The organism is Caldimonas tepidiphila (assembly GCF_003569765.1).
Taxonomy (GTDB): Bacteria; Pseudomonadota; Gammaproteobacteria; order Burkholderiales; family Burkholderiaceae_C; genus Caldimonas; species Caldimonas tepidiphila.
The window spans coordinates 1-53763 of record NZ_QXMG01000003.1 but is presented as its reverse complement, the minus strand read 5'-3'; the positions used below and the strand labels follow the sequence as shown (position 1 = coordinate 53763).

Sequence of the window (53763 nt, the reverse complement as noted above, 5' to 3'; positions counted from 1 at the left end):
GAAGCTCTCGGCCACCGAGGTCTGCAGGTCGAACACCAGCCGGTCCTCGCGCCGGCCCGCGACGACGTGCAGCCGCGCGCGGATCAGGTTCAGGATCGATTCGTGGCGCTGCAGCTGCCGCACCTCGAAGGGCGTCGCGACCCCCGAGGCCGCCAGCGCCGACCAGCTGCTGCCCAGGCCCGCGGCGCGCGCCACCCAGCGGATCACCTGCAGGTCGCGCAGCCCGCCCGGGCTCTCCTTGCAGTTGGGCTCGAGCGAGTAGGGGGTGTCCTCGTACTTGCGGTGGCGCTGCTGCATCTCGAGCGTCTTGGCGCGCAGGAAGGCGCGCGCGTCGAGCGCCGCCGCGAACGCCGCGCCGAACTGCTCGTAGAGCGGGCGCGAGCCGCACAGCAGCCGCGACTCGAGCAGCGCGGTCTGCACCGTCACGTCGTGCGCCGACTCCTCCAGGCACTCGCGCACGTTGCGCACGCTCGAGCCGATCTCCAGCCCGATGTCCCAGCAGCCGGTGATGAAGCCCTCGACCGCCGACTTCAGCGCCTCGTCGGCCTCGAGCACGGAGTCGTCGGGCAGCAGCACCAGCACGTCGACGTCGGAGAAGGGGAAGAGCTCGCCGCGGCCGTAGCCGCCGACGGCCAGCAGCGCGGTGCCGCGCGGCAGGCCGGCGCGCGTCCACAGCTCGGCGAGCGTGCGGTCGACGTGGCGTGCGAGCGACTTCAGCAGCCGCGACGCGGCCGAGGCGCCGGGCCGCGCGGCCTTGAACGCCTCGATCAGGTCCGTCTTGCCGCGCCTGAACTGCGCGCGCAGATCCGGGGCGGGCGGAGCGACGCAGGCGGCGGCATCCATGGCGAGCGGCGCGTCAGGCGGAGGCGGAGGCCTGCATGAATTCCGGCAGCGGCGGGTAGCCCTCGGACAGCGTCAGCACCTCGTAGCCGTCGTCGGTGACGAGCACGGTGTGCTCCCACTGCGCCGACAGCGAGCGGTCCTTGGTGACGATGGTCCAGCCGTCGGGCATGGTGCGGATCTCGCGCCGCCCGGCGTTGATCATCGGCTCGATCGTGAAGACCATGCCGGGCTTGAGCTCCTCGAGCGTGCCGGGGCGGCCGTAGTGCAGCACCTGCGGCTCCTCGTGGAACTTGCGGCCGATGCCGTGGCCGCAGAACTCGCGCACGATCGAGTAGCCGGCGTTCTCGGCGAAGGTCTGGATGGTGTGGCCGATGTCGCCCAGGCGCGCCCCCGGGCGCACCTTCTGGATGCCGCGCCACATCGCCTCGTAGGTGATCTGGCACAGGCGCTTCGCGGCGATCGAGCCCTCGCCGACGACGAACATGCGGCTCGTGTCGCCGTGCCAGCCGTCCTTGATGACGGTGACGTCGATGTTGACGATGTCGCCGTTCTTCAGCTGCTTGTTGCCCGGGATGCCGTGGCAGATGACCTGGTTGACCGAGGTGCAGATCGACTTCGGGAAGGGCGTGTAGCCCGGCGGCTGGTAGTTCAGCGGCGCGGGGATCGCTCCCTGCACGTTGACGATGTGCTCGTGCGCGATGCGGTCGAGCTCTTCGGTGGTGACGCCCGGCTTGACGTGCGGCGTGAGGACGTCCAGCACTTCGGAGGCCAGCCGGCCGGCGAGGCGCATGGCTTCGATGTCCGCGCCGGTCTTGATGGTGATGCTCATGGGGGCAGATTATCCCGGATGTGATGCCCGCACGGTGTCGTGGGGCGTCGCCGGCTCGAGCCCCAGGGCGGCCGGCGGCAGCGGCGCGGCCAGCGTGGCGGCACCGAGCCCGGCGAGCGCGCCGCGGCGGGGCCGCTCCCGGGGGCCTAGGGACGCAGCCGGGTCGCGAAGCGGCGCTCGGGCAGGCCGCGCCAGCCCGGCGACAGCGCGAACACGCCGCCCGCGTGCGGCTGACCGCGCAGCGCCGCCGCGTCGAGCCCGGTGCGCGCGGTGCTGACGAACAGCCGGTCGAGCCCCGGACCGCCGAAGGCCGGGCAGGTGGGGCGCGAGGCGGGCAGCGCCAGCCGTGCCGACTCGCTGCCGTCGGGCGCGTAGCGCACCACGCAGCCGCCGTCCCATTGCGCGTTCCACAGCCCGCCCTCGGCGTCGACCACCGAGCCGTCGGGCTCGCCCTCGCCGGCGCCCAGGCGCGCGAACACGCGGGGCGTGCCGATGCGCCCCGCGGCGTCGTAGGCGGCGCAGCGGATCTCGCGCGTCGGCGAGTCGGTGAAGTACATGCGCGAGCCGTCGGGGCTGAAGGCGATGCTGTTGGCCACCGAGACCGGCGGCAGCGGCAGCCGCTCGACGCGCAGCTCGGCGTCCACCCGGTAGAAGTGCCCGAGCGGCGCGCCGTCCGGGGCCTGGTTGAACATGCCGAACACGAAGCGCCCCTGCGGGTCGCAGCGGCCGTCGTTGATGCGCGTCGTCGGCGTCCCGGGCTCCACCGGCACGACCGGCGTCATCGCCTCGCGCGCCAGATCGATCAGCGCGATGCCCGAGGCCAGCCCGAGCAGCAGCTGGTGCGGCCGCTCGCACAGCGCGAAGCTGCCGAGCCGCTCGGGCATGCGCCACCAGCGCACGAAGCCGTCGGCCGCCTGCCAGCCGTAGAGGCAGGCGCCCTCGATGTCGGTCCAGTACAGCACGGCGCTGCGCTCGCACCACAGCACGCACTCGCCGAGCACCGAGCGCGAGTCGACCAGCAGCTGCGCCGTCACACCCAGCCCCCGTCCACGATGTACTCCTGCCCGGTGCACATCGCGCTGTCGTCGGCGGCAAGGAAGAGCGCCATCTGCGCCACGTGCTCGGGCAGCACCGGGCGGTTGATGCACTGGCCGCGCGCGATCTCGGCGCGCGCGGCGTCATCGACCCACAGGCGCAGCTGCCTGTCCGTCATCACCCAGCCCGGCACCAGCGTGTTGACGCGGATGCCGAGCGGACCCAGCTCGCGCGCGAGGCTGTGCGTGAGGCCCTGCACCGCGGCCTTCGCGGTGGCGTAGACCGGCAGATTGGCCTGCTTGAGCATCCAGCTGACCGAGCCGAAGTTGACGATCGAGCCGCCGCCGGCGCGGCGCATGTCCGCCGCGACGGCGCGCGCCGCGAAGAACTGGTGCTTCAGGTTGACCGCGATGCCCGCGTCCCAGGTCTCGGGCGTGGTCGCGTCGACCTCGTGGCGGCGGTCGTTGGCGGCGTTGTTGAGCAGCACGCGCACCGGGCCGAAGTGCCCGTGCGCGGCCTCGATCGCGCGCTCGAGCGCGGCGATGTCGCACACGTCGGCCTCCACGAAGAGCGGCGCGTGGCGTGCGCCGGCCAGCCGCGCGGCGAGCGCGCTGCCGGCCCCGGCGTCGATGTCGACGAAGGCCACCTGCGCGCCCTGCGCGGTGAAGTGCTCGACGAGGCTCGCGCCGATTCCGGTGGCGCCGCCGCTGACGAACACGCAGCGGTCGACGAGGCTGGGGTAGCGGGCGTAGTCGGGCATGGGTCGGTCTCCGGAAGGGGTGGGCGGGGAAGTGTCAGCAAAGGTGTCTAAAGTAGTAATACTAAATTGATGAGCATTGCCGGATATCAAGGGTTTCACCTAGTTAATCCATTCAATTGTATTACTATAAATTTGGAAACATTCCAGGCTTACCCCGCGACTCCCCATGGCAAAGAGCAAGCTCCGATCGGCGCAATGGTTCGGCACGATCGACAAGAACGGCTTCATGTACCGAAGCTGGATGAAGAATCAGGGCATCCCCGACCACGAGTTCGAGGGCAAGCCGATCATCGGCATCTGCAACACCTGGTCGGAGCTGACGCCGTGCAACGCGCACTTCCGCAAGATCGCCGAGCACGTCAAGCGCGGCATCTACGAGGCCGGCGGCTTCCCGGTCGAGTTCCCGGTGTTCTCCAACGGCGAGTCCAACCTGCGGCCGACGGCGATGTTCACGCGCAACCTCGCGAGCATGGACGTCGAGGAGGCGATCCGCGGCAACCCGGTGGATGGGGTGGTGCTGCTGGTGGGCTGCGACAAGACCACGCCCGCGCTGCTGATGGGCGCGGCGAGCTGCGACGTGCCGGCCATCGCCGTCTCGGGCGGGCCGATGCTCAACGGCAAGCACCAGGGCCGCGACCTCGGCTCGGGCACCGCGGTGTGGCAGCTCTCCGAGCAGGTCAAGGCGGGCCAGATCACGCTGCACGAGTTCCTGTCGGCCGAGGGCGGCATGTCGCGCTCGGCGGGCACCTGCAACACGATGGGCACGGCGTCGACGATGGCCTGCATGGCCGAGGCGCTGGGCGTGACGCTGCCGCACAACGCGGCCATTCCGGCGGTGGACTCGCGCCGCTACGTGCTCGCGCACCTGTCGGGCATGCGCATCGTCGAGATGGTGCACGAGGACCTGCGGCTGTCGAAGCTGCTGACGCGCGAGGCCTTCGAGAACGCGATCCGCACCAATGCGGCCATCGGCGGCTCGACCAACGCGGTGATCCACCTGAAGGCGATCGCCGGTCGCATCGGCGTGCCGCTCGGGCTCGAGGACTGGACCCGCATCGGCCGCGGCACGCCGACGATCGTCGATCTGCAGCCCTCGGGCCGCTTCCTGATGGAGGAGTTCTACTACGCGGGCGGGCTGCCGGCAGTGCTGCGCCGCCTCGGCGAGGCCGGGCTGCTGCCGCATCCTCAGGCGCTCACCGCCAACGGCCGCAGCCTGTGGGACAACGTGCGCGAGGCGCCGGTCTTCAATGCCGAGGTGATCCGACCGCTCGACGCGCCGCTCGTCGCCGACGGCGGCATCCGCGTGCTGCGCGGCAACCTCGCGCCGCGCGGCGCGGTGCTCAAGCCCTCGGCCGCGACGCCGCGGCTGCTGCGCCACCGCGGCCGCGCGGTGGTGTTCGAGAACCTCGAGCACTACAAGGAGCGCATCCTCGACCCGCTGCTCGAGGTCGATGCCGACTCGGTGCTGGTGCTCAAGAACAGCGGCCCGCGCGGCTACCCCGGCATGGCCGAGGTCGGCAACATGGGGCTGCCGCCGAAGCTGCTGGCGCAGGGCGTGACCGACATGGTGCGCATCAGCGACGCGCGCATGAGCGGCACCGCCTACGGCACCGTGGTGCTGCACGTCTCGCCCGAGGCGCGCGCGGGCGGGCCGCTGGCGGTGGTGCAGGAAGGCGACTGGGTCGAGCTCGACGCCGCGGAGGGGCTGCTGCACCTCGACGTCCCCGAGGAGGAACTGCAGTCGCGCCTCGCGGCCTGGCAGGCCGCGCAGCGCCCCGACCCCGCCGACGCCAGCGGCTACCGCAAGCTCTACGTCGAGCACGTGCTGCAGGCCGACGAGGGCTGCGACTTCGATTTCCTGGTGGGCTGCCGCGGCGCCGGCGTGCCCCGCCACTCGCACTGAGCGAGCCGGCTCCCGGCCCCCGCGAGGGGCTGCCGGGGGCGTCGTCCTGCCGTGCCGGCGCGAGCCGGGCCCCGAGAAGCCCGGTGCTGCCGGCGGCGCCGCGTCCGCGCGGACTCCCGTTCCCCCCATCCGATATCCGGAGGAGACATCCCGTGAAGAAACGCCAGATCCTCATCGCCACCCTCGCGCTCGGCCTCGCCGGCGCCTTCGCCCCGGTCCGTGCCCAGGACAAGGGCACCATCGGCATCTCGATGCCCACCAAGTCCTCGTCGCGCTGGATCTCCGACGGCGAGAGCATGACGCGCGAGCTCCGCGCCAAGGGCTACAGGACCGACCTGCAGTACGCGGAGGACGACATCCCCAACCAGCTGGCGCAGATCGAGAACATGATCACCAAGGGCGTCAAGGTGCTGGTGGTCGCGGCCATCGACGGCACGACGCTGTCCAAGGCGCTGCAGAGCGCCGCCGACCGCGGCATCAAGGTGATCGCCTACGACCGGCTGATCAAGGGCACGAAGAACGTCGACTACTACGCGACCTTCGACAACTTCCAGGTCGGCGTGCTGCAGGCGAGCTCGATCGTCGAGCGGCTCGGGCTGACCCAGGGCAAGGGCCCGTTCAACATCGAGCTGTTCGGCGGCTCGCCCGACGACAACAACGCCTTCTTCTTCTACGACGGCGCGATGTCGGTGCTTAAGCCCTACATCGACGGCGGCAGGCTGGTGGTGCGCAGCAAGCAGACGGGCATGGACAAGGTCGGCACGCTGCGCTGGGACGGCGCGGCCGCGCAGGCACGCATGGACAACCTGCTGTCGGCCTTCTACGGCAAGGAGAAGATCCACGCCGTGCTCTCGCCCTACGACGGCATCTCCATCGGCATCCTCTCCTCGCTCAAGGGCGTGGGCTACTGCACCGCGCAGCAGCCCTGCCCGGTGGTCAGCGGCCAGGACGCCGAGATCCCGTCGATCAAGTCCATCGTCCGCGGCGAGCAGCATTCCACGGTGTTCAAGGACACGCGCGAGCTCGCCAAGGTCACGAGCAACATGATCGACGCGATGCTCAGCGGCCGCACGCCCGAGGTCAACGACACCAAGTCCTATCACAACGGCGTGAAGGTGGTGCCGTCCTACCTGCTCAAGCCGGTGCTCGTCGACGCGCGCAACTGGAAGGCCTCGCTGGTGGCCACCGGCTACTACAAGGAAGGCCAGGTCAAGTGAGCGGCGCGCCGGCGCCCGCGCGCGCCGGCCCTCGATCCAAGGCAGGAGCAGACATGGACATGGTTCTGGAGATGCGGGGGATCACGAAGACCTTCCCCGGCGTCACCGCGCTCGACCGGGTGCAGCTGGCGGTGCGCGCCGGCGAGATCCACGCGCTGGTGGGCGAGAACGGCGCGGGCAAGTCGACGCTGATGAAGGTGCTCAGCGGCGTCTACCCGCACGGCTCCTACAGCGGCGAGATCCGCTTCGAGGGGCAGGCGAGGCAGTTCCGCGGCATCGCCGACAGCGAGCGGCTGGGCATCATCATCATCCACCAGGAGCTGGCGCTGGTGCCACTGCTGTCGATCGCCGAGAACCTCTTCCTCGGCAACGAGCCGGCGCGCGCCGGCGTGATCGACCGCCACGCGGTGCACGCCCGCACCCGAGAGCTGTTGCGCAAGGTCGGGCTCGACGAGTCGCCCTCGACGCTCGTGACCGACCTCGGCGTCGGCAAGCAGCAGCTGGTCGAGATCGCCAAGGCGCTGGCGAAGAACGTGCGGCTGCTGATCCTCGACGAGCCCACCGCCAGCCTCAACGAGAGCGACAGCGCCGCGCTGCTCGAGCTGCTGCTGGAGCTCAAGGCACAGGGCATCGCCTGCATCCTGATCTCGCACAAGCTCAACGAGATCTCGCGCGTCGCCGACTCGATCACGGTGCTGCGCGACGGCGGCACCGTGCAGACGATCGACTGCCGCGGGCAGCCGGTGGCCGAGGACCGCATCATCCGCGCGATGGTGGGCCGCGAGATGAGCGACCGCTACCCGAAGCGCACGCCGCGCATCGGCGAGACGGTGTTCGAGGTGCGCGACTGGACGGTGCACCACCACCTGCACCGCGAGCGCCCGGTCGTGCGCGGGGTGAACCTGCACGCGCGGCGCGGCGAGATCGTCGGCATCGCCGGCCTGATGGGCGCGGGCCGCACCGAGCTCGCGATGAGCGTGTTCGGCCGCAGCTACGGCCAGCGCATCTCGGGCCGCGTGCTGCTGCGCGGCCGTGAGGCCGACGTCTCGACCATCGGCCGCGCCATCGCCGCGGGCCTGGCCTACGTCACCGAGGACCGCAAGGGCCTCGGGCTGGTGCTCGACGACGAGATCGTGCGCAACACCACGCTCGCCAACCTCCCCGCCGTCTCGCGCCTGGGCGTGATCGACGAGGGCCGAGAGTTCGCGGTCGCGGGCGACTACCGCCGCCGGCTGCGCATCCGCTGCGCCGGCGTGCACCAGGCGGTGGGCAAGCTCTCGGGGGGCAACCAGCAGAAGGTCGTGCTCGCCAAGTGGCTGTTCTCGCAGCCCGAGGTGCTGATCGTCGACGAGCCCACGCGCGGCATCGACGTGGGCGCCAAGTTCGAGATCTATTCGCTGATGGCCGAGCTCGCCGCCGAGGGCAAGTGCATCGTGATGATCTCGTCGGAGCTGCCGGAGCTGCTGGGCATGTGCGACCGCATCTACGTGATGAACGAGGGCCGCTTCGTCGCCGAATTCGACGGCGCCGCGGCCACGCAGGAAAAGATCATGGGCTCGATCGTCAGATCGGCCGGGAGCCACTGAAATGGACGTCAAACTCACCTCCGCCAACGCCGCCCCCGCGGGCGCCGGGCACGGCATCGGATCGCTGAAGAAGCACCTGGGCGACTACGGCCTGCTGCTGTCGCTGGTGGCGATCATGGCCTTCTTCCAGGTCATGACCGACGGCACGCTGATGCAGCCGCTGAACCTGACCAACCTGATCCTGCAGAACAGCTACATCGTCATCATGGCGCTGGGCATGCTGCTGGTGATCGTCACCGGCCACATCGACCTGTCGGTGGGCTCGGTGGCGGGCTTCGTCGGCGCGCTCGCGGCGGTGCTGATGGTGCAGCACGAGCTGCACTTCGTGCCGGCCACGCTGCTGTGCCTGGCGGCCGGCGCGCTCATCGGCGGTGCGCAGGGCTGGTTCGCCGCCTACGCGAAGATCCCGTCCTTCATCGTCACGCTCGCCGGCATGCTGGTGTTCAAGGGCCTGGCGCTGGCGCTGCTGCAGGGCCAGTCGCTCGGGCCGTTCCCGGCGGAGTTCCAGCTGCTGAGCTCGGGCTTCCTGCCCGACCCGCTCGGCGGCGAGGCGCTGCGGCTGAGCTCGCTGCTGCTGGGCCTGCTCGCGGCCGCCGCCCTCGTGGGCTTCAAGCTGCGCGAGCGGCTGCAGGCCGCGCGCCACGGCATGGAGGTCGAGCCGATGGCGGTGTTCGCGCTGAAGAACGCGGCCTTCGTCGCGATCATCGCGGGGCTGAGCTGGCTGCTCGCCGGCTACAAGGGCCTGCCCAACGTGCTGGTGGTGATGGCGGTGCTGATCGTGTGCTACGACTTCGTGACGCTGCGCACGACGGTAGGCCGGCGGCTCTACGCGCTCGGCGGCAACGAGAAGGCGGCGCGCCTGTCGGGCATCAAGACCGAGCGGCTGACCTTCCTCGCCTTCGTCAACATGGGCGTGCTCGCCGCGCTGGCCGGGCTCGTGTTCGCGGCGCGGCTGAACACCGCCACGCCCAAGGCCGGCCTCGGCTTCGAGCTCGACGTGATCGCGGCCTGCTTCATCGGCGGCGCCTCGGCCTCGGGCGGGGTGGGGCGGGTGTTCGGCGCGGTGATCGGCGCCTTCGTGATGGGCGTGATGAACAACGGCATGTCCATCCTCGGCATCGGCATCGACTACCAGCAGGTCATCAAGGGCCTGGTGCTGCTCGCGGCGGTGTTCGTCGATGTCTACCACCGCAGCCGGCACTGAGGCCGTGAACGCGCACCGCCCCGGGGATCCGCCCGGCCGGGCGTGCGGCGACGCCGCCGATGCGCTCGTGTTAACGTCCGGGCGCATGCAGAAAGCGACGCGCATCGACAAGGAGACCGACGCCGACTACCGGCTGCCGCCGGAGCGCAAGAGCATGCATGCGCGCATCGTGCGCGACCTCGGCATTCGCATCGTCTCCGGCGAGATCAGGCCGGGCGAGCGACTGCCCGGCGAGGCCTCGCTGTGCACCGAGTACGGCGTCAGCCGCCCGGTGCTGCGCGAGGCGACCCGGGTGCTGGTGGCCAAGGGCCTGGTGGTCTCCAGGCAGCGCACCGGCGCGGTGGTGAGGCGGCGCAGCGACTGGCACCTGCTCGACCCCGACGTGCTGTACTGGATGATCCAGACCAAGCCGCAGCAGGAGTTCGTCGAGACGCTGCTGACCGTGCGCCGCATCTTCGAGCCCGCGGCCGCGGCGCTGGCGGCCCGGGTGGCGAGCGAGCAGGAGCTGAGTGCGATCGCCGCCGCCTACGCCGGCATGGAGGCCGCGCGCACGCCCGAGGAACTGCTCGAGCCGGACCTGGCCTTCCACCGGCTGATCGCCGAGGCCACCGGCAACGACCTGCTCGCCTACATCGGCAACATGCTCTCGCTCGCGCTGCGCGAGTCGATCAAGCTCAGCAGCCGCCATCCGGACACCCACGCGTTGTCCCTGCCGCGGCACAAGGCCATCCTCACCGCGCTGCTCAACCGCGACCCGCTGAGCGCGCGGCAGGCGACGCTGGTGCAGCTCGAGGGCACGCTCGAGGACATCTCCCTCATCATCGGCCCGGGCTCCGAGTCGCTCTGAGGCACGCGCCGGACCGCGCGTCGCCGGGGGGCGCCGGCCGCCCGGCGGCGCGGGCCCGCGCCCGCCAGAAACATCGACATGAACGACAGGAAGACGATCACCGTCGCCCCCTGGGGCCGTGGCCCCGGGGGACGGCCGGCGCGGCTCTACACGCTCGACGACGGTGCCGGCGTGCGCGCGCAGCTCACGGACCATGGCGCCACCGTCGTGTCGCTGCGCGCCCCCGACCGCGAGGGCCGCGCCGCCGACGTGGTGCTCGGCTTCGACGCGCTCGACGGCTACCTGCAGCCCGGGCAGCCCTATCTCGGCGCCATGGTCGGCCGCCACGCCAACCGCATCGCCGCGGGCCGCTTCACGCTCGACGGCCGGCAACACCGGCTCGCGTGCAACTCCGGGGGCCAGCACCTGCACGGCGGCCGGCGCGGCTTCGACCGGGTGGTGTGGCAGTCGGAGGTGCGCGAGGGCGAGGGCGGAGCGCAACTGCTGCTGCGCCACGTCAGCGCCGACGGCGACGAGGGCTATCCGGGGCGGCTCGAGGTCGAGCTGCCCTGCACGCTCGCCGCCGGCGCACTGCGGCTGGAGTGCAGCGCGCGCTGCGACGCGCCGACCATCGTGAACCTGACCAGCCACATGTACTTCAACCTGGCCGGGCAGGGCGACGTGCTCGGCCACGAGCTGCAGATCCTCGCCGCGCGCTTCACGCCGGTGGACGCCTCGCTGATCCCCACGGGGGAACTGCGCGAGGTGCAGGGCTCGCCGATGGACTTCCGCCGCCCGCGGCGCGTCGGCGAGCGGCTGGACCTCGCCGACGAGCAGTTGCGGCATGCCGGCGGCTACGACCACAACTGGGTGCTCGACGGCCCGGCCGGCACGCTGCGGCCCGTCGCGCGGCTGCGCGAGCCGGCGAGCGGCCGCACGATGGAGGTGCTCACGACCCAGCCCGGGCTGCAGTTCTACAGCGGCAACTTCCTCGACGGCAGGCTCGCCGGCCGCGGCGGCGTGCGGTACGCGCGCCACGCCGGGCTGTGCCTGGAGACGCAGCACTTCCCCGACAGCCCCAACCATCCGCACTTCCCGTCGACGCGGCTCGCGCCCGGCGAGGAGTACCGGCAGGTGACGGTCTACCGCTTCGGCACCGACGCCGCCGCCGGCGGCTGAGGTGCCGGCGCGCCGCCGGTCCGCTTTTCCGCCGCGGCGGGGAGGGGCCGGCAGCCGGGCGGGCTTCAGCGCGCCGCGACGCCCTGCTCGGCGAGCAGCCAGGCCGGCGCGTCCTGCAGCGCCACCGGGCGCAGGAAGCGGTCGAGCGCGGCGTAGCCCACCGAGGTGGACTGCGGCTGCGTGGACGAGGGGAAGGGCCCGCCATGGTGCTGCGCGTGCGTGACCGCCACACCGGTGGGTACGCCCGAGAACAGCACCCGCCCGGCGATCGCCATCGCGGCGCGCACGACCGACTGCGTCTCGTGGTCGGCGTTCTCGGCGCCCCAGACGGTGACGGTGAGGCTGCCGCCGACGCTGCGCAGCACCCGGATCACGTCCTCGGCGGACGCGGCGCGCACCACCACGCACAGCGGGCCGAACACCTCCTCGCGCAGGTGGGCTTCCGCGAGGAAGCGCCCGGCGCTCACTTCGAAGAGTGCGGGCGTCGGGCCGCCCTCGACCGCGTGGCCGTCGAGCAGCGCCCGCGCGCCCTCGATGCCGGCGAGCCGCTCGCGGCCCGCATCGAAGGCGGCGCGCATGCCGGCGGTGAGCATCGGGTGCGTGGCCTGCGCCTTCAGGGCGGCTGCGAGCTGCGCGACGAAGGCGTCGGAGACGGCGTCGTCGCGCACGACGAGCACGCCCGGGCTGGTGCAGAACTGGCCGCTGCCCTGCACGATCGACGCGGCGAGCGCCTTCGCCAGCTCCTCGCCGCGCGCGGCGAGCGCCGCGGGCAGCGCGACGACCGGGTTGATCGAGCCGAGCTCGCCGTAGAAGGGGATGGGTTTCGCTCGCGCGTTGATCTCGGCCTGCAGCGCCATGCCGCCGCGCAAGGACCCGGTGAAGGCCACCGCCGCGATGTCGGGGTGACGCACGAGATGCACGCCGACCGCGATCGACGGGCCCTGCACCATCTGCAGCACGCCTTCGTCCAGGCCCTGCGCGGCGATCACCTCGCGCGCCAGCTCGTACCCGGCGAGCGACAGGCGCGGGTGGCCCGGGTGCGCCTTGACGACCACGGTGCAGCCCGCGGCGAGCGCCGAGGCGGTGTCGCCGCCGAGCACCGAGAAGGCGAAGGGGAAGTTGCTGGCCGAGAACATCGCGACCGGCCCGAGGGGGGCGAGCACGCGCGTCAGGCGCGGGCGGCCCGCGGGCGGGGCGCCGGCCACCGCCGCGTCGTCGACGCAGCGGAAGGGCGCGCCCGCCTCCACCTCGCGCGCGAAGCCGCGCAGTTGAAAACAGGTGCGGTCGAGCTCGCCGTTCAGGCGCGCGCTGCCGAGCGCGGTCTCGGCGTCGGCCAGCGGCACCAGGGTCTCGCGCTTCGCTTCCAGCGCGTCGGCCAGGCCCCTCAGCAGCGCGGCGCGCGCGCCGGCGCGGCTGGAGGCCCAGTCCTCGAAGGCGTCGGCCGCGCGGGCGACCGCCGCGTCGATCTGCTCGGGGGTCGATTCGGCAAGCGGCTCGCCGACGGGCTGCAGCGTGCGGGCATCGATCGAATGGAACATCGGGAAACTCCTTGTGGACGAGGGGGCGGGATCGGGCTCGGTGACGGGGAGGGGAGCAGGCGCCGCCGGGAACGGGGCGGTCCGACGTTTTCCGGCGGCTGGCAGGCTTGCGCAACGGCGGATGTTAACGTTAACGAAGGTTCCGTATCCCACCACCGCAGCCGTCCCAGGGCAGTGGGACAGGGGCGCTGCCAGCCACCCTGACAGCCCCCGCGGGCCGAGGCGACCGGTCCCCCCGGGGGCGGGACTGGGCCGCCCGGGAAGGGGCCGGGGCCTTCGTCAGCGGCCCCAGCGCAGCACCATCGGGTCGAGCCGGCGCGCGGCGTCGAGCAGGCCGGCGCGGGTCTCGGGATGCAGGGCAGGGAAGGGGTGGCGCGGTGCGTCGCAATCGATCACGCCGCCTTCCTTCATCAGCGCCTTGGCTGCCAGCAGGCCGGCCTGGCGGTTCTCGTAGTTGATCAGCGGCAGCCAGCGCTGGTAGGCGGCGACCGCCTCCTCGCGCCGGCCGGCGAGGTAGGGGTCGATGATGGTGCGGATGCCGTCCGGATAGGCGCCGCCGGTCATCGCGCCGGTGGCGCCCGCGTCGAGGTCGGGCAGCAGCGTGATCGCCTCCTCGCCGTCCCACGGGCCCTCGATCGCGTCGCCGCCGAGCCGGATCAGCTCGCGCAGCTTCGCCGCGGCGCCGGCGGTCTCGATCTTGAAGTAGGCGACATGCTCGATCTCGCGTGCCATGCGGGCGAGGAACTCGGCCGTCATCGGCGTGCCGGCCACCGGCGCGTCCTGGATCATGATCGGGATGGACACCGCGTCCGAGAGCCGCGCGTAGAACTCGTGGATCTGTTGCGGCGGCACGCGGATCGTCGCGCCATGGTAGGGCGGCATCACCATCAGCATCGCCGCGCCCATCGCCTGCGCGCGCCGGCTGCGCTCGATGCAGACCCGGGTGGAGAAGTGCGTGGTGGTGACGATCACCGGCACGCGGCCGGCCACGTGGCGCAGCGCGGCCTCGGTCAGCAGCTCGCGCTCCTCGTCGGACAGCACGAACTGCTCGGAGAAGTTGGCGAGGATGCACAGGCCGTCGGAGCCCGCCTCGATCATGAAGTCGAGGCAGCGCTTCTGGCTGTCGAGGTCCAGCGCGCCGGACTCGGTGAAGGTGGTGGGCACCACCGGGAACACGCCGCGGTAGGGGCGGGCGGGGGAGCGGGTCATGTCGGGTCCTCGTTCAGGGTTCGTCCGGGACGCATGGTGGTGCCGCAGGCGGGGACTGTCGAACGAATTCTTTCCATAATGTGTTCGCTTTTACGACTCTCCGCAGCAACCCCAGGAGCCCTCATGGAAACCACCGCGGCAGCCGCCTTCGCGCGGCTGCGCCTGAAGCAGCTGGCGCTCGTGACGGCGCTGGACCGGCACCGCTCCTTGCGCAAGGCGGCCTCCGAGCTGGCGATGACGCAGTCCGCGGCGAGCAAGGCGTTGCGCGAGATCGAGGCCGTGCTCGGCGCGGCGCTGTTCGAGCGCACGCGCGCGGGCATCGAGCCCAACGCGCTGGGTCGCTGCGTGATCCGCTACGCGGGCCTGTTGCGCGCGGACGTCGGCGCGATGCTGCAGGAGATGGACGACATCCGCGCCGGGCGCGGCGGGCGGCTGGCGGTGGGCGCGGTGATGAGCGCGGTGCCGCGACTGCTCTGCGAGGTGTTGCTCGAGTTGCGGCGCGAGGAGCCGCAGTTGCGGGTCGAGGTCTTCGAGGACACCAGCGCGCGCCTGCTGGCCCAGCTCGACCAGGGCCAGCTCGACGTGGTGGTGGGGCGCGCGACGGTCAGCCCGCAGCCCGCTCTCTACCGCTACGAGCTGCTGCAGGAAGAGCCGCTCGGCGTGGCGGTCGGGCCGGCGCATCCGCTGGCACGGCTGCGCAAGGTGGGCTTTGCCGACCTCGCACCTTTCGGCTGGGTGGTGTATCCGAGCCAGATGCCGATGCGGGTGCTGCTCGAGCGCGAGTTCGCCGATGCCGGGATCGCGATGCCGCGCAACGTCATCGAGACCGCCTCGACGTTTGCGACCGTGGCGCTGCTGAGCCGCTCGCCGGAGCTCGTCGCGGTGCTGCCGAAGGAGGTGTGCGACTTCTTCACCGCGCAGCGCATGCTGCGCGTGCTGCCGGTGCCGCTGCACTCCCGGTCCCAGCCTGTCGGCATCGTCACGCGCGCCGGCGTGCGCCTGCCGGAGCCGGCGCAGCGCTTCGTCGAGGCGCTGCGCCGCGCGGCGCACGGCACACCGGGCACGGCCTGAGCCGCGCGGTCGGGGGCCGCCGGCCGGCTCCACTGCGGCCGCGGGGCGGGCCCGGGGTGGGGGTACGGCACCGCCGGCCCCGCTCGGGCCGGTAAAATCCCCGGCTTTTCCGGGATCGTCGGCCTTCGCGCCGCGCCTGCCTCCTGCCTCCAGCGCAGCACCTCCACAAAGAGCCTCCCAGCGTGACCTCCGCTTCCGCGACTCTGCTTTCCTTCGAGGGTGGCAACGCCCTGACCGCCTTCCGCGCCCAGGCGCTGCTGCCGCAGCTGCAGGCCGTCAACCCCCGCGTCACCGCGGTGCATGCCCGCCACGTGCACTGGGTCTGGTCCGAGCAGCCGCTCGATGCCGAGGCGTCGAACAAGCTCGCGGCGCTGCTGAACTACGGCGACGCCTACGAGGGGCCGACCGAGGGCGACACGGTGGTCGTCACGCCGCGCTTCGGCACCGTCTCGCCCTGGGCCTCGAAGGCCACCGACATCGCGCACAACTGCGGCCTGCCGATCAAGCGCGTCGAGCGCGTCACCGAGTACCGCATCCAGTTGAAGAGCGGGCTGCTCGGCGGCGTGAAGCATCTGGAAGGCCAGGAGCTGGCCGCAGCCGCCGCGCTGCTGCACGACCGCATGACCGAGAGCGTCGTCTACACCCGCGACGAGGCCCGCCACCTCTTCGACGAGAAGGCCGGCCAGCCGATGGAGCACGTGGACGTGCTGGGCCAGGGCCGCGCGGCGCTGGAAGCCGCGAACGTCGGCTTCGGCCTCGCGCTCAGCGCCGACGAGATCGACTACCTGGTCGCCGCCTTCACGGGCCTGCAGCGCAACCCGACCGACGTCGAGCTGATGATGTTCGCGCAGGCCAACAGCGAGCACTGCCGCCACAAGATCTTCAACGCGCAGTTCCGCATCGACGGCGTGGACGAGGAACGCTCGATGTTCCAGATGATCCGCAACACCGAGAAGCTCGCGCCCCAGCACACGGTGGTCGCCTACTCGGACAACGCCGCGGTGATGGAGGGCCACGCGATCGAGCGCTGGATCCCGTCGAGCTACACCAACGCGCCGCAGTACGTCGCCCGGCCCGAGACCGCGCACGTGCTGATGAAGGTCGAGACGCACAACCACCCGACCGCGATCTCCCCGTTCCCGGGCGCTTCCACGGGTGCGGGCGGCGAGATCCGCGACGAGGGCGCGACCGGCCGCGGCGCCAAGCCCAAGGCGGGCCTGACCGGTTTTTCAGTTAGCAACCTGCAGCTGCCGGGCACCTCCGAGCCCTGGGAGAAGGCGCCCTACGGCAAGCCCGAGCACATCGCGAGCCCGCTGCAGATCATGATCGACGGCCCCTTGGGCGGCGCCGCGTTCAACAACGAGTTCGGCCGCCCGAACCTCGGCGGCTACTTCCGCGTCTACGAGCAGACCGTGGACGGCATCCGCCGCGGCTACCACAAGCCGATCATGATCGCGGGCGGCCTGGGCGCGATCCGCAGCGACCTGACGCACAAGATCGTGTTCCCGGCCGGGACGCTCCTGATCCAGCTCGGTGGCCCGGGCATGCGCATCGGCATGGGCGGCGGCGCGGCGAGCTCGATGGCGGCCGGCACCAACACCGCCGACCTCGACTTCGACTCGGTGCAGCGCGGCAACCCCGAGATCGAGCGCCGTGCGCAGGAGGTCATCAACCACTGCTGGGGCCTGGCCGAGAACAACCCCATCCTCGCCATCCACGACGTCGGCGCGGGCGGCATCTCGAACGCCTTCCCCGAGCTCGTGGACGGGGCAGGGCGCGGCGCGCGCTTCGACCTCTCCAAGGTGCCGCTGGAGGAGACGGGCCTCGCGCCGAAGGAGATCTGGTGCAACGAGAGCCAGGAGCGCTACGTCCTGGCGATCGCGCCCGAGAGCCTGCCGATCTTCGAGGCGATGTGCGAGCGCGAGCGCTGCCCCTTCGGCGTGGTCGGCACCGCGACCGAGGCGCTGCAGCTCGTCCTCGAGGACGGCTCGGCCCCCGACCCGGCCGCGGACCGCCCGATCGACATGCCGATGGACGTGCTGCTGGGCAAGCCGCCGAAGATGCAGCGCGACGTCACGCGCGTGCAGCGTAGCGGCGGCACGCTGGAGCTGACCGGCGTGGCGCTCGAGAAGGCCGCCTTCGACGTGCTGCGCCACCCGACCGTGGCGAGCAAGCGCTTCCTGGTCACGATCGGCGACCGCACCGTCGGCGGCCTGAACCACCGCGACCAGATGGTCGGCCCCTGGCAGGTGCCGGTGGCGGACTGCGCGGTGACGCTGGCCGACTTCAAGGGCTTCGCCGGCGAGGCGATGAGCATGGGCGAGCGCACGCCGCTGGCCTCCGTCGATGCGCCGGCCTCGGGCCGCATGGCGGTCGCGGAAGCGATCACGAACCTGCTGGCCGCGCCGATCGAGCTGCCCCGCGTGAAGCTCTCCGCCAACTGGATGGCCGCCTGCGGCGAGCCGGGCGAGGACGCAGCGCTCTATGACACCGTGCGCACGGTCGGCATGGAGCTGTGCCCGGCGCTCGGCATCTCGATCCCCGTTGGCAAGGACAGCCTCTCGATGCGCACGCGCTGGAGCGAGGGCGGCGAGACGAAGCAGGTCACCGCGCCGGTGAGCCTGATCGTCACCGCCTTCGCGTCGATCGCCGACGTGCGCGGCACGCTCACGCCGCAGCTCGTCACCGACCAGGGCGACACCACGCTGATCCTGGTCGACCTCGGCCAGGGTCGCAAGCGCATGGGCGGATCGATCCTGTCGCAGGTGCTGAACCAGTTCGGCCCCGAGGTCCCGGACCTCGACGACGCGCAGCAATTGAAAAAGCTGGTGGACGCCGTCAACCAGCTGCGCGCTGAAAACAAGCTGCTGGCCTACCATGACCGCTCCGACGGCGGCCTGTGGGCGGCGGTCTGCGAGATGGCCTTCGCCGGCCACACCGGCGTGAGCCTGAACGTCGACCTGCTCGTCACCGAGAGCGACGGCATCGAGGACAGCCGCGCCGACTTCGGCGACTCGAAGAACTGGGCCACGCAGGTGGGCGAGCGCCGCAACGAGCTGACGCTCAAGGCGCTGTTCAACGAGGAGCTGGGCGTGGTGCTGCAGGTGCGCGCCGCCGAGCGCGACGCGGTGATCCAGACGCTGCGCCAGCACGGCCTGTCGCGCCACAGCCACGTCATCGGCAAGCCGAACCCGCGCGGCGTGGTCGAGATCTACCGCGACGCCAAGCCGGTGTTCAGCGCGCCGCTGGAGCAGCTGCACAAGACCTGGGACGAGGTGAGCTGGCGCATCGCGCAGCTGCGCGACAACCCGGCCTGCGCCGACAGCGAGCATGCCGAGGTCGGCCGTGCCGACGCACCGGGGCTGCACGTGCACCTCACCTTCGACCCGAAGGAGGACGTCAGCGCGCCCTTCGTCGGCGGCGCGAAGCCGAAGATGGCGATCCTGCGCGAGCAGGGCGTGAACTCGCACGTCGAGATGGCCTACGCCTTCCACCTCGCGGGCTTCGACACCTTCGACGTGCACATGAGCGACCTGCAGGCCGGCCGCGCGCGCCTGGACCAGTTCCAGGGGCTGGTGGCCTGCGGCGGCTTCAGCTACGGCGACACGCTCGGCGCGGGCGAGGGCTGGGCGCGCTCGATCCTGTTCAACCCGCAGCTCGCCGAGCAGTTCGCGGCCTTCTTCGGCCGCACCGACACCTTCGGCCTCGGGGTGTGCAACGGCTGCCAGATGTTCGCGGCGCTGGCCGCCATCATCCCCGGCGCGCAGGACTGGCCCAGGTTCACGCACAACAAGAGCACGCGCTTCGAGGCGCGCCTCTCCCAGGTCGAGGTGCTGGAGAGCCCGTCGCTGTTCTTCGCCGGCATGGCCGGCAGCCGGCTGCCGATCGCGGTGGCGCATGGCGAGGGCTACCCCGACTTCTCGCAGCGCGGCGACGCCGCGAAGGTGCAGCGCGCGCTGCGCTTTGTCGACGGCAGCGGCCAGCCGACCTCGGTCTACCCGCACAACCCGAACGGCGGCGCCGAGGGTCTCACCGGCGTCACGACGCCGGACGGCCGCTTCACCGCGCTGATGCCGCACCCGGAGCGGGTGGTCCGCAACGTGCAGATGAGCTGGACCCCGCTCGACAAGGGCGAGGCGAGCCCCTGGCTGCGCATGTTCCGCAACGCGCGCAAGTGGGTCGGCTGAAGCCCCTGCCGCGCTGACGCGCGACGCCGATGAAAGGCCCGGCCGCCGAGAGGCGCCGGGCCTTTTTCTTGTCGGGGAGCGCCGGTGGCGGGGCATCCGCTCGTCGAGGGCCGGATTCGCGGGGATTCCCCGGCGCGTCGCAATCGCTATCGTCCCTTCTCGTCCCGGGAGATGATTGCTTCGGAGGGTGGGTGGATGACTCGACGGTAGTTCATCGCGCACCCGCGAGGGTGTTCAGCCGGCTGGCCTCGACGCCGGCGGGCATGTGGCTCATCGCCGCGCTGGTCGCGGCGATGCTGCTCGTGCTGGTCGCGCTCGCGACGCGGGCCCAGGTCCGGCTGGAGGAGGAGCAGGAGCGGGTGCTGGTCGGCGAGCGCCTGAAGGGCCTGCTGGGCACGCTGATCCGCGAGATGCCGCCGGCGCTGACGATCGGCGAAGGCATCCGCAACTTCCTCGTCGAGGACGGCGGCATCGGCAGCGTCTGGTTCAGGCGGCTGTCCGCTCGTTTCACGCGCGACCAGCCGCTGATCCGCGGCGTGCTGCTGCTGCGTGGGGATACGGTGGTGGATGCCTATCCCGCCGCCTTCCTGCCGCTGCTCGGGCGCGATCTGAGCGGGGAGGCCCGGCGTGCCGCCGCGTTGGCTGCGGCGCGTGCCACCCGCCGCAGCCTGACGCTCGGGCCGATGCCGGCCATGACCGAGGTGGGCGAGTCGCTGAACACGATCGTGCCGGTGTTCGGCATGCTGCCCGGCGCTGCCGCCTCCGACGGCTACTGGGGCGCGGTGGTGGTGGTCGTGGATCCGCAGCCGCTGCTGCAGCGCCTGCAGGGTCTGGCCGACGAGCTCGGCATCACGCTCGCCGGAAGGGTGCAGGCGATGCAGGGCGCCTCGGCGACCGTGCTGTTCGGTCCGCCCGAGCTGTTCGAGGAGACGCACGTGGAGGCGGTGTTCCCGCTGCCCGGCGCCGGGGAGTGGGTCCTCGGCGCACAGCCGCGCCAAGGCTGGCATCCCTGGAGCGGTCCCACGGTGCTGCTCGCGACGCTGGGGGTGGGCATGAGCCTGGGGTCCGCGCTGCTGGTCTACGTGACGCTGCGCAGCCGCGCGCGCATCCGCTTCATGGCCTTCCACGACATGCTCACGAAGCTGCCGAACCGGCGCCTGTTCCAGGCCCGGCTGCGCGAGGCGCTGGCGCGGGCCGAACGCGTGGGCACGCCCGGCGCCTTGCTGCTGGTCGACCTCGACGGCTTCAAGCAGATCAACGACACGCACGGGCACCCGGCCGGCGACCAGCTGCTGAAGACGCTGAGCCGGCGCATGCGCGAAGTGGTCGGAGGCGAGCCCCATGTCGTCGCGCGGACCGGCGGCGACGAGTTCGCGGTGTTGCTGCACGGCGTGCAGGAACTCGGGCAGGCGACCGAGGTGGCCGAGCGCCTGATCCACGCGCTGTCGCAGCCGGTGCCGTTCACGCTGTCGACCGGGCAGGTCGGCGCGAGCATCGGCATCGCGCTCTTCCCGGCGGACGGCACCGAGATGGCCGAGTTGCTGATGCGCACCGACCAGGCGCTCTACCGCGTCAAGTCGGGTGGCCGCAATGCCTACGCCTGGGTCGGCGAGATGATCCCGCGGCGCGGGGGCTGAGCGCGGGCGTTTCAGTCCGCGCGGCGCCCGAGCTCGCGCAGCTTGCCGAGCCAGCGCGCGGCCCCGGCCTCGTCCATCTGCCCGATCGAGCCGATCAGCGTCTCGTGCACCGGCGCGATGCCGACGAAGCCGAGGATGTTGCGCTCCAGCGCCTTGACGCTGTGCGCGCGGAACCAGTAGCGGTAGACCAGCGCCGGCATGCCCATCGTCACGACGACGCGCGCCGAGCGACCGGCGAGCGCCTTGTGCCTGAACGGGTTGCTGCTCTCGCCCTTGAACGCGAAGCCCGGCCGCGCCACCTGTTCGAGGAAGCCTTTGAGCAGCGCCGTCATGCCGCCGAGCCACAGCGGAAAGAAGATCACGAGGTGCTCGGCCCAGGCGATGTCGTCCTGCGCCGCGGCGAGACCCGACGGCACCCGGCCGTGCTCCCAGTCCTGCTGGCTGCGCAGCAGCGGGAAAATCCCCTCGCAAAAACTCCCGCTCTATCAACAGCTTGGACAGGCTTCGAGGGCCGGCTGTCCAATTTTTCGGAATTTGTCCAATTTTTTACCCGCCCGGCCTCACCGCGAAGGCTTTGCGCGGCGGTGGTACTTGCCGTCCACATAGTGCCGCGTCATCGCCTCGCCGCGGTGCCCAAGCAGGCGCTGCGCCGCTCGCATGTCCTCGCCGGCAGCCAGCAGTGCGTCCACCCCGGCGCGGCCGCGCAGGTCGTGGATGTGCAGATCCGTGATGCCGGCGCGCGCGCATGCCTGGTCCCAGGCGGTCTGGATGCCCTTGTACGTGTACGCCCGGCCGAGCCGGCTCCTGAGCAGGTGGCCGATCTTCTCGCGACCGGCAGCACAGGCCTCGACCGCCGCGCGCAGCGCGGGGGTCCACTCAATCAGCAGCCGCTCGCCGGTCTTGCTCTGCTGCACGAGCAGACCTTCGTCGGTCACGTCCTGCCAGCGCATCTTGAGCAGGTCGCCGATGCGCTGGCCCGTGATCAGGGCAAGGTCGATCATTTGGACGAGCACCTGCCCGTTCTGGAACTGGAGGGCCGCAGCCTTGAGCCGCTCGATCTCCGCGTCCGTCACCACGCGCTTCCTGCCGCGCAGCGCCTTGGCTGGCACGTCATCGACGGGGTTGTGCCCCTCGCGCAGGCCCTCGAGTGCCGCGAACGCGAGCACCTGGCGCAACATCGTGCGGTGCATGTTGTAGGTGCGCGGCGTCACCTCGAAGGTGGCGAGGTAGGCGGCGCAGACCGGCGCGGTGACCTGGGCGGGCGAGAACTCGGCGAAGGCCTCGCCCATCACGGCCGCGCGGCGCTCTTGGTCGTCAATCGTCTTCGGCGCCCACTTGCCGCGCTTGCTCTTGAGCCAGCGGCCGATCACGGCGGGCATGCGCTGCGTCGTGGTGTCCTGCTCGGCGAGGTCGGCAAGCGCCCGGTACATCGCAGGCAGCCCGTCGCGCTCCGCGGCTAAGCGGATCCACTTGCCGGCCGGCGTTACGAAGTAGAAGGCGCCGTGCCGCAGGTACACGCGGCGAGGCAGGTCGCGTTTCATGCCGTCCTCAGTTGCGGGGTGCGGAGCTTCGGCGCCGGCGTGGTCGCCGGCCGCGCGGCGCCGCTGCACACGGCAGCGTAATGCTCCCGCTCCAGGATCACCGCCCCCGTGACGGGGGATCGGCGCGCGCGGTAGAAGCCCTGGCGGTGCAGCTCGGCGAGCTGGCGATCGGCGCGGCGGTAGCCGGTGACGGCGTGGAGCTCGGCGGGGGTCAGGGTGGGGGTGTTCACGCCGGCTCCTTCGGGGGGCGGGTGCGTGCGCGGATCGCGGCGGCGCACTCCGCTGGGGTGTCGAAGCACGGCAGCTCGACCCGCTCGCCGCTCACCAGCCCCGGGTAGGTCGATTCGCACAGCGCCGCGCACGCCTCGCGCTCGGCAGCGGCTGCCCGCTCGACCTCGGCCTGCAGTTCGGCGATGCGTGCCTTGTCCTCCAGGTGTGCTTTGTCGCGCAGGCCCAGCTCGGCGGCGGCCTGGAGGCGCAGGTCTCGCACGAAGTCCAAGTCCTTCTTCAGCCTCGCAATCGCCTCCAGGATCGCCTCGTTGTCGGGCTCGCAGCCCAGCTCGGCGGCCGTCTCGCGCAGCAATGTGTCGCACTCGGCGGCCAGGCGGTCCACCAGATCCATGACGGCATCCGAGATAGGCTGCGCGGCGGCGGGCTGCGGGGCGTCAAGGAAGGGCTCAAGCGCGGCGAGGATGGACTCCTTGTCGCAGTTGCACTGGTTGCCCGGGTCGCCCTCGTAGTGGTCGGAGAGGTAGCAGTTGTCGCCATGGGGCGCGGCGTCGATCCAGTCGTGCGCCCAGCGCAGCGCATCCAGAGGCTGCGGGGCGGCGGCGCGCCGGTTCCAGCGCTCCAGCACCCTCTCCCGGCTCTCGTCGATCATCCCGGCGCCGCAGCCGCACTCGATCACGGTGCTGCCCGGGTGGTCGGGCATCTTCCAGCCGCCGAAGTTGAAGCTGTGCGCGTGCGGCTGGATGTCGTGTATCAGCGGCTCGGCGCCGCAGTGGGGGCAGGGGAGCAGCTGGGCCTGCTGCTGGTGGTGCTGAATCGCGGGGGTCTCGCTCGCAAGTGCTTGTCGCGCCTCGGTTTCTGGTGGCGCTGAAGCGGCCTCATTCCCGGGCGGAAAACCGGAAGTGGCCTCGACGCACTCCTCATCGAAGCAGCGGCATTCGTTGGTTCGCAAGGTCATCTCTCACTCCACCGGCACGCCATCGATGCGCGCCTTGATCTCGACGGTCCGGGCGCAGTCGCGGATCTTCGAGGGGTTGGTCTTCTGCATCACGCGCACGGCGACGGCAGCGAAGGTCTCCAGGCGGCACAGCGCTAGGTCCTCCGGGGACTTGTCGGCCGGGGCCAGCGCGGCGCGGATCGCCTTCAGGTCGGCAGCCACGTCGGCCTCGGTGCTGGCCAGGTCGGTGCGGGCGCGGGCGGGCTTCATGCGGCTTCCTTCATGCGTACCATGTCGAGTCCTTTCATCGGAATTAAGGTCGACCGGAGTTGCAAGTCATGGATAGCTGGAGTAGCCCGGAGGGGGCAGCTTGGGTCCAAGCCGTTGGCTCGGTGCTGGCCATATTGGCGGCCGTAGCTATTGCCGCTTGGCAGCACCATGCGGACGTAAGACGGCAAGAAAGAGCGGGCGCTCAAGAGGCTCGACGACTGCTCTCCATCGTTGTGGAACTCTGCGATGGCGCTTACCACCTTGTTGGGAGCATTGACGCCAATCGCAGCAACCCGTTGCGGACGGAGACGACGAAGCACCGGGACTGGCAGCGGCGTCACATTGCTGAGTTGCAGGCAAGCTTGCGTGGAATTCCGCTTCACCATCTGCCAACAGCACAAGCTGTTCGAGAGCTCCTCCGTGTTCGGAATATTCTTGAGGAGGCTCATGGCTTGGTCCTTTATGAGCCGTCCCACGCAGGAGCGGGGGGCCACGTTTCCTGCGGTGAGACCTACGGCCTTCCGTGGCGCCCCGTTGTAGGAATGCTGAGAGATTCGCTCGCGTTGCTCCGCGAAGAACTCGACCGGTGCACGTAGGCGACTCATCCCTTCGGCCCTCCCGGCATGTCCGCCCAGTGGGTGACGCGGGCAGCGACGCGCGCGCCGCTGACGTAGTACCAGCCGCCCTCGGAGTGGAAGCCCGGCCACGTGGGCTCGTCGTCGCACTCCACGGCGAGCAGCACGGTGGTGTCGTCGTCCGGCAGCCGCTCGGCCACCGGGTGCCAGGTGATGGTTTCGGTGGTCATGCGAACAGCCCTCCGCGGCTTTGCTCGAGCGCGGCCGAGCACGCGGGGTTGAGCCAGACGACCTCGGTGCGCTGCTGGCCGCCATCGGCCATAGCCCGGCGTTCGAAGCGCTCCCAGTCGAGGAAGAGCTCGAGGTCGTAGAGGTCGCAGGCGTAGCCGGACAGAACCACCATGCCGGAGCAGCTGCGTAGCGTGGCCGCGAGCGCGCGGTGGTCGTCATCGGTCATCTCGTGCCGATACGCCGTGTCGTTGTGGCTGCTGACCTGGATGGAGCTGCGGGTGCTGTGCGGATACGGCGGATCGACGTAGAACAGCGTCTCGCGGCTGTCCTGCTGTTGGATCACCTCGATCGCATCGCGATGCTCGACCACTACCCCGCGCATGCGCTCTGTGAAAGCGGCAATGTGCGCGGGGTAGTTGGTCCAGTCGATTTGCGCCGGCTGGCCCTGGCGCAGCGCCTTGGCGCGAAAGCCGGTGCGGTTGTGGCGCAGCGTCGTCGTGCCGAAGCCCATGAAGGAGCGCACCAGGGTGCGGCGCGCCTTCTCCACAGCGTCCTCCGTCGGCTGATAGGAGCCCAGGAACTCGACTCGCGAGAACGGGGTGAGGTAGATCGCGCGGCTCAGCTGCTCCGCCGCCGCCGGATTGCGTAGCACGGAGAACAGGTTGACGACCTCGTCGTCCAGGTCGTTGTAGACCTCGCTGTAGCTGCGCTCCTTGCGCAACAGCACCGACGCGCCGCCGCCGTAGGGCTCGACGTAGATGCGATGCTCGGGGAAGAAGCCGGAGATCCAGCCAGCAAGGCGGAACTTGCCTCCGTGGTAGCGCAGCGCCGGGCGGGTGATGGTTTCGGTGATCACGCTGCGGCCCTCCGGAACTCCACGACCCAGACCCAGGGATTTGCGTCCCAGGAGCCGGCGCCGTTGATCTGTTCCCACAGGTCGCGGTAGCCGCGCCGGTAGGTCGTCAAGTGGGCGGCCGGACTGTTCTTGACGCCCACCCCCTCGGCCTTCGCGTCTTCCTCGCTGATGTCCTGCAGCCGCTCCACGCGCACGCCGGTGATCTCCAGGGTGAGGCGGGAGGCTGCGCGGCGCATGTGGATCGACGGAATCCACCTCTCGCCAGGCTCCAGCTCGTAGCCATCAGCGGCGAATGCTGCGACGTGTGAGAAGACGCGCGGGCCCTTCGGGTCTTCCGGGTTGATCGACCACCACGCCAGATGCGTCTCCTTCACCCACAGCCGGTCGCCGGGCTGGCCGTAGGGGCAGTCCGACATCTGAGCAAGCTCCTTGGTCCAGCAGCGCATTGCCCCGGCGCGATCGCAGACGGCCCAGCCGCCACTTCGACGGTCTTCAAATGGCTGTGGCTTCACCACGCGCCGCGTCTGCGTCTTGGTGCCGGCGAGCAGGGCGCGCACCATCGGCGCGCTGAAGAGGATGGGACGCTCCTTCATGCCGCGGCTCCTTCCTTCTCCTCCGCCACCTCGCGCACCGCCTCCACGGGCAGGCACAGGGCTGCTGCGACCTTGGCGAAGATCTCCGGCTCGCTCAGCTCGAAGTTGCGATCCCGGGCGGCCTTCAGAGCGTCGCGCACGTCTTGCTTCTTGACGAGGCTCATGCTGCCTCCCTGAAGCTGCTCGCCTGGGGGATGCCGCCGAGCGCTTCGATCAGGTCGGGCAGCAGGCAGCGGAGTTCGCCGGTAAGGATGGCCATGTCGGCGTCGAAGGCGTCCTCGTCCTCGATGCCGCGCTTCTCGAACACCACGCCGAGGAAGGACAGCTTCTTGAGCTGCAGCGTGTCGGTCAGGACGAACGAGACACGGCCCTCCCAGGTCAGCGCGAGCTTGGTCGGCGCCTTGCCGGCGGCGATGTGCTCGCGCACCTCGTCGATGTCGAGCGGGTGGCGGCCGTAGCGCACGATCGACCGCATCTCGTCGGCGGACTTCAGTTCGCACTCTCGATCCACCGAGAAGCCTGCCGGCGGTTCGCCGCTGGCAAGCCAGTGCGACATCGCTGCCGCGGGCGACATCGCCGTGTGCTGAGCGCCGACCGCGAAGCCGTCGACTGCCTTCACAAGCGCGGTGATCGCCTCTTCGGCGCGGGCGGGGCTGCTGGAATCGATGACCAGGCGCTGCGCATGCGGGTCGATCCACAACCGCACGGCGCTGCGCTTCGTGAAGGCCAGGGGCAGCAGCTCGAGCTCGGCCTGCTCCTTGAGCTCCTTCGTCTGCCGGCGCCCGGGCTTGCGGCCGGTCTCCTGCTCCACCTGCTTGGCGAGCTCCTCGGTGCGGCGCTTCACGACCTCGGCCGGCAGCGCTTTCTGCTCGATCGCAAGCTTCAGCAGCAACTGCCCGCCCACCGACTCGACCAGCGCGCCGTGCTCGACGCCGCGCGGCGGCACCCATCCGTGCGAGCTGGGCTGAGTGGGCGCGCAAGGGATGAAGCGGGCACGCTGCAGCGCGGTCTCGAGTACGGCAGCCGAGAGGCCGGGCGCGCCGCTGAGCGTGTAGATGATTACGTTCTTGAACATGGTGAGCTTTTTTGGTGTCGTTGTTCAGGGGTGGAGCGCCCGCGGGTCCCTCCCGGTCCCACACTTCCCCCGAAGCAGGGAAGGGGCGGGCGCTCCGAAATCAGGCGGCCAGGGGTTGCCGCAGGCTGGCCTCGTACTGGTCGACCAGCCGCGCGAAGGCGAGGAGATCGGTTTCAAGGTCGGCGATGTAGTCCTCGTCGCGCTCGACGCGCAGCCGGTAGAGCTGGCGGCCGATCGGCTCAAGCGCCGGGCAGTACAGGCAGAACTCCCACCAGCGGCGGTGCGTGATCCACATGCAGCCCTGGACCTGGTCGCGGTAGTCGCTCCAGTCGCCGGAGACGAGCACGCTGCGCAGCTTCTCGGGGGAGACGAGGCACTTGTATTCGCTGCCGCCGCCCTCGCCGATCAGGCCGTCCGCGCTGGCCCCGAACAGGCCGTCGTCGGTGGTGACGAAGCCCGCAGGCTCGACCACGAGGCCGGTCTGCAGCTCGTGCTCCAGCCGCGCGGCGGGCTCGAGCTCGTGGCCGCGCTTCATCTGCCAAGTCTCGAAGCCCTCGTCGAGCGGCTGGCCGCTGATGCGCTCGATGGCGAGCTTGAAGGCGTAGTCCTTGGCTGCAGCTGAGAAGTCACCCTTGTTTGGGCCGGACTTCAGGCGCTCGCGCGCCACGCGGAACATGCTGGCCGTGATGCAGCCGGCGCGCGCCGCGTGCCACTGCTCCGAGCCTTGTGCGCAGGCGATGAGCTTCACGGCTGCTGCCCCTCTGCGGCTTCCATGTCGCGCACGAAGTCGTCAACCTCGCCGGCCTCACCTTCGGCCTCGACCGTGCGCTGTGCGTCAGCGTCGATCGCGACTTGCTTGAGGCGGTTGTGCTCGCCGGCCAGCAGCTTGCGGCTCTCCTTGCTCGCGGCCTGCCAGAACTGCTGATAGGCCGCCACGCCGTCAGCCGCAGCGTTCTCGGCTGCCTCCAGCAGCCCGGCGGGCATCTGCGGCTCGACCGTCTGTGCCGCACCCATGTGCTTCGGCTGGCTAGCAGCCTGCACCTCGAACTCGTCGGGCGTGTAGACCCCGAGGATCACATCGGAGGCGTACAGCCGCGCCCAGCGCTTCTGCGCGAGGTAGGCGAGTTGCTGCCGCGGATCCTGCTCCCACAGAGGCGAGTTGCGCACGCCGGCCTGGGCCATCGTCACGACGATCTCGCGCGGCGTGTCCTCGCCCTTGAGCGTGGCCCACACGCGCACGCCGCGCTCGCTGCTCTTGTCGGTCTTGCCGTTGACGTTGCGCCAGTCGCCGAACCAGTCGAAGTGGAAGCGGTCGCGAGTGACGCCGCTGCTGTTGATCACCGCGGCGACGAGCTGCGCCTCGTAGCCGAGCGTGCCGTTGACGAGGTGCGTCTTCTGCGCGACGGCAAAGGGATTCATGCCCCACTGGGTCGCCTGCATCACGACGGCCATGCAGTCGCCCACCGAGCCGCGCAGGTGCTGCGGGATCGTGGTCTTGCCGGTGGCCATGATCTCGGCCATGCGGATCATGCGATCCATGCTGGCGTCGTTCATCGTCAGCGCGCCGGCGCTGTAGCGCTCGACGGGTAGGGCGGCGGCAGTGGGATCGCTCGGCGCAAGGGTAAGGGCCTGCTCTTGGGTAGGTGCGTTCATGTCGTTCTCGAGGTGGTGGTGATCAGAAAGCCCGCGGCCCGGCCAGGTAGGCCAGCAGGGCGCGGCAGGTGCGCCAGAAGCACGCGCCGAGCGTCTTCGGGTGGTGGATCTCGACTGCCGGCTGCGGCTGCGCGCGCGGCACGCTGCGCTTGATGGGCGCCACACGCGCCGGCTCGGCGCCGGGCAGCTCGACGTCCACGCGCGGCAGGTCTTCGCGGTAGACCATCGCCTCGGTGTGCAGCTCGTCGCGGCGGGCATGGGCAGCGGCCAAGCGCAGCTCGATGGGCTGGTGGGGACCGGTCATCGCGCGGCCCTCCAGAGGCCGGCTTGGCGCAGCAGCACCTCGCGGTTCGCCATGCGGCGCGCCTCGCGCTTCACGAAGGCCAAGCCCCAGGCCGGCAGGCCGAGCAGGAGGAGGAGGGCGAGGGCGGTCACAGCGCCTCCGCTGCCAGCTCAGGATTGCGCCGCGCAGCGCGCGCTGTGCGGCCGTTCTCTTCGCACTGCGCCAGGCAGTCGGCCTCTAGCGCGTCGAGCACCTCCTTGCTCAGCGCCTGAGAGCACTCCGTGCCGTTGAGGTAGACGCCGGTGATGTCGAAGTACGCCGGGCAGCCAGGCTCTTCTCGGTCGCCCCGCTCCTCGGGGGAGAAGTCGCCCTCGACCTCAAACACGATGTCGCCCCACTCGGCGGAGAGCGTCAGGCCGGGCGCGGAGAACTCGGCGCGGACCTTGGCCGTCTCGGCGCGCGCCTCGTCGCGCTGATCCAGCGCCACCACACAGCGCCCGAGCAGCGCGTAGGCCATGCGGGACCAGTACAGCGCGCGGCGCTCGCTCTCGTCGCAGCCGGCGGGGAACGTGGCGCCGCTCTCGGCGTGGATGCGGCGCAGGTGCCGGGCAGCTTCCTCATGGGCAGGAGCGAAGGGCGGCTCGGGCTGCTGGTAGACCGGCACGAAGGCCGGCGCGGCGGGGGCTTGGGTCTGGGCTTCCATCGAGGCTCCGGGGTGGGGGGGGGCGATGGAATGGATTATCACGAACGTGATTTTGTAAGTCAACACGAATGTGATTGATATGTCGGGGGCGTGATGGAGTGGGCCGGAGTGACGCTCGGTAAGCCCGCGGGGGCCCTGCCACTACCCTCCCGCATGCGCCTCCTCATCCCCATCGTTCCTCTTCTAGAGCTCCCCGCACCCCCGGGGATGTAGCTCGGCTCGGCCGCCGCTACGGTGCGGGCCTCACGAGACCTGGAGGATGTGGATGCGCAAGAAGATCGGAGCGGCTGCTTTGGCCCTGTTCGTGGCAGCGGCGTGGGGTGGCGGGACGGAGGAGGGCGGGCGCTGCAAGTGGGATCGGCGCGCGGGGGAGTTCGTCTGCCGGTGAGGGCCTGCCGCACATTGGGATGTGCACATTGCATTGGGGGTATCGCATCGCCTGTATCCGATCGGATACCATCGGGCAATGTTCACCGTGCAGCTCACCGAGAGCTTCAGCGACTGGCTCGCGGACTTACGCGACCTGCGCGCGCGCATCGCCATCGCTCGGCGGCTTGACCGGGTGCGCGCCGGCAACCTGGGCGACGCGAAGGCGGTCGGCGAGGGCGTGTCCGAGCTGCGCGTGGATGTGGGGGCAGGCTACCGCGTGTACTTCGTGCAGCGCGGCGGCCATGTCATCGTGGTGCTGGCTGGAGGCGACAAGGTCAGCCAGGAGCGCGATATCCGGCGCGCCAAGCAGATCGCCAAGGAGCTGTAGTCATGGCAGAGAAGCTCATCCCCTTCGACATCGCGCGCTACCTTGATAGCGAGGAGGCGGTGGCCGAGTACCTCAGCCAGGTGCTCGCCGATGGCGACCCTGACGAATTCCTCGAGGCGGTGGGGCACATCGCCAAGGCGCGCGGCATGGCCCAGGTCGCGCAGGACGCTGGGCTCGGCCGCGAGAGCCTCTACAAGGCACTGACGCCGGGCGCGAAGCCGCGCTTCGACACCATGCTGCGGGTCATGAGCGCGCTTGGCGTGCGACTTGCCGCGCGGCCGGCGACGCAAGAGGGGCGCTCGTGAGGATCACCTACCTTGAGGCCGACGACACGCTGGTGATGCGGCTGTCGAGCAAGCCGATCGTGCGCGAGGGCCTGCAGGACTGGAACACCTGCGTCAGCTACGCGGAGGACGGCTCGGTCGTGGAGATGGTGATCCTGGAGGCGCGCAAGTGCGGCGCGTGGCCGCTGCACGTGGAGCACCGAGAGGCGGCCTGACGCCAGACGCGGAGCAGAGCCTCAAGTCCGAGATTCGGGCGCCGATGAGGAGGAATGCGCACTATCTACCCTCGCACCGCCGCCTCGATGCACTCCGACAGCGTAGCGCTCGGGATCGCACTCTTCACCGAACTGGTGGAGCGCTTCGACCGCGCGCCGCAGTTGCTCATTGCTGCCGCCTACCTCGATGCCGGCTGCTGCCTCGACGCGCCGGAGCTTCTGCCTGCCGGCGGCTGCTACGGCGAGGACTGGGGTGACGCGCAGCTCGCGCATCAGCTCACGGTCGCGCGCGGCTGAGCGCTACCGCGCCTTGGCCTGATGCCGGGCGCAAAAAAGCCCGCGCGAGGCGGGCCTTTTGGCGCTTACTGAGCTCTCTGACTTGAGCCTGCATTCTTTTGCAGCCGAGTCATTGGAAGAACGCTGGCTACTGATTCAAGCACCAAGGATTCCCGTTTGGCTGCTTCTTGATCAAATCTATCATCAAGCACCACTAGCGTTTGAAGTTTACTGTTGGCTGGAGAGCTTCTGATGTCAAGAAGCTTCCTGAGCGCAGAGCTAACAGAATTGGGGTGCGTAGTGATCGCAACGACGGCTTTGCCATCTAGGTCGAAGTCCAGCGTGTAAGTGTTGCCAGAGATGCCTGTGTACTGCGGCTCTGGCCGTAAGTTTGCCTTAGGCTTCCATGCCCTCAAGTACAAGCCAACTTCGTCTATGAAGTGGGCTATGTCAATCTGGGTGCCGACCTGCTGCTTCTCCCAAGAGGTGATTGAAACAAGGGCTGAAATGTAGTTCGAGAATGCAGTTGGCGCTTTATCAGCCGGAGCCCATATTTCGAACTCACCGATTTCGTTCAGCGAAACCCCGAACGGCTCCCCTGCAGCTTTTATGAACCTTGTCCGCCTATGGTTTTCAAATTGCAGACCCCGCCCCATGAAGTGCAGCAGCACCCCGCCGTCATCAAAAAATCTTACTTGACCGCCAATTTTTTGAACGTAAACAGGAAAGCTATCGCCATCCTCAAAGCAAAAGGCAGTCTCTATCATGGCCACGGACCCATCGTCGTTGATGGGGTGGCACTCAAGGCCAGTGATGGACGGAAGACTTGAGCAGATCATGATGTTCATCCCCGTAGCCTGAAGTCTTCAGGATGTGAGAGGGGCGGCTTGAAAGTGATGTTTGTTTGTCGGCAGAAGTGGACGATGATCTCATCGTAAGTCCAGTGGCTCCAAGATGCATCCCCTTCTGTGCGTGACCTGCCGATGTGCTCGTGTGAGAGCTGGTGCTTGTCCTTGGGCTGATGCTTCTTCCACTTGGAGACCTCAAGCTGGTAGACCCTGGTCAATCCCCACGGATTCCGCTTGTACACCGTGAAGATGTGCCGCACGATCCCTGTGGACGGGCTCCTACTGAAGATCAGCTTCACATGGAGGCCGGTCCGTATCCCGTCCGCGTCCACCAATCCAGTTTCTGTGGAGAGCGAGTGCGGCTGCGTCTTCTCGTGCTCCCAGTCAGGGCAGTCTTCGCAGATGAGAGGCTCTGCCAGCAGGGCCCTCGCCTCTGCTTCTGGTATGTGCTGCAATCAACGCTCCTGCTGACGTTGCTTCAATGACCGCCACTCCCACGGCGGCACCGGTTCTGGATCTGCCCCCAGCTCGCGCCGCTCTGCGCGTGCCTCACTCTCGACTTCGACCTCGAGCAGCGCCCCATCCGTCAGGTACTTCCGGTAGGCCCACACCATGCCGGCGCGCAGCTATTCGGTGCTGGCGTCTTTTCCATCGCAGCTTGCCCACGCCACGCTGCGGCTGTAGCGGTCCAGCGTCTGCTGGCACACCTCGGCCGCCTGCTGGAAGCACATTTGCGCCAGGTGCGGGCGGCTGCGCTCGTCGAAGTCGGGGCTGTTGCGCCCTCGGCACGCTGAAGCTGGAGGGGCAGGCGAGCACGCCAGAGAGAGCCTTAACCTGTTGGGCCACCCTTTGAGGATTCCTGCTCGTCCTCGAAATGCTTGATCCGCTCCTGCACCAACGCCAAGGCCTGTTGAATGGCGCCGAGCGCGCCTCCCAAGGGCAGGAAAACCTCGGCCCTGCGCTCCTCCGGCAGGTCCTTGGTAAGGACCTCGATCGCTTTTGCCAGGCCGGCCGTCGCATTGATGAGTTGGATCTCTGTCTGGATGATTGAGCTGTCGGGGGTCATGGGGGTCCAGTGAGGAGGCTTGAGTTCCGGTGAGCAGGGGGGGGCTATTGCGCTCTCGCCGCGCCGAAGCCGGGGGCTATTGGGGTCTTTGCTCGCCGCGCTGAAGCCGGGGAGGGCATGGCGGGGCAGGTTAGGCGGTGTTGGTTACCGAGGAGCCCTGCTGAATTCGCCGCTCCCCTCTACGAATGGGACCCAGTCCAAGGCATCGATTGTTTCTGAGCTGGAGTTGCTACCGTCACGATTTTTCGCAGGAATCGCCACCATCCGCCATAGTCGTCCGGTTTGTGTGTCCAGTAGATATTGATCTCTCCTGTATTCTGAAACTTGCCCAAATACGAATCTCCCCCCAGGAGATGAGAGAACTTTGTGTTCTGGCGGCTTTACTTTGACGGGCTCATTTGCAAACGCGAGAGAGGCGATGGAGAGCAATATGGATGTCGATATTTTTTTGGGAAACATATGGGTTGAATATTATTAATTTCGCGCTTCGGGTCTCTACCTGCGGCGGTATTTCCGGTGCTCGACCATGGTGCCGACAATTGAAATCGGGGTCTCGTCGGACCGCATTGATTCGTAGTCCTCGTTCAGCGGAACCAATTCAAATATGGTTTTGCCGGTAATGCTGATGCCGCGCGGCCGGTACTTCTTGAACGTCGCCTCGTGGGATCCGTTCTTCGCCACCACGAAGTCCCCCGGTAGCGGCGCTACATCCGGGTCCACGATGATGCGGTCGCCCGGCTTGAACTCCGGCAGCATCGAGTCGCCCTTGATCTCCAGCGCGAAGGCGTGTTCCCCGAGATCAAGGTCAGTCAGCAGGTACTCCAGCTCTCCACCGAAGTCGAGGCCCTCGGCCATCTGGCCGGCCTGGACATAGCTGATCAGCGGGATCTTGCGGGTGCCGATGGCGGCGGGGGCAACGTTAGAAGGCTCTCCAACATCCCTGGGCCCAGTGCCCTTCAGTAGCCACTTGGGGTGGACCCCCAAGGCCTCGGCAAGCTGGATCAGGTTGCGCGGCTCGTCGCGCTCGCCCTTCTCGTAGTTCCCGATGGCGCCCTGAGACAGGCCAGCCCGCCTCCCCAGCTCCGCCTGGCTCCACTTCTTTCGTTCTCGTGCCCACTTCAGGCGTTCTGGGAATGTTTTCACATCCGTGATTAGAACGCGGGGTTGCACCACGTTCGTGGTGGCCGCACAATCACGAACGTGATAACGCATCGGGCCTGCCATGACTCCCCTTGAAAGAGCAATCCAGATCGCCGGCGGCGTCTCCGCTTTGGCGGGCGCCCTGGGCGTGGCGCAGAGTGCGCCGAGCATGTGGAAGGCGCGCGGCCGAGTCCCCGCCGAGTACTGCCCCGGCATTGAGCACTTCACCCGTAAGCGGGGGGAGCCCGTAACGTGCGAGCAACTGCGGCCGGACATCCCCTGGGGCGTTCTTCGTGACCAGCCCACCTCCACCCCCATCCTCCCCCCGCCCACCCCCGACACGCCTCCCCCTGAGCAGGGGGTGCAGGCACGCATGCCGGAGAAGCGCAGCGGTGGGGACCGGCGGGAGCGCGAGCGCAGAAGCGAGGAGCGTCGCAAGGGAGCGCGCCGCGCGCATGAGGCGGCGGTGCACGCAGGGGAGGGGGCGTGATGGATGCTCTGCGCGACTACTCAGCCCGGCGGCTCGCTTTCCGCGGACGCCCGCGACATGCCTTCTACGTCGGTGGCAACGGTGTGAAGCCCGCTCAGGAAGTCCTCGGAGATGAGTCTGCTCGGCAGCGAGTGGGCCAATTCCTCTTCAACCCCGGCCAAGCAGGCCTTGATCAGCCGCTTCTGAGTCCCAGGGTCCATCTCTCGCAGTTCCGCCCAGAGCGCCAGCAAAGCAGCCCGATAGCCAGCCGCACGACCCAACGCGAAATCGTCTACGGAACCGTTCATCGCATGTCTTTGCTGCGCTGCGGAAAAGCGCCCGAACGGAATTTACCCAAGGGAGGACTTCATTGGGCTGACAAGGCCGAAGTCCAAGCCGGGCATTGGGCGGAAGCCGGGAAGAACACGGGAGAGGCCCCGGGAAAACCCCGGGCTTGAACTTGGGCCGCGCAGTTCAGGCGGCTGACCTTGAGGAAGAACGCCGCCGAGCGCGGCACATGAAAGCTAGACGATGACCGAAAACGCCACCCCGGAAGCCGCAACCTCGCTCGACGCGCAGGGCAATCTTCCCCGATTCAATACTGCGCCGCAGCAGGCCGTGCCCACATCCCCCGTTCAGGTGGAGCAGCGCTGCGAGACCTGCGCGCACGTCGCGACCGTTGCCCAGGTCGAGCCCTGCGGCTCGTGCTTCCGCGACGCCGGCCTCTACGCGAACTGGGCGGCCTGAGCGATGGACCTCAGGACCCCCCTGCTCGTCACCCCCGAGGGTGCGGAGCCGACCACTACTTCGCGCATCGTCGCGGAGCGCTTTGGCAAGCGACACGCGGATGTGCTGCGCGCCATCCGGGCCTTGCTGGCCGATCCGGAGATGCGCAGCTTCACTGAGCGCAATTTTGCGTTCAGCACATACACCGACCCGACCGGCCGCGCGGTGCCGGAGTACCGCCTGACGAAGGACGGCTTCGCCTTCGTGGCCATGGGCTTCACCGGCCGGCGGGCCAACCAGTGGAAGCGGGCCTTCCTGGAGGCCTTCAACACCATGGCCGAGCAGCTCCAGCAGCAGCACCTCGGCCTGTGGCAGCAGTTCCTCGCCCTCGAGGCGCGCGAGCAGGGCTCCAAGGCGCGCGCGTCCATCGGCTCGCAGCTGATGCTTGAGCGCAAGCGCGAGATCCCGGCGATCGTCTCCGAGCGTACGCGGCTTGCCGCCGCCATCCAGCCCCGCCTGCCGTTCGATCGGTTCGAAGGAGGCCGAGCGTGCTGATCGAGATCCTGCTGACCGCCTTCGGCGTCATCGGCGCCGTCGTTGCGCTCGCCGAAGGCCTCGCTCGCCTCATGGGGGTGGAGTTGTGATGGCCGACTACCTGCGCACGCTCGCAGCGCCCTATGAATGGACGCTGTGCACCGCCGGCGCGATCTTCCTCGGCGCCTGGATCGACGTTTGGCTGGGAGAGGACGAGTGAAGCCCGTCATCCACCCCTGTGGCGCCTTCGGCGCGCTGTACGAGGTCGGTGCCGGCTACGAGGGCAAGCGCGACGAGCTCGGCCGGCTGTACCTGCAGCCGCTGAAGGCTGCCCCTCGCATCTGTGCACCCAACGGCAAGCCGGTCGTCACCGACGAAATGCGCCGCGGCGCGCTGGTCAAGCCCGACTCCATCGGCCTGGTGGGCCAGCTCACCGAGAGCGCTGCTGACAAGGCCAAGCGGCAGCAACGGCTCGCCGGGAGCATTTGATGAGTCCGCGGCGCGCCCTTGCCATCTTCGCCTTGGCCTACCTGGCCGCCTCTGTTGTCTTGCGCGCGATCGAGCGCATGGGAGGGCTGACGCCTTGAACGAGAACCTGCCCGAGCCGCTCGTGCCGGCCGATTGCGACCTACGCGATTTCGCGTGCATGCCGCTGGATGTGCGGCGTCTGCGCGACAGCGACCTCTCCGCGCTGGAGTCCCCGGAGGCCTGCTGGGCCGCCGTGCTGCTGTGGTCCGCGTCGTGGCATCAGGTGCCGGCCGCCTCGCTGCCGGACGACGATCGCATCCTGTCCAACCTCGCCGGCTACGGGCGCGTCGTCAAGGAGTGGCGCAAGGTCAAGGCGGGCGCATTGCGCGGCTGGGTGAAGTGTGCCGACGGCCGGCTCTACCACCCGGTCGTGGCCGAGAAGGCCGTCGAGGCTTGGAACTCCCGGCTTGATCAGCGCTGGAAGACCGAGTGCGCGCGCATCAAGAAGCACAACGAACGCCACGGCACGCAGATCCCGCAGCCGGTCTTCGAGGAGTGGGTGGCGCAGGGCTGTCCCCAAGGACAGCGCCTGCCTGTCGCTGGCGACGCCTCCGAGTTGTCGCAGGGACAGGCCCCATCTGTCCCTAGCGACAAGGGCGGGCTGTCGCAGGGACAGGGCGGCAGTGTCCCGAAGACAAAAGAGTCTCGTCCCGATGCTGTCCCCAGCGAAACGCGCTCCAAGGGACAGGGAGAGGGACAGGGATATATAAAAGAAGCAGAACCTATCGGTTCTGACGCCGCTGGCGTCCCGCCGCTCCATGCCGGCGAGGAGGAGCCGAGGTCGAAGCTCAAGCCCGACGAGATCATCTTCGGCTACGGCGTCCCCCTCCTGACCTCCGCCGGCTCCACCGACAAGGCGGCGCGCTCGTTCCTCGGCGGGCTGCGCAAGACCCATGGCGACGCCGCCCTCATCGACAAGCTGCGCGCCTGCATCCGGGCCAAGCCGCTGCAGCCGCTCGAGTGGCTCGCGAAAGCCCTGCCGCCTCCGGCCGTCCTGGCCCCCCATGAATCGCTCGCTGCACGCAACGCGGCGAGCACCGAAGAAGCGATGCGCCTGCTCGGCGCGAAACCTGGTGAGGTGATCGATGCGTGATGCCGACATGAAGGAGTTCTTCGCGCTCCTCGACGACGTGGCGGGCTTCTACGAGAAGCCGCTGAGCCCGACGCAGAAGGCGATGTACTTCCGCGCGCTGGCCGAGTTCCCGCTCGCCGAGGTGCGTGCCGGCTTCGATGCGCACTTCCGCTGCGACAAGCACGGCGACTTCATGCCCAAGCCCAACCGCATCCGGGCGCACATCACCGGGCTGGTGGCGGAAGACAGGCGCCCCGGCGCCGAGGAGGCGTGGGCTGTCGCGATCGGCGCCGCCGACGAGTCGAAGACGCTCGTGTGGACGGCCGAGATGGCCGAGGCGTGGGGTGTGTGCCGCGCGGTGTTCGCCTCCGGCGACGAGATCGGCGCACGCATGGCGTTTCGCGAGGCCTACATCCGGCTCGTCGACGAGGCGCGCCGCGCGCGCCGGCCTGCTGCCTGGGTCACGTCGCTCGGTCATGACGCTCAGCAGCGCAGTGCCGCGATCGACAAGGCCGTCGAGCTCGGCCGCCTGCCCGCTCTGGAGCGGCCGGCTCTGCCGGCGCCCGAGCAGTCGCTGCAGCTGCTCGCCGACAAGGCCCCTGACGGTGTGCGCGAGAGGCTGCGCGGTCTGCGCAACTGGTTCGCCGGCCGCCAGGAGGGGCCGAGCTACGACGCCGTGGCAAAGCAGCGCACCGCCGATGCGAAGGCCGAAGCGGCTGCGCGCGTCGCCGCCTACCAGCAGCAGGGGGCTGCATGAACTGCTCCGCCTGCGTCGATGCCGAACACGACCCGCTGGTCGCCGAGTACCGCGGCGACTGCGAGGGCTGCTCTGCGCGCTCGCTGGCCTACGCCCCGAGCTTCGCCGACAGCGAGCGGCTCGGCCGGTTGACGGCCACCTACCGCTCGGCGCTGCGGCTGACCTTCGCCGACCCGCTTGCCGGCCACCAGCACGTTAAGCGGTGGGCCGAGCGCATCAGGAGTGCCCGCCAAGCCCCGGAACGGGGCCGCCAAGCCACGAACGAGGTCCGGTGAATACCGAGGCCGCCACCCGACACCAAAAACGCTTAAACGAGGGATTGTGAAATGAGCCATTGCCGAATCGGCATCGACCCCGGCGCCTCGGGCGCTATCGTGATCCTCGACGCCGCCGGCGTGCCGCTGAAGTGGGCAGCGATGCCCACTCGCAAGACGGGCTCGGCCACGCGCGTCAACGCGGCCGCACTCGCTGCCTTGTTGCGACCCTTCGCCAACGGCCTGGCCTTCCTCGAGCAGGTGGGCGCCATGCCGGGGCAGGGCGTGTCCTCCATGTTCAGCTTCGGGCACTCGGCCGGGGTCGTCTCTGGCGTGCTGGGCGCGCTTGAGATCGAGACGACGATGGTCACGCCACAAGCCTGGAAGCGGCGCGCGGGCTTGATCGGCACCGACAAGGATGCGGCGCGCTCACGGGCGATCGAGCTGTGGCCGGCGTGGCGCGAACTCGATGCCAAGGGTCGCGGCCAAGCGCTGGCGGATGCCGCGCTGATCGCACGGTTCGGCGAAGCTGTCACAGCCCGCGGCGCTCAACATACGGGAGGGGCAGCGTGAAGCTCGACATCACGACCAACGTCGCCGACGTAGTCAAGCACCTCGACGACGTGGCGCGCAGGCAGATCCCGTTCGCTGCGGCGCGCGCGCTCACCACCATCGCCCGGGAGGTGCGTGAGGACGTCCAGGCCGAGATGGTGAGCGTCTTCGACCGACCGACGCCGTTCACGCAGCGCGGCCTGTTCGTCACGCCCGCGAACAAGCGTGAGCTCGTCGCGACGGTCGGCGTAATGGACCGCCAAGCGCAGTACCTGCGCTGGCAGGTGGAGGGCGGCGACCGCAATCCGACCAACCGCGCCACCGTGCTGCCCTCGCTCATTAACCGCAACGAGTTCGGGAACGTCAATCGGCGCGACCTCAAGAAGCTGATCGAGCTGGCCAAGGCCGGCAAGCGGGTGTCGCATCGCGGGAAGGTGGGGCAGCGCACAGGGGTGAGCAGCAGGGCAGATCTGTTCTACGGTGACCCGCCCGACGGCCGCCCGGCCGGGCTCTACAAACGCGTGCGCACCGGCGCGCGCGACCAGCTCATCCCGCTAGTGATCTTCCGCGAGCAGGCGGTGAAGTACCGCAAGCGCCTGGACTTCTACGGCGTGGCGGTGGCCACAGTCAACCGGGTCGGCCGCCAGCGCTTCGAGGAGGCGCTCGCCCAGGCAATCGCGACCGCGAGGTCGAGGGCATGAGGGGCGGGAGCGCGGGTCCTTCCGGGGCTCGAGCGTCGGGGGTCATTCGCGCCCCGCGCTTCGACAGTTTTTCGGCCCCGCAAGCATTTGTTTAATTCATGCAGCCGCTTACCCTGACCATTCCCGAGGTGCGCCGCGCCAACAAGGCGCAGGCGGCGGAGTTCTTCGACGTGACCCTGCCGACCGTCGACGCTTGGATTCGCAAGGGCGCGCCGGTGCTGCAGCGCGGCTCCCGAGGCGTGAGCTGGGTGCTCGACCTGCGCGCCCTGGCCGAGTGGCTCTATGGCGGCCAGAGCGCGCCCGGGGAGGTGGATCCGGACAGCCTTCACCCGCAGGACCGCAAGGCCTGGTACGAGGCCGAGAAGAAGAAGCGCGAGCTGCAGGTGGGAGATCGGGAGCTGATTCCGGCGGCCGACGTCGAGCAGGCGGTGGCGACCGCATTCGCCGCGCTCGCCCAGGACATCCGGGCCATTCCCGACAACCTGGAGCGCCGGCACGGCATCGCCCCGGATGTAGCCGAGCAGGTCGAATCTGCTCTCTTCGAGGCCATGGACGTCATGGCCGACCGCCTGAGTGCGCTCGCTCCTCTCGAGGCCGCCGAATGACCTTCGCCTCCGCCTACCCCGTCATTCGCGCGGCAGCCATCGCCTTCCGCCCGCCCCGGCGTGTGAGCGTGGCGCAGGGCGCCGCCGAGGCGCTCGTGATCCGCCAGCCAGGTGGCTACTCGGGCAACTGGTCCGCGACCGAGACGCCCTACATGATCGAGCCGATGAACATGCTGGCCAGCCGCCGGCACGAGGCCGTGTGCTTCGTCGGGCCCGCGCGCACCGGCAAGACGATGGGACTGCTCGACGGCTGGCTCGCCCACGTCATCACCTGCGACCCGGGCGACATGCTGGTGGTGCAGATGAGCCAGGAGAAAGCGCGCGAGTTCAGCAAGACACGCGTCGACCGGGCCATCCGCAACAGCCCGCAGCTGCGCGAGCTGATGAGCATGCGGGGGCACGACGACAACACCCACGACAAGCTCTTCCGCCACGGGATGTGGCTCAAGATCGGCTGGCCCTCGGCGTCGCAGCTCTCCTCGAGCGACTACCGCTACGTGGCGCTGACCGACTACGACCGCATGGCCGACAACATCGACGGCGAGGGCTCGGCCTACGCGCTTGGCCTCAAGCGCACGACGACGTTTCTGAGCCGCGGCATGTGCATGGTGGAGTCCAGCCCGGGCCGCGACATCGCCGACCCGCACTGGAAGCCCTCGACGCAGCACGAGGCGCCTCCGGTCACCGGGGTGGTGGGCATCTACAACCGCTCGGACCGGCGCCGCTGGTACTGGCAGTGCCCCGACTGCCGCGACTACTTCGAAGCCGCGCCGGGGCTGGCGCTGTTCTCGACCCTGCCCGCCGAGCACGAGCTACTCGAGGAGGTGCGCGCGGCCAACCTGCCTGCGTTGGCCGCCCAGCATGCCCGGGTCGTCTGCCCGCACTGCGGCAGCCTGATCGACGCAAAGCACAAGCCCCACCTCAACCGCATCGAGACGGCGCGCTGGGTGGCGGACGGCCAGGCCGTGACGCCCGAGGGCGAGGTAATCGGCGAGGCACCGCGCTCGAGCATCGCCGGCTACTGGCTCGGCGGAGTGGCCGCGGCTTACCAGAAGTGGGACAGCCTCATCCTGCGCTACCTGCAGGGCCTGCGCGAGTACGTGCTGTCGGGGTCCGATCTCACGCTCAAGGCCACAGTCAACACCGACCAGGGCATGCCCTACCTGCCGCGCCACCTGTCGGCCGAGAAGGACGTCGGCATCGAGTCGCGCACGGAGGAGTTGGAGCGCTACCACGTCCCGGAGGAGGCGCGCTTCCTGCTCGCGACCGCCGACGTGCAGGGCGGCACCAACGCGCGCTTCGTGTGCGAGGTCCGCGCCTTCGGCCCGCACCTCGAGTCGTGGCTGGTCGACCGCTTCTCGCTCACAACCACGGAGCGCAGCGGGGTGACCGCCCAGGTAGACCCGGCCGGCTATCCCGAGGACTGGGATCTGCTGACGGAGAAGCTCGTGCGCGCGACGTATCGGCTCGCGGACGGGCGCGAGATGCGCGTGCTGCGCGTCGCTGTAGACACCGGCGGCGAAGCCGGCACCACGCCGAACGCCTACGCCTGGTATCGCCGCTTGCGCCGCGAGGGCCTTGCCTCGCGCGTGCTGCTGGTCAAGGGCGGCAGCCACGCGCAGGAGAAGCCGATGATCAAGGGCACCGCGCGCGCAAGCGACGGTCGCCCGATGCACGACATGCCGGTGTGGATCGTCAACACCGACTACTACAAGGACGTGATCGCTGCGAGTCTGCGTCGCAAAGTGCCTGGCCCCGGCTACTTCCACGCGCCTAAGTGGCTTCCCCAGGCGTACTTCGACGAGCTCAAGGCTGAAATCCGGGGCGCCAAGGGCAAGTGGAAAAAGATCCGCACCCGCAACGAAGCGCTCGACCTGTGGGTGTACGCGCTGGCGGTCTGCGAGGCGCTGGGCTACGGCGCCAAGGGGCGGTTGAGCTGGGATGAGCCTCCGGAGTGGGCTCGGCTTCAGACCGATGCCAATAGCGAGGTCGTCTCTCCGGAGGAGCGCCGTGCAGAGCGCGCCGCCGCCGCGCCTCGCAAGCCGCGGCCCGTCTCCCCCATTGCAAAGTCCGACTGGAGTTCCCGCCTATGACCCCTTCCTTTGTCGACGTGGTGGCCGACGGCCTGCGCCACTTCGCCGGCTTGCCTCCTGCGGTGGCAGAGGCGCTGGCAGCCCAGATTGCTCGCTCGGCAGCGGAGCTTGGGCATGGGGGCGGGGACTACTACCTTCCGGGGGCGAGCCATCTCAACAGGGCGGAGCGCAACGCGCGAATCCGCGCCGAGTACGTGGGCGCGAACGTGAAGGAACTGTGTCGAAAGTACGGACTGAGCCGCGCATCGATCTATAGCATCGTGCGCCGCGGGCGGGATGACTGCTGATCGTCCAGTGCCGCCCCTAAAAGTTGGACGAAACCCGCGGTAGCCTGCGCGCCACAGCCACGCGCACCCGCCGAACTCGATGACTACTACTGCCGAAACCCGCCTTGCCGCCTACCTTGCCGCCGAGGTGGCCATCCTTCAAGCGCAAGAGGTCAGCGTCGACGGCCGTCGGCACCGCATGGCCGAACTCGCCGACGTGCAGCGGCAGATCAGGGAGTTGCAGCAGCAGGTCAACCTGGAACGGGCTGCGGTAGCAGGTCGCAGCCGACTCGGCTTCAGCCTCGCCAACCTGCGGGACGGTCGCGCATGAAGGTCACTGCGCTTGACCGCCTCATCGGCTACTTCTCCCCGCTCGCTGAGTTGCGCCGGCGGCATGTCCGCTCGGTGTTGGCCAGCTACGACGCAGCCGAGTCCTCGCGTACGCGCCGCTTCTATCGCGAGCGCGCCACGCAAAACGAGTTGGTGCAGAAGTCAGGCCAAGTGATTCGAGCGCAGGCCCGGCACCTGGCGCGCAATCACGACCTGGCGCGCGGTGCGCTGCGCACGCTCGTCAACAACGTGGTTGGCGCCAAGGGCATCGGCATTGAGCCGCAGCCGCGCCGCGAGGACGGCAGCATCGACAGCGACTACGCAGCCGCGCTGCTCGAGGCCTGGCGCGACTGGGTCCGGGTGCCGGAGGTGACGCACCAACTGTCCTTCAGCAAGCTGCAGCGCGCCATGGCTCGTGCCTGGATCCGTGACGGCGACGTGTTCTCGCAGATGATCATCGGCCCGCGCAACGACCTCGACCACGGTACCCGCGTGCCGCTGAGTCTTGAGGCCTTCGAGGCGGATCTCGTGCCCTTCGACCTTCACGACGAGCGCCGCGGGATCGTGCAGGGCATCGAGCGCAATGCCTGGGGCAAGCCGCTGGCCGTGCATGTGCTCAAGACCAACCCGAGCAGCATCAGCCAGCCGCTGGCGAGCGACACGAAGCGCATCCCGTGGGAGCGGGTGCTGCACTTGGCCAGCCTCGATCACATCGGGCAGATCCGGGGCGTGAGCGAGTTCGCGAGCGTCATTACGCGGCTGGAGGACATCAAGGACTACGAGGAAAGCGAGCGTGTGGCGGCCAAGATCGCCGCGATGCTCACTGCTTACGTGCGCAAGGGCACGCCCGAACTCTATGTCCAGGAGGGCGCCTCCCGGGAGCCACGCCAGATCAACTTGGCGCCCGGCATGATCATCGACGACCTCGGGCCCGGCGAGGAGATCGGCATGATCGACAGCAAGCGGCCGAACCCGAACCTGATCACCTTCCGGCAGGGCCAGCTGCGCGCCATCGCAGCCGGGCTCGGGGGTAGCTACAGCAGCATCAGTCGCGACTATGGCGGCACCTACAGCGCTCAGCGCCAGGAGCTGGTGGAACAGTGGATCCACTACGCGGTGCTCACCGACGACTTCGTGGGCCAGTTCGTGCAGCCCGTGTGGGAGACGTTCGTCACCGTAGCGCACCAGTACGGCGTAGTGCGCATGCCGGCAGGCCTGAAGCCGGGCAGCCACGATGACGCGGTCTACGTCGCGCAGTCCATGCCCTGGATCGACCCGCTCAAGGAGGCGCTTGGGGCGGAGGCGTTGGTCAAGGCCGGCTTTGCCTCTGAGGTCGAGATGATCCGCCGTCGTGGGGCCAACCCCGATGACGTGCTCGAGCAGATCGCGCAGTTCCGCAAGAAGGCTGTAGAGATGGGCTTGAGCTTCTCGACCTCGGGAGTGGAGGAGCCCCCGCCCGAAAGGGGCGCCGAGGAGTAATTTTTTAGGCGCCCCTCATATCGGGGATTGACAGTCAGAAAAATCGTCCAGTCCTACCCCTAAAAACTAGACGACTTCGCAGATAGCCTTCGGCTCAATCTTTGAGCCGGACTGTCTGCATGCCCAACCCCTGGTATTCGATACGAGCGCGCCGCATCAGCGCGGCGGCCGAGGCGCCTGCTTCCGCCGAGGTGTTCATCTATGGTGACATCGGCGAGAGCTGGTGGGATGAGACCATCACCGCTCGCGACTTCGTGCGTGAGATCGCCGCGCTCGACGTCGAGCAGCTCACCGTGCGCATCAACTCCGTCGGCGGCTCGGTGCCGGACGGCCTGGCGATCTACAACGCGCTCAAGCGGCACAAGGCCGCCGTCACGGTCGCGATCGACGGCATGGCGATGTCCATCGCCTCGCTGATCGCGATGGCCGGCGACTCCGTCGAGATGGCGGAGAACGCGCTGCTCATGATCCACGCGCCGTGGACCTACGCAGGCGGCAACAGCGCCGATCTGCGTGAGGCCGCCGACATGCTCGACAAGTGGGCAGAGGCCATGTCCACCAGCTACGCGGCCAAGACCGGTCGCGAGCCGGCCGAGATGCTCGAGCTGCTCACCGACGGCGTCGACCACTACTACACCGCCGCCGAGGCCAAGGCGCTCGGCTTCGTGGACGAGGTGGTCTCCGCCATCCCCGTGTCCGCCTCCGCCGCAATCCCTGCGGCCGCGCTCTCGCGCTACCCGTCGGCCGCAGGCCGGCTCGCCCCTTCCACGTCCGCCGCCGCTGCGGCATCCCTCCTCAAGGAACCGACCCATATGGATCCGAAAAACAACCCGTCGGCGGCTAACCAGCAACCTGCCGCCCCGAGCGCTGCCCAGATCTTGGCCGCGGAGCAGAAGCGCCGCACCGCTGTGCGCGCCGAGTTCGACCTGATGGCCAAGCGCTTCGGTGGCAACGACGCCTTCGCCAAGCTGCAGCGCGAGTGCGAGGACGATGCGAGTGTCACCCCGGAAGCTGCCGGCCAGAAGATCCTGCGCCTGTTGGCCCAGGATGCGGAGCCGGTCGCAGCTCACCGTGTCGTGACGCTCGAGGACGAAGCCGACAAGCGCAAGGAGTCGGTGACCGCTGCTCTGCTGTCCCGTGCTGGCCTTGCCGACGCCAAGACGCGTGAAGTGGCACAAGCCAGCGCCTACCGCGGCGCCAAGCTGCTCGACCTGGCGCGCGCGTCGCTGGATCGCGGCGGTATCCGTCATGACCGCATGGACCAGATGCAGATCGTGGCCTCGGCCTTCACCCAGTCCGGCAGTGACTTCCCGGTGCTGCTCGAGAACGCGATGCACAAGGCGCTGCAGAAGGCCTACGCGACCGCGCCGGACACCTGGAGCCGCTTCTGCGCCATCGGCAGCGTCTCGGACTTCCGCGCGCACAACCGCTACCGCACCGGCTCGCTGGGCAACCTGGACGACCTCAACGAGCTGGGCGAGTTCAAGAACAAGGCAATCCCGGACGGCGAGCGCGCCACGATCCAGGCGGGGACCAAGGGCAACATCATCAACCTGTCGCGCCAGGCGATCATCAACGACGACCTGGGCGCCTTCATCGGGCTGGCGGCCATGCTCGGCCGTGCGGCACGCCGCACGATCGAGGCGCGCGTCTACGCGCTGCTGGCAGAGAACGGCGGGCTTGGCCCGGTGATGCCCGACGGCAAGACGCTGTTCCATGCCGATCACGGCAACCTCACCGCCGGCGCCGCACTGGCGGTGGCTGCTCTCGACGCGGACCGGGTCGCGATGGCCTCGCAGACCGACGTCGGAGGCAACGAGTTCCTGGACCTGCGCCCGGCCGTGCTGTTGGTGCCGCTGTCGCTCGGCGGTACCGCTCGCGTGATCAACAGCGCGCAGTACGACCCCGATACCGTCAACAAGCTGCAGCGTCCCAACATGGTCAACGGCCTGTTCCGCGACATCGTGGATACGCCGCGCCTGTCTGGCACGCGCCGCTACCTGTTCGCTGAGCCGACCGAAGCGCCGGTGCTCGAGGTCGCCTTCCTCGATGGCGCACAGGAGCCGGTCATCGAGTCCGAGAAGGGCTTCACCGTCGACGGCACGCAATACAAGGCGCGCCTGGACTTCGGCGTGGCCGCAATCGACTACCGCGGCGCCGTGACCAACGCCGGCGCTGCCTGATGAGCCGCCACCGGCCTCGGCCGGTGGTACGTCACCGCACCTCTGATCGCACAGGACACCCCCATGCGCAATTTCCTCCAGCCGGGTGAGACCGTCACCCTTGCCGCCCCCTACGCCGTCGTTGCAGGCCAAGGCCTGCTCGTTGGCACGCTCTTCGGTGTTGCCGTGAGCGATGCCGCCAACGGCGCCTCCGTCGAGGCCCGCACCGTCGGGGTCTGCGACCTCACGGCCGTGTCCGGCGACACTGGCTCGGTCGGCTCGAAGGTCTATTGGGACAACACCAACCGCCGCTGCACCACGATCTCGACCGGCAACACGCTGATCGGCTGCCTGCTGGCCCCGAAGGCCAACGGCCAGACCACGATGCGCGTGCGCCTCAACGGCGTCGTCTAAGCCGGCTGAACCGCGATGCTCGACGCCGCCGCCATGGTCGATCGCCTGTACCGCCGCCTCGGCACGCCCGCCACGCACATGAGCGCGGCGAGCGGCATCGAGACCGCTGTGCACGTGATCCTCGACATGGGCGGCGGTGACGCCTCGATCGCCGGCTTGATGCAGGGCGACTCACCCTCGCTCAAGCTGCCCGCGGCGGCCGTGACGGCCGGCGTGCGCAAGGGCGACACCTTCCAGATCGGCGCCACGACTTGGCGCGCCCGGGAGGCCGGCCAGCCGCTGCGCGACGGTGCCGAGCTGCTCGTTTCGCTGGCGAAGGACTGACGCATGGCTGCCACCGCCTTCGAGCAGCTGCTACAGCGCGTCGCCGACGTCATCGCCTCGGCCAGCACGCCCGCGGGTCCCCGGGTGGTGCGCCACCAGGCCGACGACGAGTGGAGCCCCGAGGACTGTCCGCTGGTCTTCGTGCGCCGCGGAGCCACCCGCCGCATGGCCACCGCCCCGATCGGCATGCTCGACCACGAGCTCACCGTGTTTGTGCACCACCTGGTGAGCGGCGCTGCCTGGGAGGCCGCGGCCGACGAGCTGCACCACGCGGTGCATGGCGCGCTGTGCGGCAGCGCCGAGCTCCAGTCGCTCGGCATCGAGCTGACGGCGACCGAGACCCGTGCCCAGTCCGGCAGCACCACCCTCGGCGAGCTTGCTGCCTCCTACCGCATCGCCGTGCGCACCGACACCACCCTGAACCTCGTGAGCTGACCCATGCCCCAGACCGAACTGACCCCGAAGCCCACGCCCGAGAACACGCCGCTGCCTGGTGGCGGCTCCTGGAACTGGAGCGACACCGCGCCGCACTGGCGCCCCAACGAACCCGCTGCCGAGCCTATCACGGCCGGCGAGCCCACCGACTCGAAGGAGTAAGCCATGCCGCGCCTGATCACGAACACCGTCGTCCTCGCCAAGGTCGAGACCACCTCGGGCACCGATGCCGTGCCGACCGGCGCCGCCGATGCCGTGCTGCTGGCCGACGTCAGCATCACGCCGCTGGACGCGCAGAACATCGACCGCAAGCTGATCCGCCCCTTCCTGGGCGGCGCCGAGCAGCTCGTGGGCCCGGCCAGCGTCAAGGCCACCATCACCGTCGAGCTGGCCGGCAGCGGCACCGCCGGCACCGCGCCGAAGTGGGGCGTGCTGCTGCAGGCCTGCGGCATCGCCGAGGCGAACCTCACGACGCCGGCGCGCAACGAGTACACGCCGATCTCCTCGGGCATGAAGACCGTCACCGTCTACTACTACGACGACGGCGTGCTGCACAAGCTGCTGGGCTGTATGGGCAACCCGAAGTTCAGCTTCAAGGTGGGCGAGCGCCCGACGCTGTCGGTGGACCTCATCGGCCTGGATGGCGGCGTGAGCGCGGTGGCGAACCCGAGCGCGACGCTGACGTCGTGGCGCGTGCCGCCCGCGATCACCAAGGCCAACGTCGTCGACATCACGCTCGGCGCGGCCTACGCCGCCGGCGCGCTGACCGGCGGCACCACCTACAACAGCACCGGCCTGGAGCTTGAGCTGGGCAACCAGGTGGCGTTCACGCCGATGCTCAACAGCGAGTTCGTGCAGATCGCCGACCGTGCCGCCACCGGCTCGATGCAGCTCGACCTGACCGCGGCGCAGGAGGTCTCGCTGATGGCCAGCGTCAAGAACAACACCACGCAGTCGCTCGCGATGACGGTGGGCACCGCCGCTGGCAACAAGCTGATCGTGCATGCGCCCGCGGTGCAGCTCATCAACCCCTCCAAGCAGGAGCTCAACGGCAACCGCCTGATCGGCTTCGATCTGCGTCTGGTGCCCGTGTCGGGCAACGACGAATTGCGCCTCGCCTGCGTCTGACACCACCTGCCCGGCCGGGCGCCGGGCGACCCCTTCATCCCTAGGAACTCACGTCATGACCTTCAAGCTCACCGTCGCCGACATCATCGAACTGCCGATCAAGATCACGCTCAACGACGCGGGCAAGACCGCCAGCCACTTCTTCCACCTGAGCGCACAGCGCATCTCGCAGGAGGAGGGCCGCGAAGCCCTGCAGGCCCTGCAGGCCAACGAGCTCGAAACGAAGGACTTCCTGCTCGAGAAGGTCTGCGGGTGGCGCGGCCAGCGCCTGGTAGTGGACGACAGCGGCGAACCCGCGCGGTTCAGCCGCGAAGCCTTCGAGTGCCTGCTGTCGCTGGCCGGCCTGCCGGCCATCGTTTGGGGCGCCTACCTGCGCGCCCTGGTGCTCTCCGACGGTTCGGAGGGCCGCGCAAAAAACTGATCGAGGCCGCGCGTCTGTGGGCGCGCGGCGACCTCAGGATCGACCGGGACGACGATGATGCCGCAACCAACACTGAAAGTCGCATCGCCGAGGCGCTGGCCGCCGTCGGGCTCGTCGCCGACCGACCACGCGTGCGTGACGAGGGGATCTTCCACCTCTGGCCCGAGAACGTTGAGCCCTGGCGGCTGTGGGGCGAGGTGCAGACGCAGTGGCGTCGCGCCGGGTTGGACCGCGCTCCCGTTGGCCTCGACTACGCGGGCGTGCTCGCCTGGCTGCAGGGGCGCGGCATCCGCGGCCGGCGGCTGCGCCGGCGCATGCAGGAGCTGCAGGTCATGGAGCGGGCTGCGCTCGAGGAGTGGGCGCAGCAGCGGCGATGACGCCGCCTACCTGCGCGGGCCGAAGAAGAAGTCGGCCGCGCGCGACAGTGCCCCGATCGCCTCAAGGAAGAAGACCGCGATCCCGGCCAGCGCGCTCCAGACGCAGCCGAGCGCGCTCCAGCGCATCAGCGATGACATCCCCAGCGCAGAAGCCGCCAGCAGCAGCAACAGCAGGGAGGCCAGCACGCGCACGAAGAACAGAGTGAATGGCATGCGAAAAAGCCTAGCACGAGGACGCCGCCGATGAGCACCACTGACATTGGCATCCGCCTCAACGTCAGCGGCGAGGCGCAGGTGCGCCAGGCGTTCGCCGGCGTCGAGGGGCAGCTCGAGCGGCTCACTGGCGCCATCGGCCGCGTGGCCCACTACGGCGCCGCGCTGTTCGCCCTGGTGCCCGCGGCTGTGGGCATGGCCTCTGGTGCCGTGCGCGCGGCCGATGCGGTCACGACCCTGCAGAACAGCCTCAAGCTCGCCACCGGCAGCGCGCGCGCCGCCGGCGAGGCCTACGAGGCGTTGTTCGAGATCGCGCAGCGCAGCCGCACCGGCTTCGCCGAGCTCGGCGAGACCTACGCCTCGATCAGCCGGGCCGGCCAGGCGTTAGGGCTGTCGCAAGAGCGACTGCTCGGTATCACCGAGGCGATCGGCAATGCGATGACGATCAGTGGTGGCTCGGCTGCAAGCATGCAGGCCGCGCTGACCCAGTTGAGTCAGGGCCTCGCGAGCGGGACGCTGCGCGGCGACGAGCTGAACTCGGTGATGGAGCAGTCGCCGCGGCTCGCGCGCGCGCTTGCCGAGGGCATGGGTGTGACCACGGGCGAGCTGCGCAAGCTCGGCGAGCAGGGCGCCATCACTGCTGAGAAGGTCATCAATGCGCTGGAGAAGTCCGCGCCGCAGCTCGCGCGCGAGGTGCAGGGTGCCACGCTCACCGTCGGGCAGGCCTTCACGCTGCTGTCGAACTCGACGATGAAGTTCATCGGCGAGGCTGATCAGGCCAGCGGCGCAAGCAGCATGCTGGCCGGGGCGATGCGCGCGCTCTCCGGCGCGATCGACGATGTGGGCACCGTGATCCGCGACAACCGCGAGTCCTTCGCTGTCATCGGTGGCGCCCTGGCCGGCGCTGCGGCCGTCGCGGGCGTGATGGGGCTCGCCAAAGGCTACGGCGTCCTGGCGGGCGCGCTGGCCGGGCTCGGCACGGTGCTGGCGGCCAACCCGGTCGTTCTCACCTTGCTGGGCATCGGCGCCGCGGCCGGCGCCTTCGTGGTGGTGAACAACGCCTACGCGAAGTCACTCGCCGGTATGCGCGAGGAGCTGGAGCGGCTGGAGAAGGCCGGGAAGTCCGGCGGCTTCTATGGCTCCAAGGCCAGCGAGGAGGTCCTCGCCCGGCGCACCGCGCGCATCGAGGAGCTTCGCCGCAGGATCCTCGAACTCGATCCGGTGGAGCAGCAGGCGCGCGAGAACGAGCGCCAGGGCATTGCCTCGATGGAGGCCGAAGCCGACGCGGCGCGCAGGCTCGCGGGCGACCTCGACGCCTTCCGCCGCAAGCTCTCGGGTGTGCCGGACGGCTATGTCAAGGACATGGAAGAGCTGATCCGGCTTAACCAGGCGGGCGTACTGGTCGGCGACGAGTACGTCGCGGCGCTGAAGAAGCAGCAGGAGGAGCTGCTGAAGAAGACCGGTGTGACCGAGAAGGCCAAGGAGGCCGAGAAAGCCGCGGCCGAAGAGGCGAAGAAGCGGCAGGCGCTGCTGATGGGTGCGATCGGCCTGGACACCAACTACCTCGAGACGCTCGAGCGGCTGCAGAAGATGCGCGCCAAAGGGGAGATCTCCGAGGATCGGTACGTTGCGGCGGTCGAGAAGCTGATCGGTTCGCAGGCAGCGGCCAAGCAGCTCACCGAGGAATACAAGAAGGAGCAGAAGGAGCTCGGCGAGGCGATGGGCGCTGTGACCGCCCACGCGGCCAAGGCCGACGCACAGCTCTACGCGACCGTCGACAGCTTGGCGGCAGCGCTCAAGGAGCAGCAGGAGCGGAACGAGACGATCGGGCTGGAGGCCGGCGCGCTCGCGGGCGTCGAGTACGCCCGGGCGCAGGCGAACATCGAGCTCGCGCGCGAGCGGCTCTATATGCTGGAGATCGCCGGCGAGTCGCCTGCAAGGCTTGAGGCGCTGCGTGCGGAGATCCGACTGATGGAGCAGGTCGCCGAGGCGCGGCGCACGGGCGCGATCAAGGCGGCCGGGACCGAAGCGACGCGGGACGCAGCCGACGCATGGCGCAAGACGACCGATCAGATCGGGCAGTCCCTGTCCGACGCGCTGATGCAGGGCGGGCGCAGCGCACGCGAGTACCTCGTCGGGCTGTTCCGCAGCACTGTGCTGCGCCCCGTCATCCAGGCGGTCGTGCAACCCATCACCGGCGGCGTCGCCTCGATGTTCGGCATGCCCGGCTCCGCGAACGCGGCCTCAGGCGGCTCGTCGATGTTCTCGTCGGCGATGCCCGGCTGGGTCGCCGGCATGTCCTCGGCGTTCACCTCCGGCGCCGCGCTCGCGATGAACGGCGGCACGGGCTTCGCGCTCCAAGGCGCGGGCTCGATGATGGCCAACGGCAGCATCGGTGCTGGCTTCGCGCAGGGCGCGGGCGCGCTCGCCCCGTGGGCGGCCGGCGTCGGCGTCGGCGTCTACGGCGGCCGGGGGATCAGCAACGGGTACGCCGTGCGCGGCAGCGGGAACGGCGTCGTCAACGCCGGCACCGCGATCGGCGCGATCGTCGGCGGACCGATCGGCGCGGCGATCGGCGGCGCGATCGGCGGCCTGGTCAACCGCGCCTTCGGTCGCAAGCTGGTCGACGCCGGCATCGAAGGCAACGTCAGCGAGGTCGGCTTCGACGGCAACACCTACGAGCGCTACAAGGGCGGGTGGTTCCGCGGGGGCAAGACCACGACCGGCGCGCTCGACGGCGGCACCGATGCGACGTTTGATGCGGCTGTCGGCAGCATGTTCGCGCAGGCCCGCGCCTACCGCGACGCCCTGGGCATTCCCGCCGACGCGCTGGCCGGCTTCGTTGCCCGCGTGCAGATCAGCACCAAGGGCAAGAGCGGCGCCGAGGTCGAGGCGGAGCTCAACAAGCGGTTCGCCGAGATCGGCGAGGAGATCGCCGGGCGGCTGATCGGCAGCACCGGGCTGGTGCGGCAAGGGGAGTCGGCGTCGGCGGCGCTGCAGCGCCTGACCGGCGCGCTCACAGGCGTCAATCCGGTGCTCCAGCAGCTGGGCCTGCGCATGTTCGACGTGAACGTGTGGGGCGCCGATGCGGCCAACAGCCTCGCCGAGGCGGCTGGCGGCCTCCAAGCCTTCCAGTCGGCGGCCAGTGCGTACTACGAGGCCTTCTTCACGGACGAGGAGAAGCTGGCCAAGACCACCGACACCGTGCGCCAGGGCATGGCCGCGCTCGGCCAGGCGATGCCGGCAACGCGCGCGGAGTTCCGCCGTCTGGTCGAGGCACAGAACCTCTGGACCGACAGCGGCCGCGCTGCCTACGCCGCGCTGATGCAGATGGCGCCCGCCTTCGACGCCGTCGCTGCTGCCGCGGA

Annotated in this window: 65 protein-coding genes (1 of these 65 only partly in view); 37 read left to right on the top strand and 28 right to left on the bottom strand. The window is 69.5% G+C overall.

Features of this window, described 5'->3' with window-relative positions; all coding sequences use genetic code 11:
* From D3A59_RS07020 to D3A59_RS07005, 4 genes are all read right to left on the bottom strand, one after another.
* Positions 1-843: the beginning of a [protein-PII] uridylyltransferase gene (locus D3A59_RS07020; protein ID WP_119154203.1), read on the bottom strand. It extends 1752 nt beyond the left edge of the window; only the first 843 of its 2595 coding nucleotides appear in the window; it begins with the start codon at positions 841-843; its stop codon lies beyond the left edge, outside the window.
* 13 nt (positions 844-856) lie between these two features.
* Positions 857-1672, bottom strand: a complete 816-nt coding sequence (gene map / locus D3A59_RS07015; protein WP_119154202.1) for a type I methionyl aminopeptidase — start codon at positions 1670-1672, stop codon at positions 857-859.
* Between the two features lie 146 nt (positions 1673-1818).
* Positions 1819-2706, bottom strand: a complete 888-nt coding sequence (locus tag D3A59_RS07010; protein WP_119154201.1) for an SMP-30/gluconolactonase/LRE family protein — start codon at positions 2704-2706, stop codon at positions 1819-1821.
* Positions 2703-3467 carry an SDR family NAD(P)-dependent oxidoreductase gene (locus tag D3A59_RS07005; protein WP_119154200.1) on the bottom strand — a complete coding sequence of 255 codons (765 nt, stop codon included), beginning with the start codon at positions 3465-3467 and terminating at the stop codon, positions 2703-2705. Before D3A59_RS07005 ends, D3A59_RS07010 begins: the two co-directional genes overlap by 4 nt.
* A gap of 166 nt (positions 3468-3633) precedes the next feature.
* On the opposite strand from D3A59_RS07005, the gene D3A59_RS07000 reads away from it, so the two are divergent.
* The 6 genes from D3A59_RS07000 to D3A59_RS06975 all read left to right on the top strand — a co-directional run bounded on the left by D3A59_RS07000 (position 3634) and on the right by D3A59_RS06975 (position 11382).
* Entirely contained in the window at positions 3634-5370 is a 1737-nt protein-coding gene (locus D3A59_RS07000; protein ID WP_119154199.1) for an IlvD/Edd family dehydratase, read from the top strand.
* A 152-nt stretch (positions 5371-5522) separates the two neighbouring features.
* Positions 5523-6587, top strand: a complete 1065-nt coding sequence (gene chvE, locus D3A59_RS06995) for a multiple monosaccharide ABC transporter substrate-binding protein (protein WP_119154198.1) — start codon at positions 5523-5525, stop codon at positions 6585-6587.
* Between the two features lie 53 nt (positions 6588-6640).
* Positions 6641-8173, top strand: a complete 1533-nt coding sequence (mmsA, locus tag D3A59_RS06990; RefSeq protein WP_119154197.1) for a multiple monosaccharide ABC transporter ATP-binding protein — start codon at positions 6641-6643, stop codon at positions 8171-8173.
* Position 8174: 1 nt separating this feature from the next.
* Positions 8175-9377 carry a multiple monosaccharide ABC transporter permease gene (gene mmsB, locus D3A59_RS06985; RefSeq protein WP_119154196.1) on the top strand — a complete coding sequence of 401 codons (1203 nt, stop codon included), beginning with the start codon at positions 8175-8177 and terminating at the stop codon, positions 9375-9377.
* Positions 9378-9462: 85 nt separating this feature from the next.
* Positions 9463-10224 carry a FadR/GntR family transcriptional regulator gene (locus tag D3A59_RS06980; protein ID WP_119154195.1) on the top strand — a complete coding sequence of 254 codons (762 nt, stop codon included), beginning with the start codon at positions 9463-9465 and terminating at the stop codon, positions 10222-10224.
* 78 nt (positions 10225-10302) lie between these two features.
* The gene (locus D3A59_RS06975; protein ID WP_119154194.1) at positions 10303-11382 is read left to right on the top strand and encodes an aldose epimerase family protein; all 1080 of its coding nucleotides are present in this window, start codon (positions 10303-10305) and stop codon (positions 11380-11382) included.
* A 65-nt stretch (positions 11383-11447) separates the two neighbouring features.
* Here D3A59_RS06975 and D3A59_RS06970 read toward each other — a convergent pair whose 3' ends face one another.
* Both D3A59_RS06970 and D3A59_RS06965 read right to left on the bottom strand, forming a co-directional pair.
* Positions 11448-12920, bottom strand: a complete 1473-nt coding sequence (locus D3A59_RS06970; protein ID WP_119154193.1) for an aldehyde dehydrogenase (NADP(+)) — start codon at positions 12918-12920, stop codon at positions 11448-11450.
* 279 nt (positions 12921-13199) lie between these two features.
* Complete coding sequence (locus tag D3A59_RS06965; RefSeq protein WP_119154192.1) at positions 13200-14129, bottom strand: dihydrodipicolinate synthase family protein; 930 nt, start codon at positions 14127-14129, stop codon at positions 13200-13202.
* A gap of 123 nt (positions 14130-14252) precedes the next feature.
* Here D3A59_RS06965 and D3A59_RS06960 point away from each other — a divergent pair, with 123 nt between their 5' ends.
* From D3A59_RS06960 to D3A59_RS06950, 3 genes are all read left to right on the top strand, one after another.
* Positions 14253-15200, top strand: coding sequence for a LysR family transcriptional regulator (locus D3A59_RS06960; RefSeq protein WP_119154191.1), 948 nt, complete (start codon positions 14253-14255; stop codon positions 15198-15200).
* A gap of 182 nt (positions 15201-15382) precedes the next feature.
* A complete protein-coding gene (gene purL / locus D3A59_RS06955) occupies positions 15383-19387 on the top strand; it encodes a phosphoribosylformylglycinamidine synthase (RefSeq protein WP_119154190.1) in 4005 nt (1334 codons plus the stop codon).
* A gap of 191 nt (positions 19388-19578) precedes the next feature.
* Positions 19579-21024: a diguanylate cyclase domain-containing protein gene (locus D3A59_RS06950; RefSeq protein ID WP_157991432.1), complete on the top strand. Its 1446-nt coding sequence runs from the start codon at positions 19579-19581 to the stop codon at positions 21022-21024.
* A gap of 11 nt (positions 21025-21035) precedes the next feature.
* Here the strand turns inward: D3A59_RS06950 and D3A59_RS06945 are convergent, their stop codons facing one another.
* The 16 genes from D3A59_RS06945 to D3A59_RS06880 form a co-directional block, all read right to left on the bottom strand.
* Entirely contained in the window at positions 21036-21473 is a 438-nt protein-coding gene (locus tag D3A59_RS06945) for an NAD(P)H-dependent oxidoreductase (RefSeq protein WP_336470408.1), read from the bottom strand.
* Positions 21474-21584: 111 nt separating this feature from the next.
* Positions 21585-22565, bottom strand: a complete 981-nt coding sequence (locus D3A59_RS06940) for a tyrosine-type recombinase/integrase (protein ID WP_119154187.1) — start codon at positions 22563-22565, stop codon at positions 21585-21587.
* Positions 22562-22795 carry a DUF4224 domain-containing protein gene (locus tag D3A59_RS06935; protein WP_119154186.1) on the bottom strand — a complete coding sequence of 78 codons (234 nt, stop codon included), beginning with the start codon at positions 22793-22795 and terminating at the stop codon, positions 22562-22564. Before D3A59_RS06935 ends, D3A59_RS06940 begins: the two co-directional genes overlap by 4 nt.
* Complete coding sequence (locus D3A59_RS06930; RefSeq protein ID WP_119154185.1) at positions 22792-23751, bottom strand: Lar family restriction alleviation protein; 960 nt, start codon at positions 23749-23751, stop codon at positions 22792-22794. Before D3A59_RS06930 ends, D3A59_RS06935 begins: the two co-directional genes overlap by 4 nt.
* A 3-nt stretch (positions 23752-23754) precedes the next feature.
* On the bottom strand, positions 23755-24000 hold the full coding sequence (locus D3A59_RS06925; protein WP_119154184.1) for a hypothetical protein: 246 nt from the start codon (positions 23998-24000) through the stop codon (positions 23755-23757).
* A complete protein-coding gene (locus D3A59_RS25275) occupies positions 23997-24449 on the bottom strand; it encodes a hypothetical protein (protein WP_157991431.1) in 453 nt (150 codons plus the stop codon). The genes D3A59_RS06925 and D3A59_RS25275 overlap by 4 nt, the downstream gene beginning before the upstream one ends.
* Positions 24450-24601: 152 nt before the next feature.
* Positions 24602-24805: a DUF551 domain-containing protein gene (locus tag D3A59_RS06915; protein ID WP_119154182.1), complete on the bottom strand. Its 204-nt coding sequence runs from the start codon at positions 24803-24805 to the stop codon at positions 24602-24604.
* Complete coding sequence (locus tag D3A59_RS06910) at positions 24802-25662, bottom strand: DNA adenine methylase (protein WP_240635977.1); 861 nt, start codon at positions 25660-25662, stop codon at positions 24802-24804. Before D3A59_RS06910 ends, D3A59_RS06915 begins: the two co-directional genes overlap by 4 nt.
* Positions 25659-26255 (bottom strand): hypothetical protein, encoded by a 597-nt coding sequence (locus D3A59_RS06905; protein WP_119154181.1) that lies wholly within the window; start codon positions 26253-26255, stop codon positions 25659-25661. The genes D3A59_RS06910 and D3A59_RS06905 overlap by 4 nt, the downstream gene beginning before the upstream one ends.
* Complete coding sequence (locus D3A59_RS25270) at positions 26252-26419, bottom strand: hypothetical protein (protein ID WP_157991430.1); 168 nt, start codon at positions 26417-26419, stop codon at positions 26252-26254. Before D3A59_RS25270 ends, D3A59_RS06905 begins: the two co-directional genes overlap by 4 nt.
* On the bottom strand, positions 26416-27330 hold the full coding sequence (locus tag D3A59_RS06900) for a recombination-associated protein RdgC (protein WP_119154180.1): 915 nt from the start codon (positions 27328-27330) through the stop codon (positions 26416-26418). The genes D3A59_RS25270 and D3A59_RS06900 overlap by 4 nt, the downstream gene beginning before the upstream one ends.
* A 100-nt stretch (positions 27331-27430) precedes the next feature.
* Positions 27431-28078 (bottom strand): lambda exonuclease family protein, encoded by a 648-nt coding sequence (locus D3A59_RS06895; RefSeq protein ID WP_119154179.1) that lies wholly within the window; start codon positions 28076-28078, stop codon positions 27431-27433.
* Positions 28075-28983, bottom strand: a complete 909-nt coding sequence (locus tag D3A59_RS26650; protein WP_205665133.1) for a RecT family recombinase — start codon at positions 28981-28983, stop codon at positions 28075-28077. The genes D3A59_RS06895 and D3A59_RS26650 overlap by 4 nt, the downstream gene beginning before the upstream one ends.
* A gap of 22 nt (positions 28984-29005) precedes the next feature.
* The gene (locus D3A59_RS06885; RefSeq protein WP_119154177.1) at positions 29006-29287 is read right to left on the bottom strand and encodes a hypothetical protein; all 282 of its coding nucleotides are present in this window, start codon (positions 29285-29287) and stop codon (positions 29006-29008) included.
* Positions 29284-29418 carry a hypothetical protein gene (locus tag D3A59_RS26645; RefSeq protein ID WP_272868054.1) on the bottom strand — a complete coding sequence of 45 codons (135 nt, stop codon included), beginning with the start codon at positions 29416-29418 and terminating at the stop codon, positions 29284-29286. Before D3A59_RS26645 ends, D3A59_RS06885 begins: the two co-directional genes overlap by 4 nt.
* Entirely contained in the window at positions 29415-29969 is a 555-nt protein-coding gene (locus D3A59_RS06880) for a hypothetical protein (RefSeq protein ID WP_119154176.1), read from the bottom strand. Before D3A59_RS06880 ends, D3A59_RS26645 begins: the two co-directional genes overlap by 4 nt.
* Positions 29970-30234: 265 nt before the next feature.
* Here D3A59_RS06880 and D3A59_RS26640 point away from each other — a divergent pair, with 265 nt between their 5' ends.
* The 5 genes from D3A59_RS26640 (at position 30235) to D3A59_RS06860 (ending at position 31522) form a co-directional block, all read left to right on the top strand.
* Positions 30235-30357: a hypothetical protein gene (locus D3A59_RS26640; protein WP_272868053.1), complete on the top strand. Its 123-nt coding sequence runs from the start codon at positions 30235-30237 to the stop codon at positions 30355-30357.
* A 78-nt stretch (positions 30358-30435) separates the two neighbouring features.
* Positions 30436-30726: a type II toxin-antitoxin system RelE/ParE family toxin gene (locus D3A59_RS06875; RefSeq protein ID WP_119154175.1), complete on the top strand. Its 291-nt coding sequence runs from the start codon at positions 30436-30438 to the stop codon at positions 30724-30726.
* Between the two features lie 2 nt (positions 30727-30728).
* On the top strand, positions 30729-31031 hold the full coding sequence (locus tag D3A59_RS06870; protein WP_119154174.1) for an addiction module antidote protein: 303 nt from the start codon (positions 30729-30731) through the stop codon (positions 31029-31031).
* Positions 31028-31225, top strand: coding sequence for a DUF2283 domain-containing protein (locus D3A59_RS06865; RefSeq protein ID WP_119154173.1), 198 nt, complete (start codon positions 31028-31030; stop codon positions 31223-31225). Before D3A59_RS06870 ends, D3A59_RS06865 begins: the two co-directional genes overlap by 4 nt.
* A gap of 54 nt (positions 31226-31279) precedes the next feature.
* Positions 31280-31522: a hypothetical protein gene (locus D3A59_RS06860; protein WP_157991429.1), complete on the top strand. Its 243-nt coding sequence runs from the start codon at positions 31280-31282 to the stop codon at positions 31520-31522.
* Between the two features lie 65 nt (positions 31523-31587).
* On the opposite strand, the gene D3A59_RS06855 is transcribed toward D3A59_RS06860, so the two are convergent.
* The 4 genes from D3A59_RS06855 to D3A59_RS06840 all read right to left on the bottom strand — a co-directional run bounded on the left by D3A59_RS06855 (position 31588) and on the right by D3A59_RS06840 (position 34771).
* Positions 31588-32349, bottom strand: coding sequence for a DUF1828 domain-containing protein (locus tag D3A59_RS06855; protein WP_119154171.1), 762 nt, complete (start codon positions 32347-32349; stop codon positions 31588-31590).
* Positions 32346-32804: a hypothetical protein gene (locus D3A59_RS06850; RefSeq protein WP_119154170.1), complete on the bottom strand. Its 459-nt coding sequence runs from the start codon at positions 32802-32804 to the stop codon at positions 32346-32348. The genes D3A59_RS06855 and D3A59_RS06850 overlap by 4 nt, the downstream gene beginning before the upstream one ends.
* Before the next feature lie 374 nt (positions 32805-33178).
* Positions 33179-33415, bottom strand: coding sequence for a hypothetical protein (locus tag D3A59_RS06845; protein ID WP_119154169.1), 237 nt, complete (start codon positions 33413-33415; stop codon positions 33179-33181).
* A 495-nt stretch (positions 33416-33910) separates the two neighbouring features.
* Positions 33911-34771 carry a LexA family protein gene (locus D3A59_RS06840; protein WP_240635976.1) on the bottom strand — a complete coding sequence of 287 codons (861 nt, stop codon included), beginning with the start codon at positions 34769-34771 and terminating at the stop codon, positions 33911-33913.
* Here D3A59_RS06840 and D3A59_RS26845 point away from each other — a divergent pair.
* Positions 34704-35045: a YdaS family helix-turn-helix protein gene (locus tag D3A59_RS26845; protein WP_419187238.1), complete on the top strand. Its 342-nt coding sequence runs from the start codon at positions 34704-34706 to the stop codon at positions 35043-35045. The two genes, D3A59_RS06840 and D3A59_RS26845, sit on opposite strands and share 68 nt — an antisense overlap.
* A 20-nt stretch (positions 35046-35065) precedes the next feature.
* On the opposite strand, the gene D3A59_RS06830 is transcribed toward D3A59_RS26845, so the two are convergent.
* A complete protein-coding gene (locus D3A59_RS06830) occupies positions 35066-35332 on the bottom strand; it encodes a hypothetical protein (protein WP_157991428.1) in 267 nt (88 codons plus the stop codon).
* A 223-nt stretch (positions 35333-35555) separates the two neighbouring features.
* Between D3A59_RS06830 and D3A59_RS06825 the strand changes: the two genes are divergently transcribed.
* From D3A59_RS06825 to D3A59_RS25255, 21 genes are all read left to right on the top strand, one after another.
* Entirely contained in the window at positions 35556-35771 is a 216-nt protein-coding gene (locus D3A59_RS06825; protein ID WP_119154165.1) for a hypothetical protein, read from the top strand.
* A 3-nt stretch (positions 35772-35774) separates the two neighbouring features.
* Positions 35775-36305, top strand: a complete 531-nt coding sequence (locus D3A59_RS06820) for a Rha family transcriptional regulator (protein WP_119154164.1) — start codon at positions 35775-35777, stop codon at positions 36303-36305.
* 195 nt (positions 36306-36500) lie between these two features.
* Complete coding sequence (locus tag D3A59_RS06815) at positions 36501-36773, top strand: hypothetical protein (RefSeq protein ID WP_119154163.1); 273 nt, start codon at positions 36501-36503, stop codon at positions 36771-36773.
* A 94-nt stretch (positions 36774-36867) separates the two neighbouring features.
* The gene (locus tag D3A59_RS06810; protein WP_240635975.1) at positions 36868-37905 is read left to right on the top strand and encodes a DUF1376 domain-containing protein; all 1038 of its coding nucleotides are present in this window, start codon (positions 36868-36870) and stop codon (positions 37903-37905) included.
* A complete protein-coding gene (locus D3A59_RS06805) occupies positions 37898-38641 on the top strand; it encodes a hypothetical protein (RefSeq protein WP_157991427.1) in 744 nt (247 codons plus the stop codon). Before D3A59_RS06810 ends, D3A59_RS06805 begins: the two co-directional genes overlap by 8 nt.
* Positions 38638-38916: a hypothetical protein gene (locus D3A59_RS06800; RefSeq protein WP_119154161.1), complete on the top strand. Its 279-nt coding sequence runs from the start codon at positions 38638-38640 to the stop codon at positions 38914-38916. The genes D3A59_RS06805 and D3A59_RS06800 overlap by 4 nt, the downstream gene beginning before the upstream one ends.
* Positions 38917-38967: 51 nt before the next feature.
* Positions 38968-39468 (top strand): RuvC family protein, encoded by a 501-nt coding sequence (locus tag D3A59_RS06795; protein WP_119154160.1) that lies wholly within the window; start codon positions 38968-38970, stop codon positions 39466-39468.
* A complete protein-coding gene (locus tag D3A59_RS06790; protein WP_119154159.1) occupies positions 39465-40148 on the top strand; it encodes a hypothetical protein in 684 nt (227 codons plus the stop codon). The genes D3A59_RS06795 and D3A59_RS06790 overlap by 4 nt, the downstream gene beginning before the upstream one ends.
* A 98-nt stretch (positions 40149-40246) precedes the next feature.
* Positions 40247-40753, top strand: a complete 507-nt coding sequence (locus tag D3A59_RS06785; RefSeq protein ID WP_119154158.1) for a DUF1441 family protein — start codon at positions 40247-40249, stop codon at positions 40751-40753.
* Positions 40750-42846 carry a phage terminase large subunit family protein gene (locus tag D3A59_RS06780; protein ID WP_119154157.1) on the top strand — a complete coding sequence of 699 codons (2097 nt, stop codon included), beginning with the start codon at positions 40750-40752 and terminating at the stop codon, positions 42844-42846. The genes D3A59_RS06785 and D3A59_RS06780 overlap by 4 nt, the downstream gene beginning before the upstream one ends.
* Entirely contained in the window at positions 42843-43133 is a 291-nt protein-coding gene (locus D3A59_RS06775; protein WP_119154156.1) for a Mor transcription activator family protein, read from the top strand. Before D3A59_RS06780 ends, D3A59_RS06775 begins: the two co-directional genes overlap by 4 nt.
* 79 nt (positions 43134-43212) lie before the next feature.
* Positions 43213-43443 (top strand): hypothetical protein, encoded by a 231-nt coding sequence (locus tag D3A59_RS06770; RefSeq protein ID WP_119154155.1) that lies wholly within the window; start codon positions 43213-43215, stop codon positions 43441-43443.
* The gene (locus D3A59_RS06765; protein ID WP_119154154.1) at positions 43440-44921 is read left to right on the top strand and encodes a phage portal protein; all 1482 of its coding nucleotides are present in this window, start codon (positions 43440-43442) and stop codon (positions 44919-44921) included. The genes D3A59_RS06770 and D3A59_RS06765 overlap by 4 nt, the downstream gene beginning before the upstream one ends.
* A gap of 119 nt (positions 44922-45040) precedes the next feature.
* Entirely contained in the window at positions 45041-47104 is a 2064-nt protein-coding gene (locus tag D3A59_RS06760; protein WP_119154153.1) for a ClpP-like prohead protease/major capsid protein fusion protein, read from the top strand.
* Between the two features lie 63 nt (positions 47105-47167).
* The gene (locus D3A59_RS06755) at positions 47168-47497 is read left to right on the top strand and encodes a DUF2190 family protein (protein WP_119154152.1); all 330 of its coding nucleotides are present in this window, start codon (positions 47168-47170) and stop codon (positions 47495-47497) included.
* 15 nt (positions 47498-47512) lie between these two features.
* Positions 47513-47821, top strand: a complete 309-nt coding sequence (locus tag D3A59_RS06750) for a head-tail joining protein (RefSeq protein WP_119154151.1) — start codon at positions 47513-47515, stop codon at positions 47819-47821.
* Positions 47822-47824: 3 nt separating this feature from the next.
* Entirely contained in the window at positions 47825-48256 is a 432-nt protein-coding gene (locus tag D3A59_RS06745; RefSeq protein ID WP_119154150.1) for a hypothetical protein, read from the top strand.
* Positions 48257-48259: 3 nt separating this feature from the next.
* On the top strand, positions 48260-48418 hold the full coding sequence (locus D3A59_RS25265; RefSeq protein WP_157991426.1) for a hypothetical protein: 159 nt from the start codon (positions 48260-48262) through the stop codon (positions 48416-48418).
* 3 nt (positions 48419-48421) lie between these two features.
* Entirely contained in the window at positions 48422-49384 is a 963-nt protein-coding gene (locus D3A59_RS06740) for a phage tail tube protein (RefSeq protein WP_119154149.1), read from the top strand.
* A gap of 55 nt (positions 49385-49439) precedes the next feature.
* A complete protein-coding gene (locus D3A59_RS25260; protein WP_157991425.1) occupies positions 49440-49805 on the top strand; it encodes a hypothetical protein in 366 nt (121 codons plus the stop codon).
* A 131-nt stretch (positions 49806-49936) separates the two neighbouring features.
* Positions 49937-50182: a DUF1799 domain-containing protein gene (locus D3A59_RS25255; RefSeq protein ID WP_157991424.1), complete on the top strand. Its 246-nt coding sequence runs from the start codon at positions 49937-49939 to the stop codon at positions 50180-50182.
* A gap of 6 nt (positions 50183-50188) precedes the next feature.
* Here the strand turns inward: D3A59_RS25255 and D3A59_RS06730 are convergent, their stop codons facing one another.
* A complete protein-coding gene (locus D3A59_RS06730; protein ID WP_119154147.1) occupies positions 50189-50395 on the bottom strand; it encodes a hypothetical protein in 207 nt (68 codons plus the stop codon).
* 30 nt (positions 50396-50425) lie between these two features.
* On the opposite strand from D3A59_RS06730, the gene D3A59_RS06725 reads away from it, so the two are divergent.
* Positions 50426-53763 (top strand): tape measure protein (locus D3A59_RS06725; protein WP_157991423.1); only part of this gene is annotated, 3338 nt, incomplete at its 3' end.

Excerpts from the sequence above, each read along its gene's own strand:
- map (WP_119154202.1), bottom strand. The coding sequence starts at position 1,672 with ATGAGCATCACCATCAAGACCGGCGCGGACATCGAAGCCATGCGCCTC.
- D3A59_RS07005 (WP_119154200.1), bottom strand. The coding sequence starts at position 3,467 with ATGCCCGACTACGCCCGCTACCCCAGCCTCGTCGACCGCTGCGTGTTC.
- D3A59_RS07000 (WP_119154199.1), top strand. The coding sequence starts at position 3,634 with ATGGCAAAGAGCAAGCTCCGATCGGCGCAATGGTTCGGCACGATCGAC.
- mmsA (WP_119154197.1), top strand. The coding sequence starts at position 6,641 with ATGGACATGGTTCTGGAGATGCGGGGGATCACGAAGACCTTCCCCGGC.
- mmsB (WP_119154196.1), top strand. The coding sequence starts at position 8,175 with ATGGACGTCAAACTCACCTCCGCCAACGCCGCCCCCGCGGGCGCCGGG.
- D3A59_RS06980 (WP_119154195.1), top strand. The coding sequence starts at position 9,463 with ATGCAGAAAGCGACGCGCATCGACAAGGAGACCGACGCCGACTACCGG.
- D3A59_RS06975 (WP_119154194.1), top strand. The coding sequence starts at position 10,303 with ATGAACGACAGGAAGACGATCACCGTCGCCCCCTGGGGCCGTGGCCCC.
- D3A59_RS06970 (WP_119154193.1), bottom strand. The coding sequence starts at position 12,920 with ATGTTCCATTCGATCGATGCCCGCACGCTGCAGCCCGTCGGCGAGCCG.
- D3A59_RS06965 (WP_119154192.1), bottom strand. The coding sequence starts at position 14,129 with ATGACCCGCTCCCCCGCCCGCCCCTACCGCGGCGTGTTCCCGGTGGTG.
- D3A59_RS06960 (WP_119154191.1), top strand. The coding sequence starts at position 14,253 with ATGGAAACCACCGCGGCAGCCGCCTTCGCGCGGCTGCGCCTGAAGCAG.
- D3A59_RS06940 (WP_119154187.1), bottom strand. The coding sequence starts at position 22,565 with ATGAAACGCGACCTGCCTCGCCGCGTGTACCTGCGGCACGGCGCCTTC.
- D3A59_RS06930 (WP_119154185.1), bottom strand. The coding sequence starts at position 23,751 with ATGACCTTGCGAACCAACGAATGCCGCTGCTTCGATGAGGAGTGCGTC.
- D3A59_RS06925 (WP_119154184.1), bottom strand. The coding sequence starts at position 24,000 with ATGAAGCCCGCCCGCGCCCGCACCGACCTGGCCAGCACCGAGGCCGAC.
- D3A59_RS25275 (WP_157991431.1), bottom strand. The coding sequence starts at position 24,449 with ATGAGCCTCCTCAAGAATATTCCGAACACGGAGGAGCTCTCGAACAGC.
- D3A59_RS06915 (WP_119154182.1), bottom strand. The coding sequence starts at position 24,805 with ATGACCACCGAAACCATCACCTGGCACCCGGTGGCCGAGCGGCTGCCG.
- D3A59_RS06905 (WP_119154181.1), bottom strand. The coding sequence starts at position 26,255 with ATGAAGGAGCGTCCCATCCTCTTCAGCGCGCCGATGGTGCGCGCCCTG.
- D3A59_RS25270 (WP_157991430.1), bottom strand. The coding sequence starts at position 26,419 with ATGAGCCTCGTCAAGAAGCAAGACGTGCGCGACGCTCTGAAGGCCGCC.
- D3A59_RS06900 (WP_119154180.1), bottom strand. The coding sequence starts at position 27,330 with ATGTTCAAGAACGTAATCATCTACACGCTCAGCGGCGCGCCCGGCCTC.
- D3A59_RS26650 (WP_205665133.1), bottom strand. The coding sequence starts at position 28,983 with ATGAACGCACCTACCCAAGAGCAGGCCCTTACCCTTGCGCCGAGCGAT.
- D3A59_RS06885 (WP_119154177.1), bottom strand. The coding sequence starts at position 29,287 with ATGACCGGTCCCCACCAGCCCATCGAGCTGCGCTTGGCCGCTGCCCAT.
- D3A59_RS06880 (WP_119154176.1), bottom strand. The coding sequence starts at position 29,969 with ATGGAAGCCCAGACCCAAGCCCCCGCCGCGCCGGCCTTCGTGCCGGTC.
- D3A59_RS26640 (WP_272868053.1), top strand. The coding sequence starts at position 30,235 with ATGCGCAAGAAGATCGGAGCGGCTGCTTTGGCCCTGTTCGTGGCAGCG.
- D3A59_RS06875 (WP_119154175.1), top strand. The coding sequence starts at position 30,436 with ATGTTCACCGTGCAGCTCACCGAGAGCTTCAGCGACTGGCTCGCGGAC.
- D3A59_RS06870 (WP_119154174.1), top strand. The coding sequence starts at position 30,729 with ATGGCAGAGAAGCTCATCCCCTTCGACATCGCGCGCTACCTTGATAGC.
- D3A59_RS06860 (WP_157991429.1), top strand. The coding sequence starts at position 31,280 with ATGCGCACTATCTACCCTCGCACCGCCGCCTCGATGCACTCCGACAGC.
- D3A59_RS06855 (WP_119154171.1), bottom strand. The coding sequence starts at position 32,349 with ATGAACATCATGATCTGCTCAAGTCTTCCGTCCATCACTGGCCTTGAG.
- D3A59_RS06845 (WP_119154169.1), bottom strand. The coding sequence starts at position 33,415 with ATGACCCCCGACAGCTCAATCATCCAGACAGAGATCCAACTCATCAAT.
- D3A59_RS06840 (WP_240635976.1), bottom strand. The coding sequence starts at position 34,771 with ATGCCGGGGCAGTACTCGGCGGGGACTCGGCCGCGCGCCTTCCACATG.
- D3A59_RS06830 (WP_157991428.1), bottom strand. The coding sequence starts at position 35,332 with ATGAACGGTTCCGTAGACGATTTCGCGTTGGGTCGTGCGGCTGGCTAT.
- D3A59_RS06825 (WP_119154165.1), top strand. The coding sequence starts at position 35,556 with ATGACCGAAAACGCCACCCCGGAAGCCGCAACCTCGCTCGACGCGCAG.
- D3A59_RS06820 (WP_119154164.1), top strand. The coding sequence starts at position 35,775 with ATGGACCTCAGGACCCCCCTGCTCGTCACCCCCGAGGGTGCGGAGCCG.
- D3A59_RS06805 (WP_157991427.1), top strand. The coding sequence starts at position 37,898 with ATGCGTGATGCCGACATGAAGGAGTTCTTCGCGCTCCTCGACGACGTG.
- D3A59_RS06800 (WP_119154161.1), top strand. The coding sequence starts at position 38,638 with ATGAACTGCTCCGCCTGCGTCGATGCCGAACACGACCCGCTGGTCGCC.
- D3A59_RS06795 (WP_119154160.1), top strand. The coding sequence starts at position 38,968 with ATGAGCCATTGCCGAATCGGCATCGACCCCGGCGCCTCGGGCGCTATC.
- D3A59_RS06785 (WP_119154158.1), top strand. The coding sequence starts at position 40,247 with ATGCAGCCGCTTACCCTGACCATTCCCGAGGTGCGCCGCGCCAACAAG.
- D3A59_RS06780 (WP_119154157.1), top strand. The coding sequence starts at position 40,750 with ATGACCTTCGCCTCCGCCTACCCCGTCATTCGCGCGGCAGCCATCGCC.
- D3A59_RS06775 (WP_119154156.1), top strand. The coding sequence starts at position 42,843 with ATGACCCCTTCCTTTGTCGACGTGGTGGCCGACGGCCTGCGCCACTTC.
- D3A59_RS06770 (WP_119154155.1), top strand. The coding sequence starts at position 43,213 with ATGACTACTACTGCCGAAACCCGCCTTGCCGCCTACCTTGCCGCCGAG.
- D3A59_RS06765 (WP_119154154.1), top strand. The coding sequence starts at position 43,440 with ATGAAGGTCACTGCGCTTGACCGCCTCATCGGCTACTTCTCCCCGCTC.
- D3A59_RS06760 (WP_119154153.1), top strand. The coding sequence starts at position 45,041 with ATGCCCAACCCCTGGTATTCGATACGAGCGCGCCGCATCAGCGCGGCG.
- D3A59_RS06755 (WP_119154152.1), top strand. The coding sequence starts at position 47,168 with ATGCGCAATTTCCTCCAGCCGGGTGAGACCGTCACCCTTGCCGCCCCC.
- D3A59_RS06750 (WP_119154151.1), top strand. The coding sequence starts at position 47,513 with ATGCTCGACGCCGCCGCCATGGTCGATCGCCTGTACCGCCGCCTCGGC.
- D3A59_RS06745 (WP_119154150.1), top strand. The coding sequence starts at position 47,825 with ATGGCTGCCACCGCCTTCGAGCAGCTGCTACAGCGCGTCGCCGACGTC.
- D3A59_RS25265 (WP_157991426.1), top strand. The coding sequence starts at position 48,260 with ATGCCCCAGACCGAACTGACCCCGAAGCCCACGCCCGAGAACACGCCG.
- D3A59_RS06740 (WP_119154149.1), top strand. The coding sequence starts at position 48,422 with ATGCCGCGCCTGATCACGAACACCGTCGTCCTCGCCAAGGTCGAGACC.
- D3A59_RS25260 (WP_157991425.1), top strand. The coding sequence starts at position 49,440 with ATGACCTTCAAGCTCACCGTCGCCGACATCATCGAACTGCCGATCAAG.
- D3A59_RS06730 (WP_119154147.1), bottom strand. The coding sequence starts at position 50,395 with ATGCCATTCACTCTGTTCTTCGTGCGCGTGCTGGCCTCCCTGCTGTTG.